General features: G+C 67.6%; 44 protein-coding genes and 1 pseudogene. 18 read left to right on the top strand and 27 right to left on the bottom strand.

Going from position 1 to position 45,732, the window contains the following annotated elements; translation table 11 throughout:
• Together T333_RS01070 and T333_RS01065 are read right to left on the bottom strand one after the other, a co-directional pair.
• Nucleotides 1–265: transposase (locus tag T333_RS01070; RefSeq protein ID WP_496423326.1), on the bottom strand; the 265-nt coding region annotated here is incomplete at its 3' end.
• A 179-nt stretch (nt 266–444) separates the two neighbouring features.
• Complete coding sequence (locus T333_RS01065; protein WP_496423449.1) at nt 445–1,017, bottom strand: dirigent protein; 573 nt, start codon at nt 1,015–1,017, stop codon at nt 445–447.
• A 77-nt stretch (nt 1,018–1,094) separates the two neighbouring features.
• Here T333_RS01065 and T333_RS01060 point away from each other — a divergent pair, with 77 nt between their 5' ends.
• Nucleotides 1,095–1,973 carry a LysR family transcriptional regulator gene (locus tag T333_RS01060; RefSeq protein ID WP_496423448.1) on the top strand — a complete coding sequence of 293 codons (879 nt, stop codon included), beginning with the start codon at nt 1,095–1,097 and terminating at the stop codon, nt 1,971–1,973.
• A 317-nt stretch (nt 1,974–2,290) separates the two neighbouring features.
• Nucleotides 2,291–2,725, top strand: a complete 435-nt coding sequence (locus tag T333_RS01055; protein WP_496423447.1) for an MmyB family transcriptional regulator — start codon at nt 2,291–2,293, stop codon at nt 2,723–2,725.
• A 56-nt stretch (nt 2,726–2,781) separates the two neighbouring features.
• On the opposite strand, the gene T333_RS01050 is transcribed toward T333_RS01055, so the two are convergent.
• Nucleotides 2,782–3,702, bottom strand: a complete 921-nt coding sequence (locus T333_RS01050) for a helix-turn-helix transcriptional regulator (RefSeq protein WP_496423446.1) — start codon at nt 3,700–3,702, stop codon at nt 2,782–2,784.
• A 188-nt stretch (nt 3,703–3,890) separates the two neighbouring features.
• Between T333_RS01050 and T333_RS01045 the strand changes: the two genes are divergently transcribed.
• Nucleotides 3,891–4,814, top strand: a complete 924-nt coding sequence (locus tag T333_RS01045) for an aldo/keto reductase (RefSeq protein WP_496423445.1) — start codon at nt 3,891–3,893, stop codon at nt 4,812–4,814.
• A gap of 131 nt (nt 4,815–4,945) precedes the next feature.
• Nucleotides 4,946–5,659 carry a cutinase family protein gene (locus T333_RS01040; RefSeq protein ID WP_496423444.1) on the top strand — a complete coding sequence of 238 codons (714 nt, stop codon included), beginning with the start codon at nt 4,946–4,948 and terminating at the stop codon, nt 5,657–5,659.
• A 266-nt stretch (nt 5,660–5,925) separates the two neighbouring features.
• Here T333_RS01040 and T333_RS01035 read toward each other — a convergent pair whose 3' ends face one another.
• The 3 genes from T333_RS01035 to T333_RS01025 all read right to left on the bottom strand — a co-directional run bounded on the left by T333_RS01035 (nt 5,926) and on the right by T333_RS01025 (nt 9,795).
• Nucleotides 5,926–7,278, bottom strand: a complete 1,353-nt coding sequence (locus tag T333_RS01035) for an amidohydrolase (protein WP_496423443.1) — start codon at nt 7,276–7,278, stop codon at nt 5,926–5,928.
• The gene (locus T333_RS01030) at nt 7,275–9,155 is read right to left on the bottom strand and encodes an alpha/beta fold hydrolase (RefSeq protein WP_496423442.1); all 1,881 of its coding nucleotides are present in this window, start codon (nt 9,153–9,155) and stop codon (nt 7,275–7,277) included. Before T333_RS01030 ends, T333_RS01035 begins: the two co-directional genes overlap by 4 nt.
• 64 nt (nt 9,156–9,219) lie before the next feature.
• Entirely contained in the window at nt 9,220–9,795 is a 576-nt protein-coding gene (locus T333_RS01025; RefSeq protein ID WP_496423441.1) for a TetR/AcrR family transcriptional regulator, read from the bottom strand.
• Between the two features lie 391 nt (nt 9,796–10,186).
• Between T333_RS01025 and T333_RS01020 the strand changes: the two genes are divergently transcribed.
• The gene (locus tag T333_RS01020; RefSeq protein ID WP_496423440.1) at nt 10,187–10,756 is read left to right on the top strand and encodes a hemerythrin domain-containing protein; all 570 of its coding nucleotides are present in this window, start codon (nt 10,187–10,189) and stop codon (nt 10,754–10,756) included.
• 169 nt (nt 10,757–10,925) lie between these two features.
• Here T333_RS01020 and glpK (T333_RS01015) read toward each other — a convergent pair whose 3' ends face one another.
• Both glpK (T333_RS01015) and T333_RS01010 read right to left on the bottom strand, forming a co-directional pair.
• Nucleotides 10,926–12,440 (bottom strand): glycerol kinase GlpK, encoded by a 1,515-nt coding sequence (glpK, locus tag T333_RS01015; RefSeq protein ID WP_357247455.1) that lies wholly within the window; start codon nt 12,438–12,440, stop codon nt 10,926–10,928.
• A gap of 48 nt (nt 12,441–12,488) precedes the next feature.
• Entirely contained in the window at nt 12,489–13,253 is a 765-nt protein-coding gene (locus T333_RS01010; RefSeq protein WP_355001474.1) for an IclR family transcriptional regulator, read from the bottom strand.
• 259 nt (nt 13,254–13,512) lie between these two features.
• On the opposite strand from T333_RS01010, the gene T333_RS01005 reads away from it, so the two are divergent.
• The 3 genes from T333_RS01005 (at nt 13,513) to T333_RS00995 (ending at nt 17,149) form a co-directional block, all read left to right on the top strand.
• Nucleotides 13,513–14,328, top strand: coding sequence for an MIP/aquaporin family protein (locus T333_RS01005; RefSeq protein ID WP_355001475.1), 816 nt, complete (start codon nt 13,513–13,515; stop codon nt 14,326–14,328).
• 36 nt (nt 14,329–14,364) lie between these two features.
• Nucleotides 14,365–15,885: a glycerol kinase GlpK gene (glpK, locus tag T333_RS01000; protein ID WP_496423439.1), complete on the top strand. Its 1,521-nt coding sequence runs from the start codon at nt 14,365–14,367 to the stop codon at nt 15,883–15,885.
• 340 nt (nt 15,886–16,225) lie between these two features.
• Nucleotides 16,226–17,149, top strand: a complete 924-nt coding sequence (locus T333_RS00995; RefSeq protein ID WP_496423438.1) for an alpha/beta fold hydrolase — start codon at nt 16,226–16,228, stop codon at nt 17,147–17,149.
• A 92-nt stretch (nt 17,150–17,241) separates the two neighbouring features.
• Here the strand turns inward: T333_RS00995 and T333_RS00990 are convergent, their stop codons facing one another.
• The 3 genes from T333_RS00990 to T333_RS00980 all read right to left on the bottom strand — a co-directional run bounded on the left by T333_RS00990 (nt 17,242) and on the right by T333_RS00980 (nt 19,377).
• Nucleotides 17,242–17,751, bottom strand: coding sequence for a thioesterase family protein (locus T333_RS00990; RefSeq protein ID WP_496423437.1), 510 nt, complete (start codon nt 17,749–17,751; stop codon nt 17,242–17,244).
• Between the two features lie 11 nt (nt 17,752–17,762).
• The gene (locus T333_RS00985; RefSeq protein WP_496423436.1) at nt 17,763–18,659 is read right to left on the bottom strand and encodes an SCO6745 family protein; all 897 of its coding nucleotides are present in this window, start codon (nt 18,657–18,659) and stop codon (nt 17,763–17,765) included.
• 109 nt (nt 18,660–18,768) lie between these two features.
• On the bottom strand, nt 18,769–19,377 hold the full coding sequence (locus T333_RS00980; RefSeq protein ID WP_496423435.1) for a TetR-type transcription factor C-terminal domain-containing protein: 609 nt from the start codon (nt 19,375–19,377) through the stop codon (nt 18,769–18,771).
• Nucleotides 19,378–19,631: 254 nt separating this feature from the next.
• Here T333_RS00980 and T333_RS00975 point away from each other — a divergent pair, with 254 nt between their 5' ends.
• Entirely contained in the window at nt 19,632–20,285 is a 654-nt protein-coding gene (locus T333_RS00975; protein WP_496423434.1) for an HAD family hydrolase, read from the top strand.
• A 355-nt stretch (nt 20,286–20,640) separates the two neighbouring features.
• Here T333_RS00975 and T333_RS00970 read toward each other — a convergent pair whose 3' ends face one another.
• The 12 genes from T333_RS00970 to T333_RS00915 form a co-directional block, all read right to left on the bottom strand.
• Nucleotides 20,641–20,763 carry a hypothetical protein gene (locus T333_RS00970; RefSeq protein ID WP_355001730.1) on the bottom strand — a complete coding sequence of 41 codons (123 nt, stop codon included), beginning with the start codon at nt 20,761–20,763 and terminating at the stop codon, nt 20,641–20,643.
• Between the two features lie 58 nt (nt 20,764–20,821).
• Complete coding sequence (locus tag T333_RS00965; RefSeq protein WP_068053700.1) at nt 20,822–21,145, bottom strand: putative quinol monooxygenase; 324 nt, start codon at nt 21,143–21,145, stop codon at nt 20,822–20,824.
• Nucleotides 21,146–21,189: 44 nt separating this feature from the next.
• On the bottom strand, nt 21,190–22,413 hold the full coding sequence (locus tag T333_RS00960; RefSeq protein WP_357247431.1) for an acyl-CoA dehydrogenase family protein: 1,224 nt from the start codon (nt 22,411–22,413) through the stop codon (nt 21,190–21,192).
• Between the two features lie 157 nt (nt 22,414–22,570).
• Nucleotides 22,571–23,587, bottom strand: coding sequence for an NADPH-dependent curcumin/dihydrocurcumin reductase (gene curA / locus T333_RS00955; RefSeq protein WP_496423433.1), 1,017 nt, complete (start codon nt 23,585–23,587; stop codon nt 22,571–22,573).
• Between the two features lie 4 nt (nt 23,588–23,591).
• Complete coding sequence (locus T333_RS00950; RefSeq protein WP_496423432.1) at nt 23,592–24,701, bottom strand: acyl-CoA dehydrogenase family protein; 1,110 nt, start codon at nt 24,699–24,701, stop codon at nt 23,592–23,594.
• A complete protein-coding gene (locus tag T333_RS00945; protein ID WP_355001485.1) occupies nt 24,698–25,885 on the bottom strand; it encodes an acyl-CoA dehydrogenase family protein in 1,188 nt (395 codons plus the stop codon). Before T333_RS00945 ends, T333_RS00950 begins: the two co-directional genes overlap by 4 nt.
• The gene (locus tag T333_RS00940; RefSeq protein ID WP_496423431.1) at nt 25,882–26,919 is read right to left on the bottom strand and encodes a phosphotransferase family protein; all 1,038 of its coding nucleotides are present in this window, start codon (nt 26,917–26,919) and stop codon (nt 25,882–25,884) included. Before T333_RS00940 ends, T333_RS00945 begins: the two co-directional genes overlap by 4 nt.
• Nucleotides 26,919–27,371 carry a MaoC family dehydratase gene (locus T333_RS00935; protein ID WP_355001487.1) on the bottom strand — a complete coding sequence of 151 codons (453 nt, stop codon included), beginning with the start codon at nt 27,369–27,371 and terminating at the stop codon, nt 26,919–26,921. The genes T333_RS00940 and T333_RS00935 overlap by 1 nt, the downstream gene beginning before the upstream one ends.
• 19 nt (nt 27,372–27,390) lie before the next feature.
• Nucleotides 27,391–28,152 (bottom strand): 3-oxoacyl-ACP reductase FabG, encoded by a 762-nt coding sequence (fabG, locus tag T333_RS00930; RefSeq protein ID WP_355001488.1) that lies wholly within the window; start codon nt 28,150–28,152, stop codon nt 27,391–27,393.
• Between the two features lie 28 nt (nt 28,153–28,180).
• Nucleotides 28,181–29,164 carry an NADPH:quinone oxidoreductase family protein gene (locus T333_RS00925; protein ID WP_496423450.1) on the bottom strand — a complete coding sequence of 328 codons (984 nt, stop codon included), beginning with the start codon at nt 29,162–29,164 and terminating at the stop codon, nt 28,181–28,183.
• Nucleotides 29,165–29,174: 10 nt separating this feature from the next.
• Nucleotides 29,175–29,927 (bottom strand): SDR family oxidoreductase, encoded by a 753-nt coding sequence (locus T333_RS00920; RefSeq protein WP_355001489.1) that lies wholly within the window; start codon nt 29,925–29,927, stop codon nt 29,175–29,177.
• A gap of 29 nt (nt 29,928–29,956) precedes the next feature.
• On the bottom strand, nt 29,957–31,174 hold the full coding sequence (locus T333_RS00915) for an acetyl-CoA C-acetyltransferase (RefSeq protein WP_355001490.1): 1,218 nt from the start codon (nt 31,172–31,174) through the stop codon (nt 29,957–29,959).
• A 279-nt stretch (nt 31,175–31,453) separates the two neighbouring features.
• Between T333_RS00915 and T333_RS00910 the strand changes: the two genes are divergently transcribed.
• Entirely contained in the window at nt 31,454–32,215 is a 762-nt protein-coding gene (locus T333_RS00910) for a crotonase/enoyl-CoA hydratase family protein (RefSeq protein ID WP_355001491.1), read from the top strand.
• 7 nt (nt 32,216–32,222) lie between these two features.
• On the opposite strand, the gene T333_RS00905 is transcribed toward T333_RS00910, so the two are convergent.
• From T333_RS00905 to T333_RS00895, 3 genes are all read right to left on the bottom strand, one after another.
• Nucleotides 32,223–32,903, bottom strand: a complete 681-nt coding sequence (locus T333_RS00905; RefSeq protein WP_496423430.1) for a TetR/AcrR family transcriptional regulator — start codon at nt 32,901–32,903, stop codon at nt 32,223–32,225.
• A complete protein-coding gene (locus T333_RS00900) occupies nt 32,903–33,721 on the bottom strand; it encodes an SDR family oxidoreductase (RefSeq protein WP_496423429.1) in 819 nt (272 codons plus the stop codon). Before T333_RS00900 ends, T333_RS00905 begins: the two co-directional genes overlap by 1 nt.
• Nucleotides 33,722–33,902: 181 nt before the next feature.
• Nucleotides 33,903–34,541, bottom strand: coding sequence for a TetR/AcrR family transcriptional regulator (locus T333_RS00895; protein ID WP_355001494.1), 639 nt, complete (start codon nt 34,539–34,541; stop codon nt 33,903–33,905).
• 547 nt (nt 34,542–35,088) lie between these two features.
• Here T333_RS00895 and T333_RS00890 point away from each other — a divergent pair.
• The 3 genes and pseudogenes from T333_RS00890 to T333_RS00880 all read left to right on the top strand — a co-directional run.
• The gene (locus tag T333_RS00890; RefSeq protein ID WP_496423428.1) at nt 35,089–36,600 is read left to right on the top strand and encodes an AMP-binding protein; all 1,512 of its coding nucleotides are present in this window, start codon (nt 35,089–35,091) and stop codon (nt 36,598–36,600) included.
• Nucleotides 36,597–36,755, top strand: coding sequence for a phosphotriesterase family protein (locus T333_RS00885; RefSeq protein WP_496423427.1), 159 nt, complete (start codon nt 36,597–36,599; stop codon nt 36,753–36,755). Before T333_RS00890 ends, T333_RS00885 begins: the two co-directional genes overlap by 4 nt.
• Before the next feature lie 291 nt (nt 36,756–37,046).
• Nucleotides 37,047–37,339 (top strand): annotated as a pseudogene (locus T333_RS00880) (integrase core domain-containing protein); the annotation flags it as partial.
• Nucleotides 37,340–37,342: 3 nt separating this feature from the next.
• On the opposite strand, the gene T333_RS00875 reads toward T333_RS00880, so the two are convergent.
• Nucleotides 37,343–39,109 carry a GNAT family N-acetyltransferase gene (locus T333_RS00875; RefSeq protein WP_357247396.1) on the bottom strand — a complete coding sequence of 589 codons (1,767 nt, stop codon included), beginning with the start codon at nt 39,107–39,109 and terminating at the stop codon, nt 37,343–37,345.
• A gap of 59 nt (nt 39,110–39,168) precedes the next feature.
• On the opposite strand from T333_RS00875, the gene T333_RS00870 reads away from it, so the two are divergent.
• The 5 genes from T333_RS00870 (at nt 39,169) to T333_RS00850 (ending at nt 45,592) form a co-directional block, all read left to right on the top strand.
• Nucleotides 39,169–39,948, top strand: a complete 780-nt coding sequence (locus T333_RS00870; RefSeq protein ID WP_357247393.1) for an alpha/beta fold hydrolase — start codon at nt 39,169–39,171, stop codon at nt 39,946–39,948.
• Nucleotides 39,949–40,625: 677 nt separating this feature from the next.
• A complete protein-coding gene (locus T333_RS00865) occupies nt 40,626–42,317 on the top strand; it encodes a hypothetical protein (RefSeq protein ID WP_355001504.1) in 1,692 nt (563 codons plus the stop codon).
• A 62-nt stretch (nt 42,318–42,379) separates the two neighbouring features.
• Nucleotides 42,380–43,051, top strand: a complete 672-nt coding sequence (locus T333_RS00860) for a hypothetical protein (RefSeq protein WP_496423426.1) — start codon at nt 42,380–42,382, stop codon at nt 43,049–43,051.
• 200 nt (nt 43,052–43,251) lie between these two features.
• Nucleotides 43,252–44,069, top strand: a protein-coding gene (locus T333_RS00855; protein ID WP_496423425.1) for an IS5 family transposase whose coding sequence is annotated in 2 segments (ribosomal slippage) — nt 43,252–43,605 and nt 43,608–44,069 — 816 coding nt in all. Because the reading frame shifts where the segments join, the coding sequence is not laid out codon by codon here.
• Nucleotides 44,070–44,200: 131 nt separating this feature from the next.
• Nucleotides 44,201–45,592 carry an IS1380 family transposase gene (locus T333_RS00850; protein ID WP_496423424.1) on the top strand — a complete coding sequence of 464 codons (1,392 nt, stop codon included), beginning with the start codon at nt 44,201–44,203 and terminating at the stop codon, nt 45,590–45,592.
• Nucleotides 45,593–45,732 lie beyond the last annotated feature (140 nt).

Genomic DNA, 45,732 nt, shown 5'->3' with positions numbered 1-45,732 from the left:
GGGCGAGCATCGCCTGGTGTATCGCCTCGAACACCCCGGCCGCTTGCCAGTCCCGCACCCGCCGCCAGCAGGTCATGCCGGACCCGAAGCCCAGCTCCTGGGGCAGGTCTTCCCACCCGATCCCGGTGAACAGCACGAACAAGATCCCCTGCAACACCAGCCGGTCGTCCATCCGCGCCGGCCCCGGCGTACCCGGCGCCCGGACCGGCAGTAGCGGTTCGATCACTGCCCACAACTCGTCATCCACGACCCACGGTGCCGCCACGACGAAACATACTGCACTGCAACATGAGTCAACGCCACCCGGCCGAACCTGTTAGGAGCTCTAAGCACTCCTCATTTCGGTCGAATGCTGCCCGCCCCGTTGCCGCTGCCACATTGCCCATAACAGCATGTTGCGGTGAAGCGGTGGGAGGGCCGCGACGTCGCGTAACCGTCCACGAATCAACGGATGATCTCGGCACGTGCCCGTTCGTTCGGGGTGCCGATGTCCCAGAAGCGGACCGTGCCCCGCGCTTCGCGGTACACGCCTGTCCCGCCGGTGATGGCCATGTCGAGCGGGCTCGCGCCTCTCACCCAGAGGGACTGCATGGTTACCGAGCCTTGCGTGAGTTCCATGGTGATCGAGCACTGCATGGTGATGTTCTCGCCATCGACATGAAGGGTCTGGCACGAGCCGCCCCCGCGTCCGACTGCGCGTCCGTCCTGTATCGCGTTGCCGGAGTACACGTCCATGTCGCCCACGCTCACCCCCGGCTGGCCGAGATCGAGACTGGCGTACTGATCGTTCTCGACCCCGAGTTCGAGGACCTCGACCTGATCATCGGCCCGGGCTTCGGTCTCGCTCGTGTTCGCGCCGCAGCCGCCGACCGCGACGGCGATGAGCGGCGCGGCGACGAACGTCATGAACGCGGCCTTGGTGCGAATGTTGCTGTGCATGAAGACTCCTCGAATTCGAGTGGGCGGACCATCCGCCCACGTCTCGACTGTGCTGCCCGTTCCGGGCGGGTCGGGCATGTCCACAGCTTCACCGATTGCGTTCTATGCTGTCCAAGACCAGAATTCACAAGAATTCATAACACTCAGGCTATGAAATGGATCTGTTGCAGCTCCGCTACTTCCAGGCGGTGGCCCGCCGCGAGCACCTCAGTCAGGTCGCCGCCGAGCTTCGCATCGCGCAGCCCTCGCTCAGCCGCGCGATTGCCCGCCTGGAGGACGATCTCGGCGTGCCGCTGTTCGATCGGGCGGGGCGAGGGCTGCGACTCAACCGATTCGGCGCCGCGTTTCTCCGCCGCGTCGACCGGGCGCTGCGCGAACTCGACGACGCCCGCCGCGAACTCGGCGATGCCGCCGGCTTCGACCACGGCAGCATCGCAATCGCCGCGGAAACCCTGCTCACGGTGACCGGGATGGTCACCGAGTTCCGCGCCGAGCACCCGGGTGTCGATATCCGACTCCACCAGTCCGATGCCGCGACCATGGCGAGACAATTGCACACGGGCGAGGTCGACCTCTGTATCGCTTCCCAGCCGCTGTCGGGACCGAACTTGCGGACGCGAGAACTGTTGCGGGAGGAAGCACTGCTCGGGGTACCGCCGGGACATCGGCTCGCCGGACGGGAATGCGTGCGACCCGAAGAACTCGCGGGCGAACCGTTCGTCACCACCCGCCCCGGCTACTGGCCACGCGAGCTGACCGATCAGATGTTCGCGGCGGCCGGACTACAACCCGTGTACGTCTGCGAGAGCGATGAGCCCGGAGCTACCGGCTACTTGATCAGCGCGGGCCTCGGCGTCGGTCTGGTGCCTGCGTATTCACTGAGCACCAGCGCTTATCTTCCGGGCTCCTGGGTGCGCCTGGACGTACCGGACTGCTACCGCGTCCTGACCCTCGTGTGGCGCGCGGACACCTATTTCTCCGCCGCGGCACAGCGGCTGACCGACTTCGCAAGTGAATACTTCCGCCGCTTGTAGCAGTCACCTGCCGTGGTTTGTTCACCGACGGCCTACCGGGATCGAATCCAGCCGCCTCTCAACATGTGAGGCGGACGGTAGCAGCTCGGACAGGGCCGTTCACTGCGCTATGAGCGACACTGTCCGTGAGCTGAGTGGTTTGTTGTCGAGTTCAGGTGCGGGGCAAGGGGTTTGCGGCTGCACGCCGTCGATCGGCCACGAACTCGCTGCCGCCAACGTGCTGCCAGTAGGAGTGCAGAGCAGGCACCACTCGCTGGGGTGAGCATCGAGTACTACACGCGTCTGGAGCGCGGCAACCCAAAGGTGTCTCCGACACCGTGTTGGACGCGCTGGCCCAGGCGCTGCGGCTCGACGGAACCGAGCGCATACATCTGTACGACCTCGCCCGCGCGGCAGCACCGACACCGGAGACCCGGCACCGGGCGGTCCGGCCGACGGTTCGGCCCAGCGTGGCGCGACTCGTCGAAGGCATGCCGGGGCTGCCGGCGTCCGTCGTGAACAACCGCCTCGACACGTTGGCCGCCAACCCGCTCGCCCGGGGCCCTGTACTCGGAGATGTACTCCACCAGCACACGACGAGAACCAGTGGTAGGACCGATGGCCGTGATCCCCCGGCACCTCGATGTCGTGGTCGTCGGGCCGGACTGTCGGGCGATCGCGGCCGAGCCAACTACGCCGCGGCCAGGGCCGGTCTGCAGACCGTCGCGACGGGCACCGGATCCGATGCGGCGGCGCGGTCCAGGCCGCGGTGATCGTAGATGTGGGGTGGCGAGGACGCCGAGGACAAGGCCGGGCGAACCGCGACGGATCAGAGCGACCCGGGCTGAGGAGAGTGGCGGGTCGGCTCTGCCGCCCGGGATTGCGTAGCTGCCCAACTGGCGAGGAGTTCGAGCCGGTCTTCGGATGCGGTGCCGGGCTCGGCGGTGTATGTGATCAGGTTGTGCACGGCTCGGCCGGGCAGGGGTAGGTCGAGGTCCTGAAAGGTCAGTTCCAGGTGGCCGACGTCGGGGTGCTGGAGTCGTTTGATGCCGTCGTGGCGGATCAGGACGTCGTGCGCGGCCCAGAGGTGGCGGAACTCGGGGCTGAGGGTGGACAGCTCGCCGACGAGTTCGCGCAGTGCCCGGTCGCGGGGCTCGCGCCCGGCCTCGGCGCGCAGCAGGGCGGCGGTGGCATTGCCGGCGGCGTCCCAGTCGACGAAGAAGGCACGTGCGCCGGGGTCGAGGAAGACGTAGCGGGCGATGTTGGGGCGACCGCGCTGGTCGATAGTGGCGCTGGCGAACATCGGCGCGTGCAGGGCTCGGGCCAGAGGGTTGCTGGCGACGACGTCCGTGCGGCCGTTGCGTACGAACGCCGAGGACATCGTCATGGAGTCGAGCAGCCACTGGACCTGGGGCGGGACCTCGACATCCCTGCGACGCGACGGCGTGCGATTCGCGGGCCGCGATGACCGGGCCAGGTCGAACAGGTAAGTGCGTTCGTCGTCGTCCATTCGCAGGGCGCGAGCAACCGCGCCGAGGACGTCTTCGGACACGCCGCCGATATGGCCCTTCTCCAGCCGCGTGTACCACTCCGTGCTCACGCCGGCGAGGACGGCGACCTCCTCGCGCCGCAGCCCGGCGACCCGGCGACGAGCGTTGGTCGGCAGTCCGGCCTGCGCCGGGGTGATTTTGGCGCGCCGGCTGGCGAGGAAATGCCGGATTTCGCCGCGGTTCCCGGGCTGCTGGTCCATGTCGTTCACGGTAGCCGCTGGTTACGGCGCGAGGGGGGTCGAGATCACACCCCCTATAAACGCGACCTTCTCCGGTGGCGGCCATCGCGGTCTCCTGGGGATCGAACGTCCCGACACGATCCCAGGGGTGATGAGAAATGAGACTGGAGGCAGGCGAGATGACGAGTAGGACGCTGACAGCGCCGGCGGTGGCGCTGGGCACGTGGGCCTGGGGAGACAGCGGCGAGGTGGGCGACGGCTATTTCGGCAGTCGGCTGACCGAGTCCGGCCTGCGAGAGGTCGTCGAGAAGGCGCTTTCGAACGGGTTCACCTTGTGGGACACCGCGGTGGTGTACGGCATGGGCCACTCGGAGACGGTCCTCGCTCAGGCGCTGAAAGGCTACGCCCGCAGCGAGTACCAGCTGTCGACGAAGTTCACCCCGCAGGTCGCGGGTGACGGCGACGATCCGGTCGCCGACATGCTGGAGCAGAGCCTCGACCGAATGGACACTGACTATGTGGATCTGTACTGGATTCACAACCCTGCCGACGTGGCCCGTTGGACGCCGGTTCTGATACCGCTGCTGCAGAGCGGCAGGGTCAAACATGTTGGCGTCTCGAACCACAACATGAAGGAGATCGCTCTTGCCGATCAGATCCTCGGTGAGTCCGGCTTCCGTGTGGAAGCGGTCCAAAACCACTACAGTCTCCTGTACCGAAGCTCTGAGCGCGCGGGCATCCTCGAGCACTGCCGCGAGCACGACGTGCGGTTCTTTTCCTACATGGTTCTCGAGCAAGGGGCGCTGACCGGCAGGTACAGCCCGGCTCATCCGTTGCCGGACGGCAGCAGCCGGGCGGCCGTGTACAACGGCATCCTGCCCCAGCTGCAGGCGCTGACGGCCAGGATGGGAGCGATCGGCGAGGACCGAGGCGCGTCCGCCGCTGACGTCGCCACCGCCTGGGCCATTGCCAAGGGGACCACCCCGATCATCGGGGTCACGAAGGCGGGTTACATCGACGGGTTGGTCCGAGCTTGCGGCATCGAGCTCGCCGACGAGGAGATCGCGGAGCTGGAGGCGCTGGGGGATGCTGCGGGCGTCGACACGCGCGGCAGCTGGGAGCACGACATGTAGCAGTCGTCGGCGGCTTCCTTGACGCGCCTCGCACGCCGGAGGACAAGCAAGACAACGACAATGGCCGTCCGTTCGCTGAACTGGTGTGCGGCATCTGGCGCCGCGGCCGCGGGCCGCAATACAGTGGGCGCATGCGTGAACGATCTCGAATCCTGCTGTGCGCTACCACGACCGTCGCCGCGGCGCTGGCGCTGCCGGTCCTCCCGATCGCGTCCGCTGAGCCCTCCCCCAGTTCCACCGGCTGCGCGGAGGTCAGCGTAGTCACCGTCCGTGGCACGCTCGAACCGCAGATCGGCAGTCTGCTGCTGACCCCGCTGGCCCGGCGGATCGCCCAGGAATCCGGCCGCAGCACCACAGTGACCGAACTCGAGTATCCCGCCTCGATGGCTCCCGACAGCGCAGTGCGCGGCGTCGAGAACCTGACGGCACTCGTGAACAAGGCCGCAGCCGAATGCCCGAATCAGCAGCTCGTCCTCCTCGGCTACTCACAGGGCACGCGCGTCATCGGCAACACCCTTCGCACGCGAACCGCGTTGACCGACCAGGCCGCCGCGCAGATCGACGCGATCGCCCTGTTCGGCAGTCCGCTGTTCAACGGCGCCGACCCCTTCAACCGCGGCAACTACGATCCCGCCCTGTCGGGCACCGCCGCGCTGCCCGTCGGCGCCCTCGGAGAATTCACCGACCGCGTGCGCTCCTACTGCGCCGCCGCCGACCGCGTCTGCCAGGGCGGCGACCCGGCCGCCGGGTTCGGAAATGCTCTGAGTCCTGGGCATTTCGCGTACTTCGTCAACGACTACCGTGACCAGGCGGCGGCATTCGTCCGCGAGCAGCTCGGCTCGTAGTGATCCCCTCCTGCAGCCCAGGCTGGTACGCGTCCGGCCGAGCACCGCGCCGCGGTGCGTGCCTGCGGACGACACGTTTCTACCGAGCACGCGGTTTCGATCGCACCCAACCGAAGGTCAGTTTTACCGCGCCCCTCCACTTCTCGTACTCGTCCTCGCGATGCGCGGGGTCCATTCGCGGAAGCCATTGGCGGGCGCGCTGGTGACCAGGCCGATGTTGTCCCGCGCCCGCTGCACGAGCGAGCCGGTGACCGCGATAGGCACCCTCACACCTGACAACCTCCACCGCGGCGAAACACACAGCGATGCTGCTCGCCGCGCACGCCGCAGCATTGTGCGCCAGCGAGTTCCGCGCGCGCCGCAACCACGAGCGCCGCGACCGCCGGAGCCAATGCCTGCCCGGGCGCTGGGGCGAAACGCGACGAATGGTTAGTAGGCATCCGAGATGGCAGCCTGCCCTCACTGCGCAACAGTTCCTGGTCCGCCGAGGAGAACCCAGAAGGATCAGCGCCACCGATGTGCCAGAATACAGAGGGACAACCCGCCGCCGTGCCGAGCAATCCGAAGTCCTCGCTACCGGTGATCGGATTCGGCAGCGGGAACACCGCAAGTCCGCCGGCGGCGAGCTCGGCCATGACCCGCTCGGTGTGCGCGGGGGTGTTGACAGTCAACGGGAAGCTATCGAAAACCTCGACCACCGGTTCATGCTGCGCGCCAGCGGCTTCCGCCTCTGCTATCGCGATCCGCTCGATCGCCTCGAGCATGTCCTGGCGTGAGCCGGGAGTGAATGTTCGCAAGCTCAGCAGCAATTCGGCCTTGTCGGCGATGACGTTGGCGCGGGTTCCCGCATGCAGCGCCGCAGCCGTGAGGACCGGAGCAGCCGACAGCGAGGTTTGCCGGGCCGTCAGTGCCTGCAACCGCAGCACCAGCGAGGCCGCCATCGCGAGCGGGTCGACGGCTGCGTGCGGCATCGATGCGTGCCCGCCGACGCCGGTCAGTGAAATCCGCACCGAATCAGAGGCCGCCATCAACGGCCCACCTCTGGTCGACACCAAACCGGCGGGCAACGGACTCACGTGCTGCCCAAGACAGATGCGGGGGTGCGGCACCTTCTCCAACAGACCGTCGTCGAGCATGTCCCTGGCACCTGAACCGGTTTCCTCGGCAGGTTGGAAGATGGCCACAACCGTGCCGGACAGCCCGCCGACCGACCCCAGCGCGGCACACGCGCCCAGGAGCGCGGCGACATGAAAATCATGCCCGCACGCGTGCATGACCCCTGGTACGACCGAAGCGTAATCGAGGCCGGTCTCTTCCTGGATCGGTAAAGCATCCATATCGGCGCGCAACCAGATCACGGGTCCAGGCGCGCCCCTGAGCACACCCACGACTCCGGTGCCTCCCACACCTCGAGTCACCTCCCAACCAGGCAGCGATCGCAGCTCCTCGGCCACCAGCTCCGCAGTGGCGAACTCGGCCCCCGACAGTTCGGGATTCGCGTGCAACTGTCGGTAGACCTGCTGCCAGTGTTCCTCCACAACGACCGTTACCGTCGTGCGTGCCAGCAGTTCGTCATCGGGCTCCTTCGGTCGGGCTGCCGATCCGGAAATCGGGCTCATCGAATGCTCTCGATGCTGCGCATCATCGCGACAACTTCGGACGGATGGGTAAGTTGCGGATAGTGTCCGGCGCCGACGATTGTCGCGACAGTGGCTGGGCCGGTATCGCCGACCAGTGGATCCAGTTCCCCGGCAACGATATGGACGGGTACAGGAAACGGTTCGGTTCCGGCGAGCAAAGATTGGAGCGAGGCGCGTTCGGCACGGCGATTCGCGGCCCGGAGCCAGCGGGCGGTGCGGCGGGCGACCCCGGGTCGCTGCAATTGCGTGGCAGCACTTTCCAGGGACCGACGAACCTGGTCCGAAGAATCGCCGCCGGGCGCGCCGAGCAGTGTGCCGGCGAGACGATCGGCCGACATTCTCTTCAGGAGAGGTGTTGCCACCGTCGGTGTGCGTAGCAACCAATTGGGCTCGGACTGAAGGAAATAGGGAGAGATGAGGAACACGGCCGTGACGCGATCCGGATGAGCGGCGGCGTAGCGCAGGGCGGGCGCGGTCGCCGCCGAGTGGGCGACGATGACGGGACGGGTTACAACTGGTGTCAGTAGGTCGGTGAGCCAATCCAGCGGGGCTGCCGACGGCGGGGCCGAACGGCCGAGTCCAGGCAAGTCGGCGACAAGGGCCGACGCATCGTCCAACTCGCCGAGTACACCCCGCCACGACTCACCGTCTAGTGGGAGTCCATGCAGGAGAACGCAATCGGGCGAAGTTCGGTCTCCGGCGACGAACGTCCGGGATCCGCCGACTTCATAGAAGCCGCCGGGAAGCACCGCGGGCGTCGTTCCGAAACCATCCGATACCAGCCGATCGGCCCAGCGACGCAACGTGGTCTCGACTGGGGGCAGGCTGAGCCCCGCGCCCTCGGCGACCTTCTCGGCTGAAGCCGTGTCGTAACGATCTTCGGTCAGAAAGCTCAAGGTCTCGGAATCGGCTCCGGTCAGCGCGGCGGGCAGGCGACGGACAATCGCCAGCGGCAAAAGGGTCTTCGGCGCACCAACGCCCAGGTGGTCGGCAAGCAGTCGGACAGTGTCGGGCAAATCGGGAGTGTTCTCATCGAGCACCCAGTGCAGCCCGCCGGGCTCCGGATCGAATTCGGGAATCGCGGTCATCAATTTCGCGAAATAATCCACCGCAACCACTGGCACAAACGTACGGGCGGTTCCCGGCAGCGCGGGCAGCTGCCCCATCCACAGATCGCGAACCAAATCGGCCAAACCAATGTATTGACCGACCTCGCCGGTGATCGAGTGGCCGATCACGCTGCTGGGATTCACCACGGTCAGTGGGACACCGAGTTGCGCCGCGACGACCCGCATGGCGGCGTCCGCCTCCGTCTTGGAGCCTTCGTAAGCTCCTCTGACCCGGTAGAGCTCCGCCAATTCGTCCTCGGGGAGCGGATACCGGGGTTGCGGGTCCAACCCGACCCGATAACCCGATACGTGAATCAACCGGCGCAGGCCGGGGAGAGTCGCGGCCCAGTACAGCACATTGAGTGCACCATCGACATTGACGGCCGTGGCCTGCGCCCGTTGCAGCCCGAACCGGTAGATGCCGGCGGTATTGAAGACATCCCGGACGCCTGTGAGCCGTTGGCGGTCCGCTGGACTCAACCCCAGGTGTGCACTGTTCGTGAAATCACCGGACACCACCGTGAGCCGATCAGCCGCGACACCACGAGCGCGTAGCCACGCTCGCAACTCGTCCGCCCTGCTGGGCATTGGCCGGCCCGTAGTACTCGCGTGTGCCTTATCCGGTTCACGAATGATGGCCGCGACTGCACGGCCCTCATCCAGCAGATGCAGCATCGTCCACCTACCGATAAAGCCCGTCGCGCCGAATACCACGGCGTCCGGGGCACTGGTCAAGGTCTCGTTCATATCAATCTCTCTAGACTGGTCTACATATTCTAGGCAGCAGGCGCCCGAGTCAGGAGCGCGCTTGTCAGTCGATGGCGAACAGCTTGGCGATACGGCGGCCGACCTGCTCGATCGGGACCCGGCTGCGGTCGGCCCGCGACAGCACCAATGCACCTTCGATCAGGGCGAGCGCCGTCGTCGCGAGTTCGTCCGACTCGGCCACGTCATGGCCCTCGGCGCGGAGCGCATCGGCTAGCGCTCGCCGCCAGCTCGAGTAGATGCCGCCACAGATCGACTGGAGGCTGTCGTTGCTCGCGGAAACCTCCAGGGCCACAGTCGCCACCGGGCAACCTTTGGCGTAATCGGCTGCCACCATCCGGTCGGCCAGCCGTTCCAGCAAGGCTTGGACGAGATCACCGGTGGTCGGCGCTTTCGGAACCAACTCCCCTACGATCCGATCGACCTCCCTGCCGGCAACTCCGAGTGCCTCACCGATCAGTTCATCCTTGCCTCCGGGGAAGTGATGATAGAGCGAGCCACGAGGCGCATCGGCTACCGCGAGCACCTCGTTGAGCCCGGCGCCGTAGTAGCCCTTTGCCTCGATCAGCGACCAAGCGGCCTCAACCATCCGTGCCCGCGTGGAACTACCCGAGACTGCCATATCCGCAGACTAGACCGGTCTACATAATCTCGTCAACCCCAGTGGCGTCACTACCTGGTCGATGCCGGTGCACGCCCCGCTCCAGCGGCGGTCATATCCGCGGCAGATGGGAGACTGTCACGGACACCTATCATCAATTACGAACTCGCCGTGATGAACTGGGGCCATCAGCGGAGTGTTCTCGCGTAATTGCTTACGTCGCCGGAATTTCCGATGTCCCGGCCAGTGCAATCGGACGCGGGCGACACTTGTGGGGCGTCGTGCACCGGCCCCCGAGTCGTCAGGGGGCTGATGAGTTATTGTCGAGCCGCTGAGGGACATGCCAGCTGCCTCGAGGGGCGGTCTGCCCCGGCGTCCAGTGCTGACCTGAATTCGACATCAGGGAGGAATTGTGGACATTACCGAGCTGATCCTCGACGACCACCATGAGCAGCGGCGCCTGTTCGCGATCCTGGAGCAGATCGATCGCACGGAGACCGGCGCGCTCTCCGCGATCTGGGGCAGACTGGCGGCCTTCCTCGAGCTGCACGCGCAGGCGGAGGAGGAAATCTTCTACCCCGCGCTGCTGCAGGCGGGTATCGCCGCCCGGCGCGCAGGCGGAGTGGAGGACGAGACACTCGACGCCATCCACGATCACAACGAGATCAGGGACGCGATCGCCGAAGTGGCGCGTCATCAGGTCGGCACCGATGGCTGGTACGCGGCTGTCGCGGCGGCCAACCTGGCCAACAGCGATCACATGGCCGAGGAGGAACGCGAGGGTCTCACCGACTTCCGTCGCCTGACCGGGCTGCCGCGCCGCCATCAACTGGCCGTCGCCTTCGCCGCCTACGAGGCGCGAAACTACTCGGGTGTCCAGCCTGTCGACAAGGATCCCGTCGGCTACGTCCGCGCGACGGAGAAGAAGCTGCGGTCCGCCCCGAGTGGCTCGCTGAGTGTCGGCAGCATGAAGCGGACCTGACCTGGCAGGCCGGCGGAGCACGAATATCCGCCGAATCGCAACGACCGATCTCGCGCCGATCGACGACCGCCCGCGCCGACCGCACAGGCGGCCGTTTCGATCGGACGGTGTACGAGCTGCCGTTCCTGCCATGCCGCGCGCGGCCACATCGCCCGCGGACGACACGCTGCTACCGAGCGCGCGGTTTCGATCGCACCCAGCCGAAGGTCAGTTCCACCGCGCGCCTCCACTTCTCGTACTCGTCCTCGCGATGCGCGGGGTCCATTCGCGGAAGCCATTGGGCGGCAAGGCGCCAATTGTTGCGCAGCCCCTCCAGATCCGGCCAGTAACCGACAGCGAGGCCGGCGGCATACGCCGCACCCAGCGAGACGGTCTCGGCGACCAACGGACGCATGACGGGTACGTCGAGTACGTCGGCCACGATCTGCATGAGCAGGTTGTTCGACGTCATGCCGCCGTCCACGCGCAGGGTGGCGGCCTGCAGGCCGGAGTCGGCGTTCATCGCCTCGACCACGTCGCGGGTCTGCCACGCGGTTGCCTCCAGCACGGCGCGGGCGATGTGCCCTTTGGTGATGTAGGAGGTCAGTCCGGCAATCAGGCCGCGGGCGTCGCTGCGCCAATGCGGCGCATACAGCCCGGAGAACGCGGGCACCACATAGCAGCCGCCGTTGTCTTCGACGGTGCGCGCGAGCGTTTCGATCTCCGGCGCGCTGGTGACCAGGCCGATGTTGTCCCGCACCCACTGCACGAGCGAGCCGGTGACCGCGATCGGTCCCTCCAACGCGTATACCGGCTCGGGGCCGATCTGGTAGCCGATCGTGGTGAGCAGGCCGTGCTCGGACCGCACCAGATCGCGTCCGGTGTTCATCATGAGGAACCCGCCGGTGCCATAAGTGCACTTTGTTTCCCCACGCGCGAAACAGGTTTGGCCGAACAGCGCGGCGTGCTGGTCGCCCAGCGCAGCGGCGATCGGAATGCCAGGCACCACCCGGCGGGTCACGCCGTAGGACGCGGTGGAGCGCTGGATGTGCGGCAGCATCGCCGCGGGAATGCCGAAGAACGCCAGCAGTTCGTCGTCCCAGGTGAGGGTGCTGAGGTTCATCAGCAAGGTGCGGCTGGCGTTGGTGACATCGGTGAGGTGCAGCCCGCCGTCGACCCCGCCGGTGAGATTCCAGATCAGCCAGGTCTCCATGGTGCCGAACAGCACCTCGCCGCGCTCGGCGCGCTCGCGCAGACCCGGGACGGCGTCCAGCATCCACCGCAGCCGCGGCGCCGCGAAGTAGGTGGCCAGCGGCAGGCCGCACAGCTCGCGGATCCGGTCCGCACCCGGCCGTTCGCGCAGCTCGCTGACCAACTCCTCGGTCCGCACGTCCTGCCAGACGATGGCGCGCCCGATCGGCATCCCGGTGCGGCGGTCCCACACCACGGTGGTCTCACGCTGATTGGCGATGCCGAGCGCGACGATCTGGTTGGCGGCAACGCCGGAATCCCGCATCGCCTGCGGCACGATCCGCTCGACGTTGCGCCAGATCTCCAGCGCGTCCTGCTCGGCCCAGCCCGGGCGCGGATAGTGCTGCTGATGCGGGCGCTGCGCGACGCCGACCAAGCGGGCGCGCTGGTCGAACAGGATGCAGCGGGTCGAGGTAGTGCCCTGATCGATGGACAGCACGTAACGTTGCGTCATCGGCGGCCGCCTTCAGTCGAAGTCCGCCAGTCACCGGCCTGCCGGAACTCAGTGCGGCGCACCGAGATCCCTCGAGACCGCCCGTGCGGCGTCGAGGACGTAACCGACCAGCGCCGGCCGGTGCCGCAACTGTGCGTCGCACAGTCGATCCACCCGGCCGGTGATGCCGATGGCGCCGACCACGAGACCGCCGGGCGCCCGGATCGGCGCGGCGATACCCGCCTCGCCCGACCGGAATTCCTCGGTGTCGCCTGCCCATCCGGCCTGCCGCACCACGGCCAGCGCCCTGGCCAGCGCGGCTCGGTCGACGAGAGTGCGGTGTGTGAGCGGAGCCAGTTCGCGTCCGCGTACCGTGGCGGCCAGGTCGGTGTCGTAGGCCAGCAGGACCTTGCCCAGAGCAGTGGCGTGCGGGGGCAAGAGTTCGCCGAGCTCGAGCGCCTGCTCGGTGTAGTCCGGCCGGAACACATGGTGGACCACCACCACCGCGCCGCCGATCGGGGCGCCGATCCGCACCGACTCTCCGGTGCGCGCCGCGAGGGCGTCGGCCCAGTTGATCGCCCGGGAGCGCAGCTCGTTAGCGTCGAGATAGCTGGTGCCCAGATGCAGCAGCGCGGCGCCGAGCTGGTATTTGCCGGTTGCCGAGTCCTGCTCGACGAAACCGACGCCCTGCAACGTGCGCAGAATGCCGTGCGCGGTCGGCTTGGCGAGATCGAGCGCACCCGCGATGTCGCCGATGCCGAGACGACCGGATCCACGGGCCAGCAACCGCAGCACGGCCGCTGCTCGCTCGATTGATTGGATCGGACCTGGCATGTCGGGAAACCTCTCCGGCAAGTGACGATTCGACAATGTCGAATCTTCGGTAATACCTGGGTCACATCATTGAAACCCAGTGTGAGCTGCGCCATACATCCTCCTAGCGAGTCGGACGGTAGTGGCGCCGAGGTCTGGCAACCAGCCGAGCCATTCGGCATTGTCGAATACGAGCTATGTCCGACTCGGTAATCCCGCCGTAATTTCCGTTCACGCACGGTCGCGCCCGCGACCTGCGGGGCGAAACGGAGGCTCAACGATGAACTTCGGCTCAATCTTCCTCAGCGAAGCACTCGGTACGGGAGTGCTGCTGCTGCTCGGGGTCGGTGTGGTCGCGAACGTATTGCTGGCCAAGTCCAAAGGACAGGACGGCGGCTGGCTACTGATCAACTTTGGATGGGGGTTCGCGGTGCTGGCCGGCGTTTATGTCGCCTACAAGACCGGCGGCCACCTCAATCCTGCGGTCACCATCGGCATCCTGTTCAGCGGTGCCGACGAGTACGCCTCCGGTATCGCCATCTCGGGCGCCACGACGCTCGCCTATCTGAGCGGTCAGCTGGCCGGCGCGTTCCTCGGCGCGACCGTTGCCTACCTGGCCTACAAGCGCCACTTCGACGAGGAGACCGACGAGGAGAAGAAGCTCGCGGTGTTCGCCACCGGCCCCGCGATCCGCGCCTTCCGCTGGAACTTCGCCACCGAGGTGATCGGCACGTTCACCCTGGTCTTGGTGATCCTCGCGTTGGGACACACCCCCAGTGGACTCGGCCCGGTCGCGGCGGCGTTCCTCGTCGTCGGCATCGGCGCATCGCTCGGCGGCCCGACCGGATACGCCATCAACCCGGCTCGCGACCTCGGTCCGCGCATCGCGCACGCACTCCTGCCGGTCAGCCAGCCCGTGCCGGCCGATGCGGCCCGGGTTCCGGTGGGTGTCGGCGCCCGCTCGTCGGTCGAGTCGCCCGACGTCAGCGCCGAACCGACCCGCAAGAACTCCGACTGGGGTTATGCCTGGGTGCCGGTGCTCGGCCCGCTGGTCGGCGGCGCGCTCGCCGGTCTCGCTGCGCAGTTCCTGTTCTGAATCCATTTCCGACAGCAGTTTCTCGAAAGGACCGCGATGACCAAGTTCGTCGGCGCCATCGACCAAGGCACCACGAGCACCCGCTTCATGGTGTTCGACCACAGCGGCAACGAGGTTGCCCGCCACCAGCTCGAGCACGAGCAGATCCTGCCGCGCCCGGGGTGGGTGGAGCACAACCCGACCGAGATCTGGGAGCGCACCCGCGCGGTCATCCAGAGCACCCTCACCAAGGCCGATCTGGTGGCGAGCGATCTGGCCGCGGTCGGCGTCACCAATCAGCGCGAGACCACGGTGGTGTGGAACCGCAAGACCGGGCGGCCGTACTGCAACGCCATAGTGTGGCAGGACACCCGCACCGATCGCATCGCCTCCGACCTCGAGAAGGCCGGGCACGGTGACACCATCCGGCGCAAGTCGGGCCTGCCGCCGGCCACCTACTTCTCCGGCGGGAAGCTGCGCTGGATCCTGGACAACGTCCCGGGTGTGGCCGAGGACGCCGGGCGTGGCGACGCGCTCTTCGGCACCACCGACACCTGGTTGCTGTGGCAGCTCACCGGCGGCGTGGACGGCGGGGTACACGTCACCGATCCGACCAATGCCAGCCGCACCATGCTGATGAGCTTGGAGACGCTGGACTGGGACGACGAGCTGCTGTCGATCTTCGGCATCCCGCGCGCGATGCTGCCCGCCATCGCGCCCTCGTCCAACCCGGAGCTGTTCGGGACCACCCGCGCCGACGGTCCGTTCGGCGGTGCGGTGCCGCTGTCGGGTGTGCTCGGCGACCAGCAGGCGGCCACGGTGGGGCAGGTCTGCTTCCGTCCTGGCGAAGCCAAGAACACCTACGGCACCGGCAACTTCCTGCTGCTGAACACCGGAACCGAGATCGTGCGGTCGCAGCACGGACTGCTCACCACGGTCGCCTACCAGCTCGGCTCGGACAAGCCGGTGTACGCGTTGGAGGGTTCGATCGCGGTGACCGGCTCGGCAGTGCAGTGGCTGCGCGATCAGCTGGGCATCATCTCCGGTGCGGCGCAGAGCGAATCGCTGGCCCGGCAGGCCGAGGACAACGGCGGGGTGTACTTCGTCCCGGCGTTCTCGGGACTGTTCGCGCCCTACTGGCGTTCGGACGCGCGCGGAGCCATCGTCGGCCTGTCGCGCTACAGCACCAACGCTCACCTGGCGCGGGCGACGCTGGAATCGATCTGCTACCAGTCCCGCGACGTCGTCGAGGCCATGCAGGCCGACTCCGGGGTGAAGCTCGACGTGCTGCGTGTGGACGGCGGCGTCACCGCCAACGAGCTGTGCATGCAGTTGCAGGCCGACTTCCTCGGTGTGCCGGTGTCTCGGCCGGTAGTCGCCGAGACCACCGCGCTGGGCGCCGCTTACGCGGCGGGGCTCGCCGTCGGCTTCTGGAACGACACCGACGAGCTCGAACAGAACTGGAACGAGGCCAAGCGCTGGACTCCCACCTGGTCGGAAGAGCAGCGCGAGCGCGGCTACGCGCGCTGGAAGAAGGCCGTCTCCCGCACCCTCGATTGGATCGACGTCGACGAATGAGGGGCGACGTCGGCCTATCCGAGAACTCCTGAGTGGGGTCAGGGGTTCGAGTCCCCCTCAGCTCCACCCGCTGGCGAAGTCAGCAGGTCATCGACCTGCTGGCTTCGCCGCTGTGTGGTGGTTCAGCTCCTGGCGATGGCCGTGGGACGCTCCGAACTGATCGATCGGGAGACCGCGCTGATCACCGGGAACAGGTCGGCACCCACCGCGCGGGCTGGTTCCAAGTCCAGCCGCTGTGGGATCAGATGTCCTGATCGGCGACGCAAATAGTTGAATCCGACGTCAGAATTGAATACGGTCGGTGATCGAAACGGCATCCGAACACGAGGTGGGCCACGGGATGGAAACAGACGATCTGCTGGACCGATGGCTACGGCTCGGCAGTCGCCGAGTTGCGACGAATGGGATCGAGCTGCGCGTCGTCGACCACGGCGCAGGCCCCGCGGTGGTCTTCTGCCATGGTTTCCCCGAGCTCGGATTCTCTTGGCGCCACCAGGTCTTCGCGTTCGCCGAGGCGGGTTTCCGTACGCTGACCCCCGATATGCGCGGGTACGGCGGCAGCTCTCGCCCGGACCGGATCGAGGACTACGACATCACCGCCCTGTGCGCCGATCTGGCCGGCCTTCTCGACGAGTCGGGTCTCGATGACGCGATCTTCGTCGGCCATGACTGGGGCGCGTCGGTGGTATGGCAATTCGCTCTTCGGCATCCGAGCCGGGTGCGGGCGGTGGCGGGCCTGAGCGTTCCGGTCACGCCGCGCTCCTCGGCGCCGCCGATGGCGATCCTGCGGTCCCGGCTCGGCGACGACTTCTACATGTGCTGGTTCCAGGAGCCGGGCGTAGCCGACGCCGCGCTGGCGGCGGACGTCCGGCGCACGCTGCTTCAGGACGACGTCATCAGCGCTCGCGATCTCATCGGCGCCGAGCCCGCGGTCCCGGACTGGACGAGCGAAGCCGAATTGGGCTATTACATCGAGGCTTTCACCGCCACCGGCTTCACCGGCGGGCTCAACTACTACCGCAACCTGGACCGGAACTGGGAGCTCACGGCAGACTTGGCCGACGCCGAGATCGACAAGCCCGCCCTGTTCATCGCCGGATCGGAGGATCCGGTCATCCGATTCACCCCGACCGCCAAAATGACCGCGGTGCTGTCCGACCTGCGCGGGTCGATCATCCTCGACGGTGCGGGGCACTGGATCCAACAGGAACGGGCGGCCGAAGTGAACGCCGCCCTGATCGACTTCGCCCGCAGCCTCGGCTGAATCGAATCGACCGGAACGGCAACAGCTTTCGGCGGGCCGGTCCGCTCGGGTGGCGGCGTCGCGAAATCGCTACGCCGCCGCCAGGAAGCCGCTCAGTTCCGCACGCGGGACGTCCTCGGACGCAATTCCAGCACGCCGTACTCGGGTCCGAATCCCAGCGACCGAGCTCGCGTAATCGATTCGTCCAAGGCCGCGGCGACGATGGCCTCGAACTCCGCCGGGCGCCGAGACACCCGATCGACGTTCATCGTCAGAAACTCGAACGAGCTCGCGACCTCACCGAGGGTGCGATTGACCAGGTACGAGATGCCGCGCATCACCTTGTCGGTGCGTCCCAGATCGCAGACGTGCACCGAAACCTCGTGACCCACCAGCACTTCCCGGTAGTAGGCGACGTGCTGCTCCATCGCGAACATCCCGAACCTGCCCGACTCGCCGTAGCCGAGCGCACGGTGCTGCCGCCACATCGCTTCGCCGTGCAGCCGGAAGTAGTGCGCCACATTCATGTGCCCGTTGCTGTCTTCGAAATCCGGCGGGATCTGCTTGGTGAACGCGGCGGGAACCGCGAGTACCTGGGCGATCTCCGGTCGCACCGCCGCCATGTTCACCCGCCTCACCGAGATCCGGTCTGGATGGCCTGCCGGTAGCGCTCCGACAGCACCGGCGGAAATCCCAGGCCGCCTTCGATGACCCGGATCGCCAGCGACGAGACCAGCGCGCGCAGGCGTGCGCACCCGTCTTCGCCGATCGCCTCGTACGGATGGACCGCCAGTTCGTCGGTCCGATCCTCGATCCACTTGCGCCGCGCGGCGCCGTGCTCGGTCAGCGCCAGATCCTCGTCCGTCACCCAGCCCCTGGCACGGAGCCGGTCCACGCCGGAAGCCCAGTCCTGCTCGCTCCAGGATCGGCTCGCCCGCAGCACTTCCGCCGCGATCTCCCCGGTCGCGCTGTGCGTGATCAACGCCTCGATGCCGTCGAGCCCCTCCGTGGCGAGCAGGGCCACATGGGCATCACCTCGGTACTCCCGCAGCAATGTCTGCGCGTGCCAGAGCACCAGGTGCGGCTCGTCGGGCCAAGGCAGCGCCGCGTGGGCCGCGAACAGCGGACGTCCCTGGGGCCGCTCGCAGGCGCGTTCGGCGGCGCGCCGGGCGAGATCGGCGGCCTCGCGCACCTCGGCGCCGGTGACGTCATCGCCCCATACCTGCCGGAGCGACCGATCGGCGGCAGCAAACCGGGCGCGCAGAATAGCTGCGGGAGAGGCGATTTCCCACGCGGCGGGGAGGACGGCATGCACCGCGACCGGATTGAAGTTGAAGAACGCGGCGACGGTGACATCGGCCGCCACCGGGCCGAAGGCAGCGGACCTGGAGGCGAAGTACATCATCCGAAGATCCGTGATGCCCAGGTCGCGATACGCGCCGGGACCGTGCGGGGTGAAGTAGATCATGCCGTGGATCGGCTCGAGGGCGCGGAAGGTCAGGCGAGCACTGTGCGGGGAGACCGTAGTCAAGAGACTGCTCCGATATCTGATCGTGCTGGAAACTCGCCTTCGATAGTTACCCGAATCCGATGTCAAGTTCAAGAGTGCGGAGCTGTAAAAACAGTGCCACGCCGAAAGGTCAGCCGTCCCGCTTCCGCGCGCCGACGATGCGCAGGCCGAGGTCGACGTAGTAGTCGCCGATCTCCTCTGGCGACCACCGGCCGTCGTCCCGGTACCACCGCGCGAGGTCGATGCCGAGCGAGAGCAGCGCGATCGCCGCCATACGCGGATTCGGGTTGTCGAAGACGCCCGCCGTGACGCCGCGCTCGATGAGGCCACGCACCTCGCTGTCGATGACGCGCCGGACCGCTCTGATCTCCTGCTGGTGTTCCGGGCTGAGCGCGGTGAGCTCGTAATTGATGACCCTGGCCACGGTGTGCGCGCGGGCATGGTGGATCGAGAAGTCGCGCATCACTGCGATCAGCTGGTCTACTGGGTCGTGCGCCGAGGCGATCGCGGCCTGGATCGTGGCCAGGGTGTCCCGATGGCCCGCCAGTGAGACCTGATAGAGCAGCTCCTCCTTGGAACGGTGGTGTACGTAGATCGCCGCGGTGCTGAGGCCGGCGATCGATGTGATGTCGCGGGTCGTCGAGCCGTGGAAGCCACGCTCGGCAAACGCGGCGACAGCGGCCTCCAACAGCCGTGCTCGCGTCTCGTCGGCGCGCGAGCGGTCTTCTGATCCGGTCACCGGCCCAGTCTCGCATCCGCCCGCTCGAAACCGGCGGACCGGTATGGTCCGCAGGGTTGTACCGCCGAGCAAAACGCCCGCTCACGGGCCGCGATCAGGATTGAATCCGAACTCGAATTCAACTACGCTCGGCTGCGAGCAGCAGTACTCGACCTGCCGGATACGTGCATTCAGCGCTCGGCCGTGCCGCCGACAGCTGCACGTGACGCCTCGTCCGGCCGCGCCCGGCGACACGGAGCGAAAGGGAATCCCCCATGACCAGTCCGACAACCGCACCCACCGAGCAGCACGTCCGGGCGACCGCCGTGCTGTTCGACTTCGGGGGTGTGCTGACGTCCAGCGTCTTCGACGCGTTCCAGTCATTCGGCGAGTCGCTCGGCTGCGATCCCCGCTTGCCGCTGCGCCTGTTCAGCGACGACGCGGAGGCAAAAGCGCTGCTGGTCGAGCACGAAGAGGGACGCATGCGCGAGCGCGAGTTCGAACAAGGCTTCGCCGCGCGGCTGCGCGCACACGGCATCGAGGTGGACGGAACCGGGCTCGTGCACCGCATTCAGTCCGGCCTGCGCGCCGACGACGCCATGATCGAGCTGGTGGCCGAAGTCAGGGACGCCGGATTCCGCGTGGGGCTGCTGTCGAACTCGCTCGGCGACGACTGCTATGCCGGTTTCGATCTAGCCGCGATGTTCGACGCCGTCACCATCTCCGGCGAGGTCGGCGTGCGCAAGCCGTCCCGGCGCGCGTACGACATCGCCTGCGCCCGTTTGGACGTCGAGCCCGGAGCGGCCGTCATGGTGGACGACCTGCCGCAGAACGTCGTCGCGGCCGAGCGCGCGGGGCTCACCGCCGTGCTGCACCGCGACGCGGCGGACACCGCTCGGCGGCTCTGGGCCGCTCTGGGCCGGCCGTGAGCTGATCGAAAGCCTTCCCGAAGGTCCCGCCGATCGAGCCGGGCAGCAGTCCACCTACTCGATCGACGACGTCGACCGCCACGGCCGCCACACCCGCGGCACGATTCAGGGGCGAGACACCTACGGGAGCACTGCGGTCATCGCCGCCGAGGCAGCCACGCGGTTGGCCGCAGTCGACACCGCCGCCGGAGTGCTCACCGCAGCACAAGCATTCGATCCCGTCGGCTTTCGCGGCGCATTGTCCGGCCACGACCTGAACTGGACGATCCGCCGGACAGGTGAAAGCTCTGGTGACCGTGCGGACGAGGCCCCGCGCGGTGTCGCGCGGGGCTCCGGATGCGCCGGATTCAGAGTGCTAGCGCAGCTCCCCGACCTCGAGCAGGCCGAAATAGGCCGTCATGCCGTGCATTCCGAGCGTGCCGAGCCACGTGGGCCCTGGCGCGACGGCCACGTCGATCTTCTGGACGCCGCGAGTCACCGCGCGGCACGACCTCCATCGCCTGTCGAGCGACCCGCCCGACAGGCGAGTTCTGATCTCAGAGCGCTCCCAATTCGGGATCGCCCGCAGGCAACGCGTCGAAGACCAGCACCTCGGCCGGGCCGGTGAGCGCGTCACCCAATGCCGCACCGACCTCACGCAGCGCGGCGCTCTGGCCGTGGGTGCGCAGCGCTTCCTTCGACGCCCACTTCTCGATCATCACGAATCGACCTGGTTCGCCGATCCGTCGGTGCAGTGCGTACAGCAGACAGCCAGGCTCGGCGTGCACGGCGGGCGCTGCCGCCCGCAACGTCTTCTCCACCAGCTCTTCCTGGCCAGGCTTCGCGAACATGGTCGCCACCACCACGCAGGGTTCGGCCATCGTTTCCTCCTCTTGGAGTGGGTTGTTTCGGTACTTTCGTGCGGCTACTTCCGCTTGCCCCACGAGGGGTCGCGGCGGCGCAGCTCCATCTGGGCGATGGTGCGCTTGTGCACCTCGTCCGGCCCGTCCGCCAGGCGCAGCGTCCGCAAGTGCGCGTACATGCTCGCGAGGGGGAAGTCTTCGGAGACGCCGCCACCGCCGTGGACCTGGATCGCCCGGTCGACCACCTTCAGCGCGACCTCGGGCGCGGCCACCTTGATCGCGGCGATCTCGACGCGCGCGTTGCGGTTGCCGACGGTGTCCATCAGATAGGCCGCCTTGAGCGTCAGCAGGCGCGCCATCTCGATCTCGATGCGGGACTCGGCGATCCAGTCCTGGATGTTGGCGCGGTCGGCCACTGGCGCACCGAAGGTCGTGCGCGATTGTGCCCGATCGATCATCAGGTCCAGCGCCCGTTCGGCCATGCCGATCGCGCGCATGCAGTGGTGGATGCGTCCGGGCCCGAGCCGGGCCTGGCTGATCATGAACCCGTCGCCCTCGCCGGCCAGAAGCGCGGTGCGCGGCACCCGGACGTTCTCGAACACCACTTCCGCGTGGCCTTCGCGGTCTTGATATCCGAAGACGGGTAGGTTGCGCAGGACGGTCACGCCGGGGGTGTCGATCGGGACGACCATCATGCTCTGCTGGCGGTGCACGGGCCCGTCCGGATCCGTCTTGCCCATCACGATGAGGACCTTGCAGTTCTTGTGCAAGGCGTTGGAGGTCCACCACTTCCGGCCGTTGAGCACGTACTCGTCGCCGTCGGCCTGCATGCGCAGCTCGATGTTGGTGGCATCGGAGCTGGCGACCGCGGGCTCGGTCATCGCGAACGCCGAGGCGATCTCGCCGTCCAGCAGCGGCCGCAGCCACGTCTCCTTGTGCTCGGGAGTGCCGAACAGCGTCAGCACTTCCATGTTCCCGGTGTCCGGCGCGTTGCAGTTGGTCGCCTCCGGCGCCAGATGCGCGCTGCGGCCCATGATCTCGGCGAGCGGCGCGTATTCCAGGTTGGTCAGACCGGGCCCCCACTCCGGGTGCGGGTGGAACAGATTCCACAGACCGCGCTTGCGCGCTTCGGTCTTGAGTTCCTCGAGAATCGGCGGATGGAAATGCGGATCACCGGATTCCGTCATTTGCGCGTGGTAGATCGACTCCGCGGGATAGACGTGCTCGTCCATGAAGGCGAGCAAGTCCTCCTGGTATCGGCGCGCTCGCTCCGAGAACTCGAACATGGCAACTCCTCGTTCTGACTGTTGGCTTCCTTCGCACCGTACTTGAATTTGACATCGGATTCAACTTTAGGGCGTGCGGATTCCGGGTACAGACACGAACGGTGCCGTGACATGTCATGTCACGGCACCGTTCGATGGATAGTTCGCCGGCTGCGGCTCAATCACCGACCCGGATGAGCGCCTTGCCGAAATTGCGGCCCGCCAGCATGGCGCGGAACGCCTCGGGGGCGTTCTCCAGCCCGGCCACGACGTCTTCCCGGTAGCGGACCGAGCCGCCGCGGATCCAGCCCGACATGTCGCGGAGGAAATCCGCCTGCCGAGTGGGGATGAACTCGTCCTGGATGAAGCCGCGCACCGTCAGGCTCAGGGTCAAGATCTGCCGCATGAATCCGGGCAATCGGTCGGGGCCCTCGGGCAATTCGGTGGCGTTGTATTGCGCTACCAGGCCGCACACCGGTATCCGCGCGAAGCGATTGAGCAGCGGCGTGACGGCCTCGGCCACCTTCCCGCCGACGTTCTCGAAATAGACGTCGATACCATCCGGCACGGCCTCGGCGAGCCGCTCCGCGAAGTCCGGCGCACGGTGATCGACCGCCGCGTCGAATCCGAATTCGTCGAGCAGAGCGCCGCACTTGTCGGGTCCGCCCGCGATGCCGACGGCACGCGCGCCCTTGATCCGGGCGATCTGCCCGACCGCCGAACCGACCGGCCCGGTGGCCGCCGCGACGACGACGGTCTCGCCGGGCTGCGGGCGACCGATTTCGAGCAGGCCGCCGTACGCGGTGAACCCGGGCATGCCGAGAACGCCGAGCGCGGTCGAGATCGGCGCGGACTCCGGATCGAGCCTCCGTACGTGGCGGGCGGAGGCGACGGCATGGGACTGCCAGCCCGAGTACGACAGCACCACGTCCCCCGGCGCGAGCGAATCCGCCCGGGAGTCGATCACCTCGCAGACGGTGGCGCCGACCATCACGTCGCCCAATTCCACGGGAGCGGCGTAGGACTTGGCCGAGCTCATCCTGCCCCGCATGTACGGATCCAGCGACAGGTACAGCACACGCAGCAGCACCTGACCGGTGTCGAGTTCCGGTAGATCGACGGTGACGAAGTCGAAGTCGCTGTCTTTGGGCTCGCCTTCGGGCCGGGCGGCGAGTCGGATCTGGGTCGATTTCATGGATTCAGTCCTCTCCCAGTCGTAGATCGATGAGTTCGGCGAGCACCGACCGGTGACGGCCTGGGCTGCCCAGCCCGATCTGGTCGGCTTTCGCCCGCTTGAGGTAGAGGTGCGCCGGATACTCCCACGTCATGCCGATACCGCCGTGCAGCTGGACGGCTTCCTCGGCGGCCAGGACCGCGATATCCGCGCAGTAAGCGGCCGCGACGGCGGTAGCGACAGCAGCGTCGGGGTCACCGGCCGCGAGGGCGCCCGCGGCGTAACGTGCCGCGGCGCTTGCGGTCTCGATGTCGACGTAGAGGTCGGCGAGCCGGTGCTTGAGCGCCTGGAATCCGCCGACCACGCGCCCGAACTGCCGACGCACCTGGAGGTAGTCCACCGTGGTTTCCAGGCACCAGGACGCGACGCCGACCTGTTCCGACGCCAGCAGCGCCGCGCCCGCGTCCAGACCGGTCCGCAGCGCGGCGATTCCGGACTCGGCGTCGACGACGACCCGCCCTGGTACGGACTCGAGAGTGACGTCGGCGAGCTGGCGCGTCATGTCGAGCGAGACGACCGGCGCGACCGCCGCCGCTGTCATCGGAATCGCGTGAATCTCGGTGCCCGCGCCGGTCTGCACCGCGGCCAGCAGCACATCGGCGTCGAGCACGCCCGCGACGCTCGTGACGCGTCCGGTCAACCGTCCGTCCGGGTCCTTGGCGAAAGTGGGCACATCCGTCGCCGAGGCGGCGGTGAAAGGCGCGAGCAGCGCCACCGTGCGCTCGCCCTCCGCCAGCTGCCCGATCAGGTCGGAATCACCGGCGACCAGGATGGTCGCGGCGATCACGCTGTTGGTGAGGAACGGGACGGGCGCGACGAACCGGCCGAGCTCTTCGAGAACGACCGCCGCGTCACGGGCGGAACCGCCCACGCCGCCGCGGTCCTCGGGGACGAGTAGCCCGGCGAGTCCGAGATCGCGAGAGAGCGACTTCCACAGGCCGGGCGTCAACGCGCGGTCGCCTTCGTAGGCCCTGCCCACCGCGGCCGGATCGCAGTGGGTGGCGAGCAGGTCGCGCACCGCGTCCCGCAGCGAAGCCTCGGTGTCGGTGTCGAGCAGCAGGATGTCGTCGCTCATCGGCTGAGGTCCTTCCAGGCGATGTCCTTGTCCGCGCGCGGTTCGACCGGCAGACCCAAGACCCGCTCGGCGACGATGTTGCGCAGGATCTCCGAGGTTCCGCCTTCGATCGAATTGCCTTTGGCCCGAAGGAACCGGTAACCGGCGCTGCGCCCGGTGAAATCGACCCGGTCCGGCCGCACCATAGTCCAGTCGTCGTAGCGGAGACCGTCCTCGCCGAGCAGTTCCAATTCGAAACCGGACAGCTGTTGGTTGGATCGGGCGAAGGAGAGCTTGAGGGCGGAGCTTTCCGGGCCCGGCTGTCCTCCGGCGACTCGCTGGCGCAGCTTTGTCGCGGCCAAGCGCGCTGCTTCGGCCTCGACCCAGAGTCGCAGCAGGCGGTCGTGCAGTTCGGGGGTGTGCTTGCCGGGGTTGTCCCGCCAGCTGCGCGCGACGACGCCGAGTACACCGCTTTCCCGTGGCATGGCGCGCCCACCGATGGAGACCCGTTCGTTGTTGAGGGTCGTGGTGGCGACGCGCCAGCCCTCGCCCTCCTTGCCGAGCCGCTGGGTGTCGGGGATCCGCACGTCGGTGAGGAAAACCTCGTTGAACTCCGCTTCACCGGTGATCTGACGCAGCGGCCGCACCTCGACCCCCGGATCGGTCATGTCGCAGATGAAGTAGGTCAAGCCGGAATGCTTGGGGCGGCTCGGATCGGTGCGAGCGAGCAGGATCGCCAGCTGCGCCTTGTGCGCGACCGACGTCCACACCTTCTGCCCGTTGACGATCCAGTCCGCACCGTCCCGGACCGCCCTTGTACCGACCGCCGCCAGATCGGAACCGGCGCCCGGCTCGCTGAACAGCTGACACCAGATCTCTTCGCCCGCCCACAGCGGACGCAGGAAGCGCCGCTGCTGCTCCGGTGTGCCGTAGGCGAGGATCGTCGGAGCCGCCATGCCGAGGCCGATGCCGTTGAGTTCGGCGTTGTTGCCCGGGGCGCCCGCTTGCTCGAACAGACCGTCCACAAAGGGCTGCATTTCCCGGTCGAGGCCGAGTCCGCCCAGCCCGACCGGGAAGTACACCCAGGCCAGTCCGGCGTCGAACCGGGCGCGATGGAAGGTCACCGCGTCCGTGGTCGACGGATCGTTGTCGGCGAGGACCGCGTGCACGCGCTGACGCAGGTCGTCTAGAACAATGTCGGTCATCGGTTGTTCCCCTCGAGGGCTTCGATTCCGGTGCGCAGCAGCGTTTCGACGCCGGATCCGACGATCTCGAAGCCGGATCCGACGGTTTGCCCGTGCAGATGGCGGTAGTGGATCCCTTCGAGGATCGCCGCCAGTTTGAAGGCGGCCAGCCCGAGATAGAAGCCGAAGTGCGCGAGGTCGCGGCCGCTGCGTTCGGCGTACCGGTCGAGCACTTCGGCCTCGGTGAGGAAGCCGGGCGCGAACGCCACGTCGCTGACGCCGGGGACACCGAGCTCGCCGAGGCGCTGGTACAGCAGCAGGAGCGCCACATCGGTGAGCGGATCACCCAAAGTCGCCATCTCCCAATCGATTACGGCGACAACCCGGTCCTCGGAGTCCACCAGGACGTTGTCGAGCCGGTAGTCGCCGTGGACTATGCCGTCCGGAGACTGCGGGGGCTGCTCGGCCGCGAGCTTGCCGTACAGCTCGTCCGCGTCGGGCAGGTCCCGGGAGTAGGAGGCGTCCAATTGCTTCTTCCAGCGGTGTACCTGCCGTGCGAGGAAGCCGCTCGGGCGTCCGAAATCCGCGAGCCCGACTTCGGCCGGATCGACGGTGTGCAGATCGGCCAGTGCGTCGACCATTCCGGTCGAAATGGTTCGCGTCCGGTCCGCGCCGATCGTCGTGAGCTCGGCCGCCAAGCGGTAGGGCGTGCCGATCACCCGCTCCATCAAATAGAACGGCGCGCCGAGGACATCGGGATCCTCGCAGAGCGCGTAAGTGGCGGGAACGGGAACGTCGGTGTCGGCCAGCGCGGTCATGACCCGGTATTCCCTGGACATGTCGTGCGCGGTCGCCAGCACGTGACCGAGCGGCGGCCGCCGCACGATCCACGCGGATTTGCCGTCACTGATCTCGTAGGTCAGATTGGATCTGCCACCGGCGATCAGGCGACCCGTGAGCGGCCCGGTGAGCAGACCCGGCTCCACCTCGGCCAGCCAGGCCGTCAGGCGATCGACATCGAGGCCGGGCAGATCCGCGCCGTTGTGGTCGGTCATCAAGGCACCAGCACCGCTACGGTCTCGGCGACGCACGCGGGCTTGGCGGCCCCATCGATCTCGACGGTGACGCGGGTGACGGCCTGGTATCCCAGTGTCCCCGGCACGAGCGAGATCAGCTCGGCGCCCGCGCGCAGCCGCGACCCCACGGGAACGGGCGCGGGAAACCTGACCTTGTTGGCGCCGTAGTTGACGCCCATCGACAGTCCCTCGACGGTGTAGATCTGCTGAGCCAGCATCGGAATCAGCGACAGCGTGAGGAACCCGTGGGCGACGGTCGTACCGAACGGTCCCGCCGCCGCTTTCACCGGGTCCACGTGGATCCACTGATGATCGCCCGTCGCATCGGCGAAGCGGTCGATCTGCTCCTGGGTCACCGTGTGCCAGTCGCTGTATCCGAGGTGAGTTCCGATGGCCTTCTCCATGTCGGCCAAGCCCTGGAATACCTTCATCGGTCGCTGTCCTTCCGTCCTAGCACCGAGGTCCGCCGGCCACGTACACGACCTGGCCGGACACGAATCCCGCGCCCTCGCTGGCCAGGAACGACACGGTATGGGCGATGTCGTCGGGGGTTCCAGCGCGAGCGACCGGGATCTGCGCGATAACCACCTTCTTGAAATCCTCGAAGGACACGCCCATGCGTTCGGCCGTGGCCGCGGTCATGTCCGTCTCGATGAATCCTGGCGCAACAGCGTTGGCGGTGACACCGAACTTGCCGAGTTCGAGTGCGAGAGTCTTGGTGAAGCCCTGGAGACCGGCCTTGGCAGCGGCGTAGTTGGCTTGGCCGCGGTTGCCGAGCGCCGACGTGCTGGAGAGGCTGACGATCCGGCCCCACCCCTGCTCGATCATGTGGCGCTGCACCGCGCGGCTGCACAGGAACGCGCCGCGCAGGTGCACGCCCATGACGGCGTCCCAATCGTCGACGGTCATCTTGAACAGCAGGTTGTCGCGGAGGATGCCCGCGTTGTTGACGAGCACCGTCGGGGCGCCGAGTTCGGCGACGACGCGATCGACGGCCGCCGTCACCGCGGCTTCGTCGGCCACGTCCGCGCCGACGGCGAGCGCGCGGCCACCCGCGGCCACGATCTCGTCGGCCACGGGCTTGGCCGCGGCCTCGTCCAGATCGAGGACCGCGACGGCCATGCCGTCCGCGGCGAGCCGTCGCGCGACGGCCGCGCCGATACCGCGCGCCGCGCCGGTGACGACGGCGGTCCGCGGAGTCTGGTTGCTCATGATGTTCTCCTCTGTGATGCGTGTTCGATCAGGGCGCGTAGACGACGCGGCCCACGGTCTCGCCGTCGGCGAGGCGCTGTACGCCCTCGGCGATGCCGTCCAGCGCCAGCCGTTCGCTGACCAGCGGCCTGATCGCGCCCTCCGCGGCGAGCCGGGTCAGCGTCCGATGGCATTCGGCGACCGCCGCCGGTTCGTAGGCGTTGTACAGGCCCCAGTGCAGGCCGACGACGGAATAGTTCTTGACCAGCGCGTGATTCAGTGCGGCCGTTTGGATTTCGCCACCGGCGAAGCCGACCACCAGGATCCGGCCTTCGAAGGCGATGCACTTCGTCGACCGCGCGTAGACGTCGCCGCCGACCGGGTCGTAGACGACGTCGGCGCCCCGGTTGTTCGTCACCTCTTTGACGACCTCGACGAAATCCTGCGTCCGGCGATCGATCACCACGTCCGCGCCGAGCTTCGCGGCGTATGCCGCCTTCTCCGGACCGCCGACGACGCCGATCACCCTGGCGCCCGCGGCCTTTCCGAGCTGGATGGCGGCGCTGCCGACGCCACCGGCCGCCGCGTGCACGAGCAGGGTCTCCCCCGCTTTCAGGTCGGCGCGGCGATGCAGCCCGAACCATCCGGTCTGGTATCCGATGTACAGCGCGGCCGCTTCGGCGTCGTCCAGCGCGGGCGGCGCGGGAAAGGTCTGCGCGGCGTCCATCAGAGCGAATTCCGCGAAGCCGCCGTGCGGCAGCGCGGTTCCGCCGATCACACGATCGCCGACCTCGATCCCCGAGACGTCGGATCCCACGGCGACCACTTCACCGCACACCTCGACACCCGGCGTGAACGGCAGTGGCGGACGAACCTGGTAGAGGCCGCGACACATCAGCACGTCGGGGAAGTTCGCCGCGGCGCCGGTGACGCGGACGAGCACCTGGCTCGGACCGGGATCGGGTCGCTCCACCGTGTCGAGCCGCAGCACCGCGCCCGGCTCGCCGAGTTCGTGAACGCGCCACGCCTGCATCGTCGTCACGTCAGACACCGCCGGTGAGGGTGATGCCGCCGTCGACGACGAGTAGTTGACCGGTGAGCCAGGCGGCGTCCTCGGAGAGCAGGAAGGCGACCACGCTGCCGATGTCCTCGGGCACACCGAGCCGCTTGAGCGGATAGGCCGCGGCGACCTCGTCCTCGCGGCCCTCGTACAGGGCGGTGGCGAACTTCGTCTTCACGACGGCCGGCGCGACCGCGTTGACGCGCAGGTTCGGGCCGAGTTCGACGGCGAGTTCCTGGGTGATGTGGGTCAGCATCGCCTTGCTGGAGCCGTAGAAGCCGATGCCGGGCGCCGGCTTCAATCCGGCGACCGAGGAGACGTTCACGATCGCGCCGCCGTGCTCCTTCATCCACGCCTGGTACGCCTGCTGCACCCACGAGAGAGCGGCCAAGCAGTTGACCTCGACGATCTTGCGGGCGGCCTCGAGCGGCAGCTCCACCATCGGACCGAAGACCGGGTTGATTCCGGTGTTGTTGACGAGCAGATCCGCGCTGCCGAAGGCCTCGATCGCCCGCTCGACGGTTTCGGCCTGGTGGGCGACGTCGTCGGAGCGACCGGCGACGGCCAGCGCCCGCTCCGGACCGCCCAGCGCCTCGACGGCCTCGTCGAGCGCCTTCTCGTTGCGGGCGGTGATGACGACCTTCGCGCCCTCGTCGACCAGACGCTGGGCGATGCCGAGGCCGATGCCACGGCTGGCGCCGGTGACGATGGCGGTCTTTCCTTCGAACCTGTTCAAGGGTCGGTCCTTTCCAGTGTTGTCCGCGGTCACGACAGTCGTTCGAGCACCATGGCCATGCCCTGGCCACCGCCGACGCACATCGTTTCCAGGCCGATCTGCTTGTCGTGGAATTGCAGCGAGTTGATCAGCGTGCTGGTGATTCGCGCGCCGGTCATCCCGAAGGGATGGCCCACCGCGATCGCGCCGCCGTTGATGTTGAGCTTGTCGAGGTCGACGCCGAGCCTTCTGGCGGACGGAATGACCTGTGCCGCAAAGGCTTCGTTGATCTCGACCAGGTCGACGTCGCCGATCGTCATCCCGGCGCGGGCCAGCGCCTGTTCGGACGCCGCGACCGGGCCGAGTCCCATGATCTCCGGCGACAGCGCGCTGACGCCGGTCGAGACGATCCGCGCCAGCGGCGTCAGCCCGAGTTCGGCGGCCTTCGTGTCCGACATGATGACGATGGCCGCGGCGCCGTCGTTGAGCGGGCAGCAATTGCCCGCGGTGACCGTCCCGTCGGGCCGGAACACCGGTTGCAGCGCGGCGACCTTGTCGAGCGTGACTCCGGCGCGCGGGCCGTCGTCGGCGGAAACGACGGTGCCATCCGGCAGGGTGATCGGCGTGATGTCGCGCTGCCAGAAGCCCTTGACGAGGGCGATCTCGGCCAGATTCTGGCTGCGCACGCCGAAGGCGTCCTGCTCCTCGCGGGTGACGCCCTCGGACTGCGCCACGTTCTCGGCGGTCTGGCCCATCGCGATGTAGACGTCCGGCAGCAGGCCGTCGAGCCGGGGATCGGCCCACTCCTGGCCTCCCGCAGCGAGTTTCGCGGTTCGCTCGACAGCGTCGTCGAACAGCGGGTTCTGGGTGCCGGGCAGGCCGTCCGCGCTTCCCTTACCGTAGCGGCTGACGGTCTCGACACCGGCCGAGACGAACACGTCGCCCTCGCCCGCGCGAATCGCGTGCAGCGCCATGCGGGTCGTCTGCAGGCTCGACGAGCAGTAGCGGTTGACCGTGGTGCCAGGCACCCCGTCGAGGCCGGCGAGCACCGCGACGATCCGGCCCAGGTTGAAGCCGGACTCGCCCGCGGGCTGGCCGCAGCCGAGCATCAGGTCGTCGATCGCGGACGGATCCAGCTCGGGGACCTTCGCCAGCGCCGCCCGCACGATCTGAGCGGCCAGGTCGTCGGGCCTGATGTCCTTCAGCGAGCCCTTGGCGGCCCGCCCGATCGGCGACCGGGCGATGGAAACGATGACGGCTTCGGGCATGGCCCAACCTTTCTGCGGAACTTACTAAGCGCTTACTTTCCACCGCCACCTTGCGGGACGGCTGCCGCCCCGTCAATACCGATCACCCCGGAAAACTCCTGTGACTTGCCTCACGAAAGGGGTGAAAGACCAGGTCATATCGCGAAAACGGACCCGATGTTGAACTCGAATTCAGATTTCGCTAGCGTCACCGCGACACGGCCGACCACGCGGGCGGTGGGCCTCACCCGGCCGAGCCGCGCCGCGGCAGCCACGAAAGACCCCCGAGAGGAGTCAGCGGTGAGCGTCGTACTGACCGAATTCGCCGACGGCATTGCCACCATCACGATCAACCGCCCCGAAGCGCGCAACGCGGTGAACCGCGCGGTCGCCCAGGCACTGGCGGACGCGATCGACGAATTCGAAGCCCGGCCCGACGTCGCGGTCGGCATTCTTACCGGCGCAGGCGGCACGTTCAGCGCCGGGATGGACCTGAAAGCCTTCGCCGACGGCGAGCATCCGGTCTTGCCGGGACGCGGATTCGGCGGCCTCACCGAGCGACCGCCGGCGAAACCGCTCATCGCCGCCGTGGAGGGCTGGGCACTGGCGGGCGGCTTCGAGCTCGCGCTCGCGTGCGACCTCATCGTCGCGGCCACCGACGCCAAGTTCGGTCTTCCCGAGGTGAAACGAGGCCTGATCGCGGCAGGCGGCGGCGTCCTGAGGCTGCCGAAGACGCTCCCCTATCAGCTGGCGATGGAGATCGCCCTGACCGGTGACACCCTCGGCGCGGTCCGCGCGCACCAGTTCGGCCTCGTCAACGCGATCACCGAACCCGGACAGGCCATCCGGACGGCCGAGGCGCTGGCCGCCCGCATCGCCGAGAACGGACCGCTCGCCATTCGCGGGACGAAACAAGTTCTCTCCCAAGCCATTCGATACACCGACGCGGACGCGTTCCGAGCCCAGCTGGATATCGTCCGCACCGTCAACACCTCGGCGGACGCGCTCGAAGGAGCGCGCGCGTTCGCCGACAAGCGCCCGCCTGTCTGGCGCGGCGCCTGATCCGCGCTCAGCCGGCCGCGGCTCCGATGCGCGCCGCGTTCACCCACAACCGGGTAGCGGTGCGTACCAGCTCGTCGATGCTCGCCTCCTCCCCCAGGACGAACGCGTAGTACGCCATCCGGCCCACCATGCCCGACAGCGCTCGCGCCGCCTGGTGCGGATCGAGCTCAGGATCGGCCAGCCCGCGCTCCTGCAGCTGCGCGATCGAGCGGGCGTTGCGCTCCCAGAAGGCGCGGCTGCGCCGCCGGCGAACCGCACGGAACTTCGGATCGATGGCCGCCACCTGATCGAGGATGGCCATCAGCTTCGCGTTGCGTTTGTACGTCTCGAAGTAGGCCCGGTTGCTCGCCTCGATGACCGCGGCGGGTGAGGCCTCGTCCGGCTCCAGCCGGGGCAGGCCGGGGTGCAGCATCTCGTCCTGGGCGAGGTCGAGCACCGCTTGCAGGATCTCCTCCTTGCCCGCGAAATAGGTGTAGAAGGACCCGGTCGAGCACTTCGCTTCCGCGGCGATGTCGGACAGCCGGGCCTCGAGATAACCGTCGCGTTCGAACACCGTGCGAGCCGCGGCGACCAGCGCCGCGCGCGTTCGCGCACCGCGCGCCGTGCTCGGCGGGTCGCGCAGGACCGAGGTATCGGCGAGCGAGGGGATGCCCTCCGCCGCGACGTCGTCCAAGGTCGTTCTGGTCATCACTCCGCCGTCTGCAAGAGGGCGGCCTGGTAGCGGCGCATGCCGCCCAGCCACCTGTCGTAATCCGCCCCTTTGCCGCGGTACATCTCGAGCACCTCGGGGTGCGGCAGGATCAGGAAGCGCTCGGCGTCGACGGCCTCCAGCACCACCGTCGCGACCTCGTCCGGGCTCAGCACCGCACCCGCGGTGGTGACCGCCCTGGTCGCCGCCGCGCCGAGCGCGTCTCCGGACTCGGCGCCCGCGCGCAGCAGCTTCGTCTCGACACCCATCGGGCACAAGCAGCTGACCCGAATTCCGTTGTCGCCGTAGGTGACCGATAGCCACTCGGCGAACCCGACGGCCGCGTGCTTGGTCACCGCGTACGCGGCCGAGCCGATCTGGGTCAGCAGGCCCGCCGCCGAGGCGGTGCTCACGAAATACCCTTCACCGCGTTCGAGCCAGCCGGGGACCAGCAGCTGGGCGGCCCGCACGTGCGCGTTGACGTTCACATCGATCGCGGTGTCCCAGCCCGCGTCGTCGCCCAGTCCGACCGGTCCGACGACGCCCGCGTTCGCGAAGTACAGGTCGACCGGCCCGAACTCGTCCTCCGCGCGGGCGATCAACCCGCTGATCTGCGCCGGGTCGGACACATCCGCCCCGACCGCCACCGCGGCGCCGGGGGCGTCTTGCGTGATGGACCGAACGAGGGACTCGGCCGCGCCGGCGTCCAGATCGGCGACCACGACCCGCGCACCCTCGCGCACCAACAGCCGCGCGATCGCGCCGCCGATCCCGCCGCCGCCACCGGTGACAATTGCCGTTCTTCCAGCGACCTTCACGAACATCTCCTTCCGGGATTCCCCTGGCGCGCGCGATCACCCGTCGGCCACGCCGGGCCGAGCATCCAATAAACTTGAATCCTACGTCAAATTCAAGTTTGGGCAAGGGTGGCCGACGACAGAAAGGAGCTGGCACACGGCCCGGGCATCACCCGGCAAAGCGGAGTTCGCAGAGCGCGGATCAGTCCGCGTCGAGCCGCAGCGCGTTGACCCACAGCTGCGTGAGAGTGGTGACGAGCTTCTCGAACGGGATGCGCTGATTCTGGACGAAGGCCATGTAGGCCATCCGGCTGACCATCACCGACAAGGCGTGCGCGGTGATCATCGGGTCGAGGTCCGCGCTGGCCCGGCCGGATTCCTGTAGCTCGCTGATCATCTTCGCGTTGCGCTGCGCGAAGGCCTTGCCGCGTTCGATGCGCAGCCTGCGGAAGTCCTCGTTGATCAGGGCGACTTCCTCGAACACCGCCATCAGGCGCGCATTGCGCTTGTACGAGCGGAGATACTCCCGGTTGGCCGCCTCGATGAGGTCGCGCGGGTCGGTGACGCCCGTGCGCTCGCGGACGTGCGGGTGCAGCATCTCTTCCTGCACCTGTTCGACCACAGCGGCGAAGATCTCTTCCTTGCTGTCGAAGTAGGTGTAGAACGACCCCGATGCCGTCCCGGCGGCCTTGGAGATGTCGGAGATCTTGGCGTCGAGATACCCGTCGCGCTCGAATACCTCGCGCGCCGCGGCGATCAACGCGGTGCGCGTGCGCTCGCCGCGCTTGGTGCGCGGTACGCCTTTCCGAGGCTCGGTCTCACTCGCAACGGGCTCGGACACCAACGCTGGCCACTCACTGTCGGTCGAAGGGATGGTTGACGTGTTCACGTTAGCACCGCCCCGGCAGCGTGGGACGCACCTGCGGAATGCGCGCGAAGTAGGCCCGTACCAGCGCTATTCGGATCTGCGCCTGGACTGTTCGGCCGCCGGGGCCGAGCCCGGCCCGGACAGGCGATCTCGAACTTCGTCGCCGATCCGATGAGTGGCCATGACCACGATCGCGATCAGTACACCCCGTGCGAGTACCTGATTCGGGGCGTTGAGTATGTGCTGGTAGGCGTTGTTCGAATCGCCACCCCCAGCTCGGCGTAGCCTGCCTGCGCCGCCGGAGGGTGCGGTGTGCGACGGCCAACATATCGGCTGGCTGGAATCTGATTGAATTCGGCGTCAAGTCCAATAGAGATTTGCCCGCGCGTTTCCGGCACCATCGCCCGCGTTCCCCTCGCTTCCGTGATTGAAGTTGACGCCAAATTCAGTTAGGGTGGCTTCGGACGTGACCCCCGTCACACCCCTTTCCATAGCCGGTCTCTACCTGTCTGGATGTGCCATGACCAATGTCGCCGACCGTTTCTGGCAGCACGCCTCCGAGCGCCCCGACGCCATCGCGCTGCGCATCGGGGACCAGCGCATCACCTATCTCGACCTCGCCCATCGCAGCGCCGCCTTCGGTGGCCTTCTCACCGATTCCGGCGTGGCAGCCGGCGACCGCATGCTGCTCGTTGCGCCGACCGTCCCGGAGTTCGTCGTCGCCTACCTCGGGGCCCACCTCGTCGGGGCCGTCGCCATTCCGGTGAACACCATGGCCACCGCGCCCGAAATCGGCTATGTGCTGGACGATTCCGGCGCCCGGCTCGCCATCGCCTGGCACGGAGCGCAGGCCGCGGCACGGCAGGCGGCGGCCGAGCGCGACATTCCCTTGCTCGTGCTCGAACCCGGCGCGTTCACCGAGCCGACGCGGGTGGTCGCCGAACCGGTCCGGCGCGACCCCGACGACACCGCGATCCTGCTGTACACCTCGGGCACCACGGGCAAGCCGAAGGGCGTCGAGCTCACAGTCTCCAACCTGATCGAGACCGCGCGAATCTTCATCGACCAGCTGCGACTCACACCGGACGAACGGTTCGGCACCGGGTTGCCTCTGTTCCACGTCTACGGCCAAGCGGTGTGCCTGATCACGGCGCTGCACGCGGGATGCTCGTTCTCGATGGTGTCACCCTTCCATCCGCAGGCGATGATCGAGATGATCAGAGACCACCGACTCACCGTGGTGTCCGGCGTGCCGACGATGTGGAACGCCATGCTGCACACCGACGGTGACTACGGACCGGACGACTTCGCCAGCCTGCGCCTGGCCGCCTCCGGTGGGGCGTCGCTGCCCGCCGAGGTCATCCGCGCCTTCTCGAATCGGTTCGGCTGCGCCATTCTGGAGGGCTACGGACTCACCGAATCCAGTGGCGCCGCGACCTACAACGCGCTCGATCGTGAGCAGCGGGTCGGATCGGTGGGAACCGCGCTGCCGGGGACCTCGATCGAAGTGCGCGATCCGGAAGGCAACGTGCTGCCCGCGGACACCGTCGGTGAGCTCTTCCTGCGCGGGCCCAGTGTCATGAAGGGGTATTGGAACCGCCCCGATGCCACCGCCGCCGAACTGTCCGGTGGGTGGTTGAAGACCGGCGACCTGGGGCGCGTCGACGCCGACGGTTACGTCTATATCGTCGACCGTGCCAAGGACCTGATCATTCGCGGCGGATACAACGTCTATCCGCGTGAGGTCGAGGAGGTGCTCTACGAGCACCCCGAGATCGTGGAAGTCGCGGTCATCGGCATCCCGGACGACCACTACGGCGAGGAGGTCGGTGCTGTCGTCGCCGCCGCGGCGGGAACGCGACTCGATCCGGAGGAGCTGCGAACCTGGGCGAAGGAACGCCTGTCCGCCTACAAGGTCCCGCACCGCTTCGCCTTCGTCGACCAGCTGCCCAAGGGCGCCACCGGCAAGATTCTCAAGCGCGCGCTCGATGTCAGCGTGTTCACCGCCGCGCCGGAGAAAGCCTCCCGATGACACTCGTCCCGCATGACGCGAAAACCCAGATGGCGCCCAAGTGGAATCGCCCCATCAGCGAGGACGTCATCCCCGCGCTGCTGGCGAAGGGGCTCACCGACGACGACATCGACGCGATCCTGGTCCGCAATACGCATCGTTACTTCGAGAAATGAGCGGCGCGGCCTGCTCCGGGTGGTCGGCGCGCCACGGCGCAGCCGGATACGTCGGCCTTCGTACCGCCGCGGCCGCGCGAACCACCGCACCCGGTGCGGCGGAACCACCACCCTGTCCACGCAGCACCGGCCACGCGGAGGACGATCGACCCGATACCGACCGACCCGAACCTTGACGCGCTCAGCGGCTCTGTCCCGCTACACCGCCACGTCGATGACCACCTCGCTGATGCTCGACGTTATCGAGCATGCGATCTGGACCCACAGGAGACAGGCTGGGACGTGAAAGATGTTGCCCACCATCATGATAACGGGTCGCAATACATGTCCATCGCCTTCACCGAACGCCTTGCCGAAGCCGGGATCCACCCCTCGTCGGGGCGGTCGCCTCGTCCTACGACAACGCCCTCGCCGAGACGATCAACGGCCTGTTCGAGACCGAACTGATCAAGCGTCGGGCGCCGTGGCGCATTGTCGACCAGGTCGAGCTGGCCACCGCGGAATGGGTCGACCGGTTCGACCACCGCTGGCTATACCAGCACTGCGGCGACATGCCACCCGCCGAGATGGAAGCCACCTACTATCGGTCAGAGCGCCCGCTTCAGCCCGACGTGACTGTTGTCGTACCCGAGCCGCGCATAAAAGGCGTGAGCCCGCTCGCGGACACGGTCTGTGGTGACCTGCGCGAGCGTCGCACCTCGGTGCCTGCCGTGGTCGTGTGCCCACTCGAGCATCGCGGTTCCGATGCCGTGAGAGCGTTCCGAGGCAGCGACCCGGACTCCCTCGATCTGGAGGCGGGTGGCGCCGCCGCGGGACAGCCCCGGGATGATGGTGAGCTGCATGGTGCCGACGATCCGGTCGCCCTCGTCCCGGACCACGGCCAGATAGTGCGACGGGTCCCTGGTGACGGCGTCGTATGCCTCCTCGTAGCGGGCAATTTCGAAACCTTCGCGGGTACGGCCGATCTCGTCGTCGGAGAGCAGCGCGACCAACGCTGGCACGTCGGCACGCCCCGCCCGCTGCACACGATAGATCCGGTCGCCGAGTCGGAGCCGACCACCGACCGAAGCCCGTGCCCGTGACTGCAGTCGGGCGATCAGCGTGTCCAGCCAGGCGCCGACGTGCCGCCGGGCTTCGGGAGTGTCCGGATACCGGCAGCGCAGGTGCAGACCCGCCTCGTCGAGGATGAACCAGAGCATCACGCCGTCGGTCCGAATCGTCGCGCCGACGTACTGCGCCTCCAATCCGGTCGCGTCGATTCGCACCGGCAGCCGACGCAGGTCCAGCCACGAAATCGCGAACATCCCCGGCGCCTCGGGCATCCCGCCCCACGGACGCAGGATTTCCTCCAGTGGCCAGGACCCCATCCGGACGGCCTCCTTCACCGCCTCCGCGCTGGCACGGGGATCGGGGTCGGCCGACTCGAGCACCGAGTTGGTGATGAACCACCCCACCGAGTCGTGCCAGGTGGTGTCGTACCGACTGTGCACCGGAAACACGGCCCGCAGTGCGGTGCCGGCCAACTCGTGAGTCACCTCGGTCATCGCCCCCACCACCAGCGCCAAGGTCGAGACGCCGTCGTCGCGGGCCTGCGCCGAGAACGCGGCGCTGTCGTCGACGTCGAGGACATCGCGCACCTCCACGCGCTCCTCCTGCAACGTCGCCTCACCCAGCGGCAGCGGGAACCGTGGCATCACATCGCCGCTGCCCGCCAGCACCTCCGCCCAGCGGCGGTGCACCTCGTCGGGTGCCGGCGGGAGGTCCCGCAGTGCGCGGGTGTGCTCCGCGAAGGCGGGTGCTGGCGGCAACGACGGTGCACGACCCTTCTGCACCGCGGCCAGCGCGGTGAGCAGGTCGCGCGCGATCACCAGCATCGACCACATGTCGACATGCGCATGGTCGGCGGCGACCACCACGGTCGGCCCTACCGCGGTCTCGAGCACGCAGAGCCGGTACGACGGACGACCGTATGGTGAACAAGCACGGTCGAGCACGGCGCGGAGCGCATCGTTGACCGCCTGCCCCGGAGCGATCACATGCTCGACCCAGCCGCCGGGGCGGATATCGACCTCGTGCAACCGAGGCTCGCCGTCCTCGCCCGGCACGAAGACCGACCGCAGCGTGCCGTGCCGCTCGATCACCGCCAGCCAGCAGGTCGCGAGCTCGTCGGGCGGTACCGGCGCGGAGAGCCTGAAGGACAACGCCATCCAGGATCCCGCTCGGTCGCCGGCGCCGACGTGGCGCCGCTGGTCGAAGGACACGGGAAGTGACCGGCCCACCCGACCCGCAATGACGTCGAAGCCCAGCAGGCGGCCGAACGGCAGGCGCAAGTGCGCGACGTTGGTCAGCCGCATGACGGTATCCTAGGCTCCTTCCCGAGCGATCGCCGTCTCACCAGCACCCTGGAGCCGCCGTGCCGACCTTCCGTGTTCCCGGCGCCGACCTCGCCGTGGAACTGAGCGACGAGGGCGGCCACCCCGTCGTCCAACTCCACGGCCTCACCTCCAGCCGCCACCGCGACCGTCTGATGGACCTCGATCTCGGCCGCGGACTCAGCGGAACCCGACTGCTGCGGTACGACGCGCGCGGCCACGGCCACTCGACGGGCCGTACCGTCCCCGAGGACTATCGGTGGCCGGTCCTGGCCGATGACCTGCTGAAACTGCTCGACCACTGGTTCCCGGGTGAACAGGTGCACGGTGTCGGTCCTTCGATGGGCACCGGGACACTGCTGCATGCCGCTGTCCGCGATCCTGCCCGATTCGCCGGTCTCACCCTGCTGGTGCCCGCGACCGCCTGGCGCACCCGCGCCGCGAAGGCCGAGATCTACCGGAAGAATGCTCGCTTGATCGAGGAACAGGGACTCGACGCCTTCCTCGGTGCCGATCTCACCGTTCCTCGCCCGCCGGCCACCGTCGGAACGCCGGAAACCGTGCCGGATGTCGCCGAGCACCTACTGCCCTCACTGTTCCGCGGGGCAGCGATGAGCGACCTGCCCGCCCCCGAGGCAATCGCCGCGATCGAGGTGCCGACCACGGTGTTGGCCTGGATCGACGACCCCGCCCATCCGGTGTCGACCGCCGAGGCGCTGGTGGACCTGCTGCCGACGGCCACACTGGAGGTGGCGCACACACCGGCCGATCTCGCACGCTGGCCGAGCATCCTGTGCGAGGACGTAGCACGACACGGGTAGGCACGACGCCCTAGCGATTCGTTCTGGGGCCAACCGCCCGACCCAGGGATTCGTCGTCACAAGAAGGATGAGGTCCACAACGCACTGGTTCTGCACCACGTCCTCAGCGGCGGCCGGCTCAGCTTCCGGTACTTCGACTGGCGTCGGCCAGCGCACCGAAATCGCGTCTACGTTATGCCTTCGCACTTCGATGAAATGTTCTCGACCTCACAGCTCGACGAATGGGAGGAGAAGTGGTCGCGGCTGCGCCCCCGATACACGGTGACGCGGAGACCCTTCTCGCGGGATTGACCACCCGACTCAGGCTGGCCAGCAAAGCAGAAGCTGGGCGGTCAGCGGCCTGATGGCAACTGCGGATCCGCTCGATCGGCGGCTGACCCGGCACGACTCGTCCGCGAACGCCCCCTGGGCACCTCGATCTGCACCTGCCCGGTCGCCTCGGTCAACACCGTCTTCGAAGGGCTGCCGTTACCCGCATTGCCCATTCCCGTTCGGTCGGGGCCTAGCCCTTCTCGAAGCCCAGAGGCTCGGTGATCTTCTCGTTCAATGTCGTCCCCACGACGGTCATGGTGAACTGTGTCAACAGTCCGCTTTGAGCCCGCTACTGCCACCAATTCTGGGTGCTCGGGTACCGCCGTGGTTGCATGTGGGGGCGCGGCGGACGAGATGGAGGGCGTATGGGATACGACTGCACGTTGCACCTGGTGGACGAGGACGCGATCAGGGAGCAGTTCGTGCCCCGCTTGCTCGGGAGTTCGACCGAGCCGACCGCATTGGATCGAGTGCATCCGAAAGCGGCGGACGTGTGGCGGCAGGTACGCGAGCTGCTGCTCGGGACGGATGGGCACGCGGCGGCGGAGGCCGTGTCGGTGGCAGCGGTCATGTTCAGCGCCTCGATGCTGCCGTACCGCTACGAGCGGGGGCTGGCGCTGAGCCTGGCATTCGAAGCGGGACGGGTGTTTCCGGACGCGGTGTTCGAGCCGAAAGTCGAGTACGCGCCGGACGCGCTGTTCGCCGATGTGGTCGCGGCGCATCCGCAGGTACGGGGATGGTTCTCCTCGGGCTGGTTCGGCGGGAACTATACGACGGGGCTCTATGTGCCCGCCGAATATGTCGCCGAGGTGCTGGCCTGGGTGCAGGAGCAGCTCGCGCCGTTGCCCAAGGGTGCCCAGCGGAACTACCGAGGGATCGTGGCGACGCTGCGCGCGGCGGTGGATCGCAAGCTCGGATACTGGGAGGCAACGGATCTCGCGGTGCCCGCGGCGGGTGAGTTCCCCGGCGATCCGGAACTGATGTGGGCGCAGTACCTCGGCAACGACGGCACGGCTGTCGCAGCGGTGGAGACAGCACCGGCATCGCGCATCGCGAGTGTGCTCGACGACATTGTCGACGGCTTCCTGATGTCGCACAGCGACGGCAAGTCACCACAGGTGGAACTGTGGGACCTCGAGTCGTGGCCGCCGCGATTGGCGTTGCAGCGCAACGAATTCTGGGTCGCGGCCGCACGGGCCTCCGAGGGCGGATGGCTGGCGTACTCCACCGTCGACACCAAGGCACGCCCGCGCGTGTTCGCGCCGATCCTGGTGGACGGTGACACGGATGCACCGCGGGTGCTACCGGCCAAGGGACCGGACGGGGCCGACCTCTACTCCCACGAGTGCTACTTCCTCGGCACGCGCCCCGTCGTGTTGCACGAGGTGAAGAGTCACCTGCTGAGATTCGGCGGCATGCAACTCGGCGACCCGCTGCCCGGCCCGCTGTGGCTCACGGAATCCGGTGCCTGGGAACAGATTCCGGGCATCACACCGGGCACCGTGGTGAAGAGTTCACTCGGCGACGCCGCCCGCCCGGTCACCGGGGCCGCGCGACTGGCTGACGGTAGCACCGTCCTGATCTGGGACGGCAACGGCTACGAACTCGACCCCGCAGGCACCGGCTGCGTGCGCACCTTCGAGATGGCCGCACAACGCTCCTTCGTCGGCTTCACCTCGGCGCCCGCGGGCACCGACGGATTTTTCTACCAGTCCGGCCGCGACCTGCACGAGATCCATCGAGGCGGCACACCAATCCGGCACGCCGAAGCCTGGGCCAACGTCATGGACGTCCGCCCGGGACCGGACGACAGCCTCCTCCTCAAATTCGGCAGCAACGACGAAGGCAACGTCGGCGCCCTCTACTTCCCGAACGACCGTACCCACATCCCCCTCCCCCCAGAAATGTTCGGCGACAAATCCAGTTACTCGGCCCTTTACTGGAGCCGATCGACCAACCGAATAGTCGCCATCGGCGGCGGTTTCGTCGCCGTTGCGGTAGAAACCGTACTGTCACAACCGAGATCGGCGGTACCCGAACTTCCCGACGAGGACTAGCACGACGCGGCAGTACGTCGCACCCACCCCTACGCATACAAGGGCCCCATCACCCACGACACGTGCGGACGGAAGATGCAAGGCAACTGGTTTCACGGCGCAGCCGTCTATCGATGCCGCTATCCCGCGAATACGCCCTCGACAACCACCTCGAACACCCCCTCAACATCTTCCTGAAGGAAGACATACTCACCGACCCCGTCGACACCTGGCTCGCGGAGATATTCGAACCCGAACGAGTCGAACACACACTCACCCAACTCGAAGCCGCCCAACCCGACGCGATGGCGACGCCGAACCTGCTGCAACAATCGATCACCGAATGCGACCGCAAACTCGCCAAACACCGCGCCGCCCTGGAAGCCGGGGCAGACCCCGCGATGGTTGCCGCGTGGAGCAGCGATATCTACCGCGAGCGAGCGGCCCTGCTCGCTCAACTCACCGCAACCACACATAACACCCGCCCACCCCAACGCATGAGCCGCGATGAAATCCGTCAACTGGTCGACGCCCTGGGCGGACTGTTGGCGATCCTGCGCGCCGCCGACCCCGGCGACAAACTGGAGGTATATCGGGAACTCGGACTCAAACTGAACTACAACCACGAAACCGAGGAAGTCACGGCGTACGCCAACCCGCAACCGCAGGTTGGCGTACTGTCTGTGTCCGGAGGGCGAATCGACCGATACGCCAACATGCTGCGACATAAGAAACTGCTGGTCATCGGCCGATAGCGGTGGTACTCCGCGATGTTGATCCGTCCGGTGCCAGGTTTTGCGCCCCGGCACGGCACATCCGACATGGGAATGACGATGGCCCGCGGTTTCGAGCAGGCGATCACTGCGACATGAGGCACGGTCTTAGACCGTGTCTTACGTGGTTGTGATTCGTTCACGTTGTGCTGGAATGGGCTGTGCTGCATGATGTTCGACACGTGATCGATGAGTTGTCGAAGCGTCTCGTCCCGGACGAGTTGTGGACCCTGGTGGAGCCGTTGCTTCCGGAGTTCACTGCGCGTCCGCAGGGTGGTGGCACGGCCCCGGTTGATGAGCGCGCGGTGTTCACCGCGGTGGTGTTCGTGCTGACCAGCGGCTGTGCGTGGCGGATGCTGCCGCCCTCGTTCGGGGTCACCGTGCCGACGGCGCATCGCCGGTTCAGCGTGTGGACCGAAGCCGGGCTGTGGCGGCGTCTGCACAACGCTGTCCTGGATGAGCTGGGTGGCGCAGGCTTGATCGACTGGTCGCGTGCGGTGATCGACGCGGCGAGTGTCCGGGCGAAAAAGGGGGACCTTTAACCGGTCCGAGCCCGGTCGATCGCGGCAAGCCCGGCTCGAAGATCCACGTCCTGTCCGACCGCGCGGGAATCCCGCTGTCGGTGGGCATCTCGGCCGCCAACACCAACGACGTCGAAGCGCTGCGCCCGCTGGTCAAAGCGACTCCTGCCATCCGATCGCGGCGCGGTCCGCGCCGACGCAAACCCGGCAAGCTGCACTCCGACAAGGCATACGACACCGCCGAACTGCGGCAATGGGTGCGAAACCGCGGAATCGGCGTCCGCATCGCCCGCAAAGGCGTCGAATCCTCCCAGCGCCTCGGCCGTCACCGGTGGGTGATCGAGCGCACGATTTCCTGGCTGACCGGCTACCACCGCCTCAACATCCGCTACGACCGCAAGGCCACACACTTCCTCGCCTTCCTCACCCTCGCCGCGACACTGACCTGCTACAAGAAGCTCGCGAAACCAGCCACGTGAGACACGCTCTTAGCCTCGATCCACCGACGGGCTTGCGCCCGTCGGTGTTGTTTGAATGAGAAAGTGCCCTTCGAGCTGGGATGATTGCTGTTGTCTAGGCAACAATCGTGCAGTTCAGAAGGGCACTTCGAGTGCAAGTTTCTCATAGGTTCGCCGCGGAGTCTGCGGTGTTCGACGATGACAATCTCGTGGCGTTGGCCGGGCTGGTGCCGGTGATGCGGCTGGCGGAGCGAACCGGGCTGGTAGAGGCGCTGGCGGAGAACGTGATGATCACCGCACCGCGGATCGAGTCCGGGTCGGCGAATCCGGCGCCGAAGCTGGCCACGCTGATCGCGGGGATGTGTTCTGGGGCGGACAGCATCGACGATGTCGGCGTGCTGCGCAGCGGCGGCATGGCCACTGTGTTCGATCGGGTGTATGCGCCGTCGACGATCGGAACTTTGTTGCGGGAGTTCACCTTCGGGCACGCTCGCCAGCTCGAGGCGGTGCTGCGAACGCATCTGGCCCGGTTGTGTGATCGGGTGGAGTTGCTGCCGGGTGCCGGGGTGCGGGCATTCGTCGATATCGACTCGCTGCTGCGCCCGGTGTACGGGTATGCCAAGCAGGGTGCCTCCTACGGTCACACCAAGATCGCAGGCAAACGCATTCTCCGGAAAGGACTTTCGCCGCTGGCTACCACGATCAGTACCGATCTCGCGGCGCCGGTGATCGCCGGGATGCGGTTACGTGCCGGAAGAACCGGCTCGGGCAAGGGCGCCGGCCGGATGGTCGCCCAGGCCGTCGCCACCGCGCGGGCGGCCGGAGTCACCGGCGAGATCCTGGTCCGTGGCGATTCGGCCTACGGCACCCGCGCGGTGGTCGGTGCGTGCCGACGCGCCGGTGTTCGGTTCTCGCTGGTACTCACGAAGAACCGTGCCGTGCAGCGAGCGATCGCGGCGATCGGCGAGGATGCGTGGACTCCGGTGAAATATCCGGGCGCGGTCCGCGATCCCGACACCGGGGAGTGGATCTCCGACGCCGAGGTCGCCGAAATCGGTTATACCGCTTTCGCTTCCAAACCCGACGCGGTCACCGCCCGGCTGATCGTGCGCCGCGTCCGCGACGCCGCCCGCCAGGACGAACTGTTCCCGGTCTGGCGATATCACCCGTTCTTCACCGACTCCGCCGAACCCACCGTCGACGCCGATATCACCCACCGCCGCCACGCCGTCATCGAGACCGTGTTCGCGGATTTGATCGACGGCCCGCTCGCTCACATGCCGTCGGGTCGTTTCGGCGCGAATTCCGCCTGGGTGTTGTGCGCGGCGATCGCACACAATCTGCTGCGCGCCGCCGGCACGCTCGCCGACCCGAGTCTGGGCAGAGCCCGCGGCACCACGCTGCGACGCAAGATCATCGCCGTTCCCGCTCGTTTCGCTCGCCCGCAGCGAAAACCTGTGCTGCACCTACCCACTCACTGGCCCTGGGTCGCTGCCTGGCAGCAGTTGTGGCACGCCACCACCACTACACTCTCGACCTGCTGATCGCACGCAAGCCATCCCTACAACCAGGAAAAACAGTGGAAAAGCTGGGCAGACCAGCGGCTACCTCACGCCCGAGACCCGATGGTCCGCGCGCCGCGGGCGCGCGGACCATCCCCGAGACCCGTCGGTGGATCGAGGCT

The sequence above is a fragment of the Nocardia sp. CNS-044 genome (genome assembly GCF_059570515.1).
Note: the sequence above shows the minus strand (reverse complement) of the source record. Positions and strands in the feature narration are given on the sequence as shown.

Excerpts from the sequence above, each read along its gene's own strand:
- T333_RS01065 (WP_496423449.1), bottom strand. The coding sequence starts at position 1,017 with ATGCCCGACCCGCCCGGAACGGGCAGCACAGTCGAGACGTGGGCGGAT.
- T333_RS01060 (WP_496423448.1), top strand. The coding sequence starts at position 1,095 with ATGGATCTGTTGCAGCTCCGCTACTTCCAGGCGGTGGCCCGCCGCGAG.
- T333_RS01050 (WP_496423446.1), bottom strand. The coding sequence starts at position 3,702 with ATGGACCAGCAGCCCGGGAACCGCGGCGAAATCCGGCATTTCCTCGCC.
- T333_RS01040 (WP_496423444.1), top strand. The coding sequence starts at position 4,946 with ATGCGTGAACGATCTCGAATCCTGCTGTGCGCTACCACGACCGTCGCC.
- T333_RS01035 (WP_496423443.1), bottom strand. The coding sequence starts at position 7,278 with ATGAGCCCGATTTCCGGATCGGCAGCCCGACCGAAGGAGCCCGATGAC.
- T333_RS01030 (WP_496423442.1), bottom strand. The coding sequence starts at position 9,155 with ATGAACGAGACCTTGACCAGTGCCCCGGACGCCGTGGTATTCGGCGCG.
- T333_RS01025 (WP_496423441.1), bottom strand. The coding sequence starts at position 9,795 with ATGGCAGTCTCGGGTAGTTCCACGCGGGCACGGATGGTTGAGGCCGCT.
- glpK (WP_357247455.1), bottom strand. The coding sequence starts at position 12,440 with ATGACGCAACGTTACGTGCTGTCCATCGATCAGGGCACTACCTCGACC.
- T333_RS01010 (WP_355001474.1), bottom strand. The coding sequence starts at position 13,253 with ATGCCAGGTCCGATCCAATCAATCGAGCGAGCAGCGGCCGTGCTGCGG.
- T333_RS01005 (WP_355001475.1), top strand. The coding sequence starts at position 13,513 with ATGAACTTCGGCTCAATCTTCCTCAGCGAAGCACTCGGTACGGGAGTG.
- glpK (WP_496423439.1), top strand. The coding sequence starts at position 14,365 with ATGACCAAGTTCGTCGGCGCCATCGACCAAGGCACCACGAGCACCCGC.
- T333_RS00995 (WP_496423438.1), top strand. The coding sequence starts at position 16,226 with ATGGAAACAGACGATCTGCTGGACCGATGGCTACGGCTCGGCAGTCGC.
- T333_RS00990 (WP_496423437.1), bottom strand. The coding sequence starts at position 17,751 with ATGGCGGCGGTGCGACCGGAGATCGCCCAGGTACTCGCGGTTCCCGCC.
- T333_RS00975 (WP_496423434.1), top strand. The coding sequence starts at position 19,632 with ATGACCAGTCCGACAACCGCACCCACCGAGCAGCACGTCCGGGCGACC.
- T333_RS00965 (WP_068053700.1), bottom strand. The coding sequence starts at position 21,145 with ATGGCCGAACCCTGCGTGGTGGTGGCGACCATGTTCGCGAAGCCTGGC.
- T333_RS00960 (WP_357247431.1), bottom strand. The coding sequence starts at position 22,413 with ATGTTCGAGTTCTCGGAGCGAGCGCGCCGATACCAGGAGGACTTGCTC.
- curA (WP_496423433.1), bottom strand. The coding sequence starts at position 23,587 with ATGAAATCGACCCAGATCCGACTCGCCGCCCGGCCCGAAGGCGAGCCC.
- T333_RS00950 (WP_496423432.1), bottom strand. The coding sequence starts at position 24,701 with ATGAGCGACGACATCCTGCTGCTCGACACCGACACCGAGGCTTCGCTG.
- T333_RS00945 (WP_355001485.1), bottom strand. The coding sequence starts at position 25,885 with ATGACCGACATTGTTCTAGACGACCTGCGTCAGCGCGTGCACGCGGTC.
- T333_RS00940 (WP_496423431.1), bottom strand. The coding sequence starts at position 26,919 with ATGACCGACCACAACGGCGCGGATCTGCCCGGCCTCGATGTCGATCGC.
- T333_RS00935 (WP_355001487.1), bottom strand. The coding sequence starts at position 27,371 with ATGAAGGTATTCCAGGGCTTGGCCGACATGGAGAAGGCCATCGGAACT.
- fabG (WP_355001488.1), bottom strand. The coding sequence starts at position 28,152 with ATGAGCAACCAGACTCCGCGGACCGCCGTCGTCACCGGCGCGGCGCGC.
- T333_RS00925 (WP_496423450.1), bottom strand. The coding sequence starts at position 29,164 with ATGCAGGCGTGGCGCGTTCACGAACTCGGCGAGCCGGGCGCGGTGCTG.
- T333_RS00915 (WP_355001490.1), bottom strand. The coding sequence starts at position 31,174 with ATGCCCGAAGCCGTCATCGTTTCCATCGCCCGGTCGCCGATCGGGCGG.
- T333_RS00905 (WP_496423430.1), bottom strand. The coding sequence starts at position 32,903 with ATGACCAGAACGACCTTGGACGACGTCGCGGCGGAGGGCATCCCCTCG.
- T333_RS00890 (WP_496423428.1), top strand. The coding sequence starts at position 35,089 with ATGACCAATGTCGCCGACCGTTTCTGGCAGCACGCCTCCGAGCGCCCC.
- T333_RS00885 (WP_496423427.1), top strand. The coding sequence starts at position 36,597 with ATGACACTCGTCCCGCATGACGCGAAAACCCAGATGGCGCCCAAGTGG.
- T333_RS00875 (WP_357247396.1), bottom strand. The coding sequence starts at position 39,109 with ATGCGGCTGACCAACGTCGCGCACTTGCGCCTGCCGTTCGGCCGCCTG.
- T333_RS00865 (WP_355001504.1), top strand. The coding sequence starts at position 40,626 with ATGGGATACGACTGCACGTTGCACCTGGTGGACGAGGACGCGATCAGG.